This is a genomic window from Nocardia sp. CY15 (assembly GCF_009829295.1).
Lineage (GTDB): Bacteria > Actinomycetota > Actinomycetes > Mycobacteriales > Mycobacteriaceae > Nocardia > Nocardia sputi.
In genome coordinates, this window is the sequence record NZ_VUOT01000034.1 from 1 (window position 1) to 57,671 (window position 57,671).

At 70.2% G+C, this 57,671-nt stretch carries 48 protein-coding genes, 1 pseudogene and 1 riboswitch; of the genes and pseudogenes, 30 read left to right on the forward strand and 19 right to left on the reverse strand.

The features are described 5' to 3' along the window. Positions 1-711, forward strand: a pseudogene (locus GVY39_RS27875) (cytochrome b); the annotation flags it as partial. A gap of 66 nt (positions 712-777) precedes the next feature. Here the strand turns inward: GVY39_RS27875 and GVY39_RS27880 are convergent. Beyond that, the gene (locus tag GVY39_RS27880) at positions 778-1,278 is read right to left on the reverse strand and encodes a polyadenylate-specific 3'-exoribonuclease AS (RefSeq protein WP_159929827.1); all 501 of its coding nucleotides are present in this window, start codon (positions 1,276-1,278) and stop codon (positions 778-780) included. 186 nt (positions 1,279-1,464) lie between these two features. Here GVY39_RS27880 and GVY39_RS27885 point away from each other — a divergent pair, with 186 nt between their 5' ends. Further along, a complete protein-coding gene (locus GVY39_RS27885) occupies positions 1,465-2,850 on the forward strand; it encodes a class II 3-deoxy-7-phosphoheptulonate synthase (RefSeq protein WP_159929730.1) in 1,386 nt (461 codons plus the stop codon). A 21-nt stretch (positions 2,851-2,871) separates the two neighbouring features. Here the strand turns inward: GVY39_RS27885 and pknB are convergent, their stop codons facing one another. Next, the gene (gene pknB, locus GVY39_RS27890; RefSeq protein ID WP_159929829.1) at positions 2,872-4,830 is read right to left on the reverse strand and encodes a Stk1 family PASTA domain-containing Ser/Thr kinase; all 1,959 of its coding nucleotides are present in this window, start codon (positions 4,828-4,830) and stop codon (positions 2,872-2,874) included. Between the two features lie 133 nt (positions 4,831-4,963). On the opposite strand from pknB, the gene GVY39_RS27895 reads away from it, so the two are divergent. Continuing rightward, on the forward strand, positions 4,964-5,332 hold the full coding sequence (locus tag GVY39_RS27895) for an Rv2175c family DNA-binding protein (RefSeq protein WP_159929732.1): 369 nt from the start codon (positions 4,964-4,966) through the stop codon (positions 5,330-5,332). Positions 5,333-5,915: 583 nt separating this feature from the next. On the opposite strand, the gene GVY39_RS27900 is transcribed toward GVY39_RS27895, so the two are convergent. The 4 genes from GVY39_RS27900 to GVY39_RS27915 all read right to left on the reverse strand — a co-directional run bounded on the left by GVY39_RS27900 (position 5,916) and on the right by GVY39_RS27915 (position 11,465). Then, on the reverse strand, positions 5,916-6,935 hold the full coding sequence (locus tag GVY39_RS27900) for a phytoene/squalene synthase family protein (RefSeq protein WP_159929735.1): 1,020 nt from the start codon (positions 6,933-6,935) through the stop codon (positions 5,916-5,918). After that, positions 6,932-8,536 carry an alpha-(1->6)-mannopyranosyltransferase A gene (locus tag GVY39_RS27905; RefSeq protein ID WP_159929831.1) on the reverse strand — a complete coding sequence of 535 codons (1,605 nt, stop codon included), beginning with the start codon at positions 8,534-8,536 and terminating at the stop codon, positions 6,932-6,934. Before GVY39_RS27905 ends, GVY39_RS27900 begins: the two co-directional genes overlap by 4 nt. A 174-nt stretch (positions 8,537-8,710) precedes the next feature. After that, a complete protein-coding gene (gene crtI / locus GVY39_RS27910; protein WP_159929737.1) occupies positions 8,711-10,294 on the reverse strand; it encodes a phytoene desaturase family protein in 1,584 nt (527 codons plus the stop codon). A gap of 37 nt (positions 10,295-10,331) precedes the next feature. Further along, complete coding sequence (locus GVY39_RS27915; protein ID WP_159929739.1) at positions 10,332-11,465, reverse strand: polyprenyl synthetase family protein; 1,134 nt, start codon at positions 11,463-11,465, stop codon at positions 10,332-10,334. A 184-nt stretch (positions 11,466-11,649) separates the two neighbouring features. Here GVY39_RS27915 and GVY39_RS27920 point away from each other — a divergent pair, with 184 nt between their 5' ends. After that, positions 11,650-12,651: a methylenetetrahydrofolate reductase gene (locus tag GVY39_RS27920; RefSeq protein ID WP_159929741.1), complete on the forward strand. Its 1,002-nt coding sequence runs from the start codon at positions 11,650-11,652 to the stop codon at positions 12,649-12,651. A gap of 66 nt (positions 12,652-12,717) precedes the next feature. Here the strand turns inward: GVY39_RS27920 and GVY39_RS27925 are convergent, their stop codons facing one another. The 7 genes from GVY39_RS27925 to GVY39_RS27955 form a co-directional block, all read right to left on the reverse strand. Beyond that, positions 12,718-13,878, reverse strand: coding sequence for an LLM class flavin-dependent oxidoreductase (locus GVY39_RS27925; protein ID WP_159929743.1), 1,161 nt, complete (start codon positions 13,876-13,878; stop codon positions 12,718-12,720). Further along, positions 13,875-14,681, reverse strand: coding sequence for a DUF1684 domain-containing protein (locus tag GVY39_RS27930; RefSeq protein WP_159929745.1), 807 nt, complete (start codon positions 14,679-14,681; stop codon positions 13,875-13,877). The genes GVY39_RS27925 and GVY39_RS27930 overlap by 4 nt, the downstream gene beginning before the upstream one ends. Before the next feature lie 109 nt (positions 14,682-14,790). Then, entirely contained in the window at positions 14,791-15,123 is a 333-nt protein-coding gene (locus tag GVY39_RS27935; RefSeq protein WP_159929747.1) for a hypothetical protein, read from the reverse strand. A 179-nt stretch (positions 15,124-15,302) separates the two neighbouring features. Beyond that, positions 15,303-16,925 (reverse strand): ABC transporter ATP-binding protein, encoded by a 1,623-nt coding sequence (locus GVY39_RS27940; RefSeq protein ID WP_159929749.1) that lies wholly within the window; start codon positions 16,923-16,925, stop codon positions 15,303-15,305. Next, complete coding sequence (locus tag GVY39_RS27945; protein WP_159929833.1) at positions 16,922-17,719, reverse strand: ABC transporter permease; 798 nt, start codon at positions 17,717-17,719, stop codon at positions 16,922-16,924. Before GVY39_RS27945 ends, GVY39_RS27940 begins: the two co-directional genes overlap by 4 nt. 143 nt (positions 17,720-17,862) lie before the next feature. Beyond that, positions 17,863-18,867, reverse strand: a complete 1,005-nt coding sequence (locus tag GVY39_RS27950; RefSeq protein ID WP_159929751.1) for an ABC transporter permease — start codon at positions 18,865-18,867, stop codon at positions 17,863-17,865. A 2-nt stretch (positions 18,868-18,869) separates the two neighbouring features. After that, entirely contained in the window at positions 18,870-20,489 is a 1,620-nt protein-coding gene (locus GVY39_RS27955; RefSeq protein WP_159929753.1) for an ABC transporter substrate-binding protein, read from the reverse strand. Between the two features lie 120 nt (positions 20,490-20,609). Further along, positions 20,610-20,703, reverse strand: a riboswitch (SAM riboswitch). Positions 20,704-21,088: 385 nt separating this feature from the next. On the opposite strand from GVY39_RS27955, the gene GVY39_RS27960 reads away from it, so the two are divergent. Continuing rightward, entirely contained in the window at positions 21,089-21,796 is a 708-nt protein-coding gene (locus tag GVY39_RS27960; protein WP_159929755.1) for a hypothetical protein, read from the forward strand. Between the two features lie 27 nt (positions 21,797-21,823). Here the strand turns inward: GVY39_RS27960 and GVY39_RS27965 are convergent, their stop codons facing one another. From GVY39_RS27965 to GVY39_RS27985, 5 genes are read right to left on the reverse strand one after another with little or no spacing between them, the layout of a single operon-like run. After that, positions 21,824-22,990 carry a glycosyltransferase family 2 protein gene (locus GVY39_RS27965; protein WP_159929757.1) on the reverse strand — a complete coding sequence of 389 codons (1,167 nt, stop codon included), beginning with the start codon at positions 22,988-22,990 and terminating at the stop codon, positions 21,824-21,826. Positions 22,991-23,025: 35 nt separating this feature from the next. Beyond that, complete coding sequence (locus GVY39_RS27970; protein ID WP_370523831.1) at positions 23,026-23,808, reverse strand: DUF3153 domain-containing protein; 783 nt, start codon at positions 23,806-23,808, stop codon at positions 23,026-23,028. 53 nt (positions 23,809-23,861) lie between these two features. After that, positions 23,862-24,698 carry a carotenoid biosynthesis protein gene (locus GVY39_RS27975; protein ID WP_370523832.1) on the reverse strand — a complete coding sequence of 279 codons (837 nt, stop codon included), beginning with the start codon at positions 24,696-24,698 and terminating at the stop codon, positions 23,862-23,864. Between the two features lie 44 nt (positions 24,699-24,742). After that, entirely contained in the window at positions 24,743-26,308 is a 1,566-nt protein-coding gene (locus GVY39_RS27980) for an NAD(P)/FAD-dependent oxidoreductase (protein WP_159929761.1), read from the reverse strand. A gap of 7 nt (positions 26,309-26,315) precedes the next feature. After that, complete coding sequence (locus GVY39_RS27985; protein WP_159929763.1) at positions 26,316-26,927, reverse strand: N-acetyltransferase; 612 nt, start codon at positions 26,925-26,927, stop codon at positions 26,316-26,318. Positions 26,928-27,103: 176 nt separating this feature from the next. Between GVY39_RS27985 and GVY39_RS27990 the strand changes: the two genes are divergently transcribed. The 23 genes from GVY39_RS27990 (at position 27,104) to GVY39_RS28100 (ending at position 54,040) form a co-directional block, all read left to right on the forward strand. Further along, the gene (locus GVY39_RS27990) at positions 27,104-27,544 is read left to right on the forward strand and encodes an SAV_6107 family HEPN domain-containing protein (RefSeq protein ID WP_195141232.1); all 441 of its coding nucleotides are present in this window, start codon (positions 27,104-27,106) and stop codon (positions 27,542-27,544) included. A gap of 174 nt (positions 27,545-27,718) precedes the next feature. Next, complete coding sequence (locus GVY39_RS27995) at positions 27,719-28,132, forward strand: DUF3040 domain-containing protein (RefSeq protein WP_159929765.1); 414 nt, start codon at positions 27,719-27,721, stop codon at positions 28,130-28,132. Positions 28,133-28,535: 403 nt separating this feature from the next. Beyond that, the gene (gene mraZ, locus GVY39_RS28000) at positions 28,536-28,967 is read left to right on the forward strand and encodes a division/cell wall cluster transcriptional repressor MraZ (protein ID WP_040776870.1); all 432 of its coding nucleotides are present in this window, start codon (positions 28,536-28,538) and stop codon (positions 28,965-28,967) included. 184 nt (positions 28,968-29,151) lie between these two features. Continuing rightward, positions 29,152-30,126, forward strand: coding sequence for a 16S rRNA (cytosine(1402)-N(4))-methyltransferase RsmH (rsmH, locus tag GVY39_RS28005; RefSeq protein ID WP_159929767.1), 975 nt, complete (start codon positions 29,152-29,154; stop codon positions 30,124-30,126). Positions 30,127-30,253: 127 nt separating this feature from the next. Beyond that, entirely contained in the window at positions 30,254-31,036 is a 783-nt protein-coding gene (locus tag GVY39_RS28010; RefSeq protein ID WP_159929769.1) for a hypothetical protein, read from the forward strand. Next, positions 31,033-32,931 carry a penicillin-binding protein 2 gene (locus tag GVY39_RS28015; protein WP_321210314.1) on the forward strand — a complete coding sequence of 633 codons (1,899 nt, stop codon included), beginning with the start codon at positions 31,033-31,035 and terminating at the stop codon, positions 32,929-32,931. The genes GVY39_RS28010 and GVY39_RS28015 overlap by 4 nt, the downstream gene beginning before the upstream one ends. Before the next feature lie 302 nt (positions 32,932-33,233). Then, positions 33,234-34,817 (forward strand): UDP-N-acetylmuramoyl-L-alanyl-D-glutamate--2,6-diaminopimelate ligase, encoded by a 1,584-nt coding sequence (locus GVY39_RS28020; protein ID WP_201295377.1) that lies wholly within the window; start codon positions 33,234-33,236, stop codon positions 34,815-34,817. Continuing rightward, a complete protein-coding gene (gene murF / locus GVY39_RS28025; RefSeq protein WP_159929771.1) occupies positions 34,814-36,352 on the forward strand; it encodes a UDP-N-acetylmuramoyl-tripeptide--D-alanyl-D-alanine ligase in 1,539 nt (512 codons plus the stop codon). Before GVY39_RS28020 ends, murF begins: the two co-directional genes overlap by 4 nt. Then, positions 36,349-37,425: a phospho-N-acetylmuramoyl-pentapeptide-transferase gene (mraY, locus tag GVY39_RS28030; protein ID WP_159929773.1), complete on the forward strand. Its 1,077-nt coding sequence runs from the start codon at positions 36,349-36,351 to the stop codon at positions 37,423-37,425. Before murF ends, mraY begins: the two co-directional genes overlap by 4 nt. Positions 37,426-37,472: 47 nt before the next feature. Then, entirely contained in the window at positions 37,473-38,915 is a 1,443-nt protein-coding gene (gene murD / locus GVY39_RS28035) for a UDP-N-acetylmuramoyl-L-alanine--D-glutamate ligase (protein WP_159929843.1), read from the forward strand. Then, positions 38,912-40,354 (forward strand): putative lipid II flippase FtsW, encoded by a 1,443-nt coding sequence (gene ftsW, locus GVY39_RS28040; protein WP_159929775.1) that lies wholly within the window; start codon positions 38,912-38,914, stop codon positions 40,352-40,354. The genes murD and ftsW overlap by 4 nt, the downstream gene beginning before the upstream one ends. Beyond that, positions 40,351-41,463 carry an undecaprenyldiphospho-muramoylpentapeptide beta-N-acetylglucosaminyltransferase gene (murG, locus tag GVY39_RS28045; protein ID WP_159929777.1) on the forward strand — a complete coding sequence of 371 codons (1,113 nt, stop codon included), beginning with the start codon at positions 40,351-40,353 and terminating at the stop codon, positions 41,461-41,463. Before ftsW ends, murG begins: the two co-directional genes overlap by 4 nt. After that, positions 41,460-42,977 carry a UDP-N-acetylmuramate--L-alanine ligase gene (gene murC / locus GVY39_RS28050; RefSeq protein ID WP_159929779.1) on the forward strand — a complete coding sequence of 506 codons (1,518 nt, stop codon included), beginning with the start codon at positions 41,460-41,462 and terminating at the stop codon, positions 42,975-42,977. Before murG ends, murC begins: the two co-directional genes overlap by 4 nt. A 6-nt stretch (positions 42,978-42,983) precedes the next feature. Continuing rightward, complete coding sequence (locus GVY39_RS28055) at positions 42,984-43,706, forward strand: FtsQ-type POTRA domain-containing protein (protein ID WP_321210312.1); 723 nt, start codon at positions 42,984-42,986, stop codon at positions 43,704-43,706. Positions 43,707-44,056: 350 nt separating this feature from the next. Then, on the forward strand, positions 44,057-45,301 hold the full coding sequence (gene ftsZ / locus GVY39_RS28060) for a cell division protein FtsZ (RefSeq protein WP_159929781.1): 1,245 nt from the start codon (positions 44,057-44,059) through the stop codon (positions 45,299-45,301). Between the two features lie 233 nt (positions 45,302-45,534). Next, entirely contained in the window at positions 45,535-46,263 is a 729-nt protein-coding gene (pgeF, locus tag GVY39_RS28065) for a peptidoglycan editing factor PgeF (RefSeq protein ID WP_159929783.1), read from the forward strand. Positions 46,264-46,312: 49 nt separating this feature from the next. Continuing rightward, the gene (locus GVY39_RS28070) at positions 46,313-47,074 is read left to right on the forward strand and encodes a YggS family pyridoxal phosphate-dependent enzyme (RefSeq protein ID WP_159929785.1); all 762 of its coding nucleotides are present in this window, start codon (positions 46,313-46,315) and stop codon (positions 47,072-47,074) included. Between the two features lie 105 nt (positions 47,075-47,179). Next, positions 47,180-47,962, forward strand: a complete 783-nt coding sequence (locus GVY39_RS28075) for a cell division protein SepF (protein WP_159929787.1) — start codon at positions 47,180-47,182, stop codon at positions 47,960-47,962. An 89-nt stretch (positions 47,963-48,051) separates the two neighbouring features. Further along, entirely contained in the window at positions 48,052-48,354 is a 303-nt protein-coding gene (locus GVY39_RS28080; RefSeq protein ID WP_039797136.1) for a YggT family protein, read from the forward strand. Positions 48,355-48,423: 69 nt separating this feature from the next. After that, positions 48,424-49,281, forward strand: coding sequence for a DivIVA domain-containing protein (locus GVY39_RS28085; RefSeq protein ID WP_159929789.1), 858 nt, complete (start codon positions 48,424-48,426; stop codon positions 49,279-49,281). Between the two features lie 77 nt (positions 49,282-49,358). After that, positions 49,359-49,559 (forward strand): hypothetical protein, encoded by a 201-nt coding sequence (locus GVY39_RS28090; protein ID WP_159929791.1) that lies wholly within the window; start codon positions 49,359-49,361, stop codon positions 49,557-49,559. A gap of 298 nt (positions 49,560-49,857) precedes the next feature. Then, positions 49,858-52,992 carry an isoleucine--tRNA ligase gene (gene ileS, locus GVY39_RS28095; RefSeq protein WP_159929793.1) on the forward strand — a complete coding sequence of 1,045 codons (3,135 nt, stop codon included), beginning with the start codon at positions 49,858-49,860 and terminating at the stop codon, positions 52,990-52,992. Positions 52,993-53,497: 505 nt separating this feature from the next. After that, positions 53,498-54,040, forward strand: a complete 543-nt coding sequence (locus tag GVY39_RS28100; protein ID WP_223517202.1) for an NlpC/P60 family protein — start codon at positions 53,498-53,500, stop codon at positions 54,038-54,040. A gap of 207 nt (positions 54,041-54,247) precedes the next feature. On the opposite strand, the gene GVY39_RS28105 is transcribed toward GVY39_RS28100, so the two are convergent. Then, positions 54,248-55,135 (reverse strand): UTP--glucose-1-phosphate uridylyltransferase, encoded by an 888-nt coding sequence (locus GVY39_RS28105; RefSeq protein ID WP_201295378.1) that lies wholly within the window; start codon positions 55,133-55,135, stop codon positions 54,248-54,250. Positions 55,136-55,528: 393 nt separating this feature from the next. Here GVY39_RS28105 and GVY39_RS28110 point away from each other — a divergent pair, with 393 nt between their 5' ends. Further along, positions 55,529-56,857 carry a DNA polymerase IV gene (locus GVY39_RS28110; RefSeq protein ID WP_236565715.1) on the forward strand — a complete coding sequence of 443 codons (1,329 nt, stop codon included), beginning with the start codon at positions 55,529-55,531 and terminating at the stop codon, positions 56,855-56,857. A 193-nt stretch (positions 56,858-57,050) separates the two neighbouring features. After that, positions 57,051-57,548 carry a hypothetical protein gene (locus GVY39_RS28115; protein ID WP_159929799.1) on the forward strand — a complete coding sequence of 166 codons (498 nt, stop codon included), beginning with the start codon at positions 57,051-57,053 and terminating at the stop codon, positions 57,546-57,548. Positions 57,549-57,671: the final 123 nt, after the last annotated feature.

The following is a 57,671-nucleotide window of genomic DNA, read 5'->3' on the forward strand; positions in this document are numbered from 1 at the left end:
ACCGACGGCATGGCCCGGTTGATGCCGCCGTGGGAGCTGTACATCGGCAACTACACCGTGCCCGCGGTGTTCTGGGTCGCGTTGATCATGGGCTTGGTGTTCGCCGTCCTGATCGCCTACCCGTGGATCGAGAAGCGGCTCACCGGCGACAGCAGCGCGCATCACAACCTGTTGCAGCGTCCGCGTGACGTGCCCGTTCGCACGGCGATCGGCGCGATGGCGATCGCGTTCTATGTGGTCCTGACCTTGTCGTGCGTCAACGACATCATCGCGCTGAAGTTCGACATCTCGCTGAACGCGACCACCTGGATCGGTCGAATCGGTCTGCTCGTCGCCCCGCCTGCGGCGTACTACATCGCTTACCGGTTCTGCCTCGGCTTGCAGCGCAGCGACCGCGCGGTGCTCGAGCACGGCATCGAGACCGGCGTGATCAAGCGCTTGCCGCACGGCGAGTACATCGAGGTGCACCAGCCGCTCGGCCCGGTGGACGAGCACGGTCACCCGATCCCGCTGGAGTACCAGGGCGCGCCGGTACCGAAGAAGATGAACCAGCTCGGCTCGGCCGGCCGGCCGGGCACGGGCAGCTTCCTGCGGCCGGACCCGCAGGAGGAGAGCGACCGGCACTTCGAGATCGATCACGAAGAAGAGCACAAGCAGCTGAAGGTGCTGCAGCGGGCTCAAGAGGCGGCGAACGGCAAGCACGGCCACTGACGCCCGCCCCGCACCACGGCCCCGAGTCGAAGCGACTCGGGGCCGTGGTGCGTCATGCCGCGGGTGTCACAGGCGTGGCGTCGCGCGGCGTGCGGCCTCGATGGCTTCGAACTTGGCCAGATTGTGCCGGGCGTCGGCCAGCGCGTCATGCGCGTCCGACGGGATCGGCGGCAGCTCGGGGCGGCCGTACGCCTCCCAATGCTGGCGCAACTCGTTGGTGTAGCGCGGAAGCGTGTTGGGCAGATCGACCATGGAGCCCCACAGCTGGCACAAGGCGACATGGTCGTACGCGGAAACCCAAGCCCACAGCTCGGGCTGCACGGTCGGCCGTGGCACCAGGAACGCGTACAGCTCGTCGCGGATCCGGGCCCGGCTGCGCCAGAGCGGAGAAGACGGCGAAGGCAATCGGGGCAGCACGAATTTGCGCACCCACGGCCCCGCACGTCCGGCATCGAATTCGGTGGACACCGCGTAGAACTCCCGGCCGTCCTCGCAGACGACGCCGATGGAGACCAAATCGATGGTCACTCCGTCCTCGATGAATTCGCAGTCGTAGAAATATCGCAGCGAAATCGGTCTCTCCTCGGCTTTCGGTGCCGTTGCGGCAGGTGACGGGTTCCCGGCAACCCTATGGTGACGTGCGCCGCCACGCCCGCAAGGGCCCATGAGGTGGAGAACTTCGCCACCTTGGTGCGGCACTCCACCACCACCACCGGGTATCCCCACAGGGCCGATGGTCCGTATTCTGGACTGGTGAACTGGACCGTCGACGTACCCATCGATCGCCTGCCGGAACTGCCGCCGCTGCCCGTCGAGCTGCGCAGGCGGTTGGACGACGCGCTGGCGCGACCTGCGCTGCAGCAGCCGTCCTGGGATCCGGAGCAGGCGGCCAAAATGCGCACCGTACTGGAGAGCGTGCCGCCTATCTGCGTGCCCGCCGAAGTGGAGGAGCTGCGCGGGCAGCTGGCCGAGGTCGCCCGGGGCGAGGCGTTCCTCATGCAGGGCGGCGACTGCGCGGAGACCTTCGCGGACAACACCGAGCCGCACATTCGCGGCAACATCCGCACCCTCCTGCAGATGGCGGTCGTGCTCACCTATGGCGCGAGCCTGCCGGTGGTGAAGGTGGCGCGGATCGCGGGCCAGTACGCCAAACCGCGATCGTCGGATACCGACGCGCTCGGCCTCAAGTCCTACCGCGGCGACATGGTGAACTCGCTGATCGCCGACGAGGCGCTGCGCCAGCACGACCCCTCGCGCCTGGTCCGGGCCTACGCCAACGCCAGCGCCGCGATGAACCTCGTGCGCGCGCTCACCGGGGCGGGGATGGCCGACCTGCACAAGGTGCACGATTGGAACCGCGATTTCGTGGCCAAGTCGCCCGCAGGCGCGCGCTACGAGGCGCTGGCCGAGGAGATCGACCGCGGCCTGGCCTTCATGACCGCGTGCTGGGTCAACGACCCGAGCTTGAAGGCGGCCCGCATCTACGCCAGCCACGAGGCGCTCGTGCTGGACTACGAGCGCGCCATGCTGCGCCTGAGCGAGAACGCGATCGGCGAACCGGTGCTCTACGACCTGTCCGCGCACTTCCTGTGGATCGGCGAGCGCACCCGCCAGCTCGACGGCGCGCACATCGCGTTCGCGGAACTGGTCGCCAACCCGATCGGCCTGAAGATCGGCCCGTCGACCACCCCCGAGCAGGCAGTGGAATACGTGCAGCGGCTGGATCCGAACAACGAGCCGGGAAGGCTGACCATCGTGTCCCGCATGGGCCACAGCAAGGTCCGCGACGTGCTGCCGCCCATCATCGAGAAGGTGCAGGCCACGGGCCACCAGGTGATCTGGCAGTGCGACCCGATGCACGGCAACACCCACGAGGCGTCCACCGGCTTCAAGACCCGCCACTTCGACCGCATCGTCGACGAGGTGCAGGGCTTCTTCGAGGTGCACCACGCGCTCGGCACGCACCCCGGCGGCATGCACATCGAGCTCACCGGAGAGGACGTCACCGAATGCCTCGGCGGCGCCCAGGACATCTCCGACCTCGATCTGTCCGGTCGCTACGAGACCGCCTGCGACCCCCGGCTGAACACCCAGCAGTCGCTGGAGCTGGCGTTCCTCGTCGCCGAGATGCTGCGCTGAACCACCGCGGCAGCCTTCCGGCTAGGGCAGCGCCACGATCGTGACGGTGTCGCCCGCCTCGATGTTGACTCCGATGGCCGGGGTCTGCGAGACCACCAGCGAGCTGTCGGCCCGCGCCAATTGCTTCACCTCGACCTGTAACCCGAGGCTTTCCAGCTTGGCGCGGGCGTTGGCGACGGTCCACCCGCGCACATCGGGCATCTTCAACGCATTGGACACCAGCAGCACCACGCCGTCGCCGGATTGGATGGTGGCGCCCGCCCCCGGCTGGGTGCCGATGGCCTTGTCCGCATCGACGCCGCGGTCGAACTGGATCTGGGTCTCCCGGACGGTGATCCCGGCGTCGGTGAGGATCTTGGTGGCCTCGGCGGCCGGTTTGCCGCGCACGTCGGGGACCTTCACCGGCTGAGACCCCTTGCTGCGGTAGACCTTCACCTGCGCGCCGAGCGGCAGCACGGTTCCCGGTCTCGGCTCCACCCTGGAGACCGACCCTTTGGGTGCGGTGCTGGACTCCTCCCCGGCATCGACCGGTTGCAGCCCGTTGTCCCGGATCAACTGGTTGACCTTCGACGCCTGGTCGCCCGGCTTGACGTCCGGCACCTTGGGCTTGCCATTGGAGATCAGGACCGCGACCGTGGACCCTTTGGTGATCTTGGATCCGGCCGACGGGTCGCTGCCGACCACACCGCCGACCGGGATGGTGTCCGACGCCCGCTGCCGGATCTCGGTCTCGAACCCCGCGTTCTGGAGCGTCGCGACCGCCTTGTCGGTTTCCAGTCCGGCGATCGGCGGAACCGGTGAATAGCGGCCGAAACCCAGCCACCAGCCGCCGATACCGACCACCAGCGTGAGAATCGCGACGATGGCCACCCACAGCCACACCGTGCGCCGGGATCGGCTGAGGTCGCCGGCGTAGGGCGAATACGGCGGTGCGGGGTGGGCTTGCCGCACAGGCTGCGGCCGGTCGTAGTCGTCGGGCGGGCTGTAGTCGAGGCGCGGACGCTGAGCGGTCACCACTCTGGTGTGCTGCACCGGCTGCGGCGCATGGGGCTCCTGTGGCGACGCTCCGGCGAAACCCGGCTGGTCGTCGCGATCCGGTGACACGGCTCGATAGGTGGCGCTGAGATGTTCGGCGGACTCCTGCGGCGCGGGCACCCGATAGGCGGGCAATCGCAGCGCGGCGCCGATCCGCCGCAGCGCGGCCGCCATCTCGTTCGCGTCCGCGAACCGGTGCGCGGGCTCCCGCGCGGTGGCCTTGGCCACCAGCTCGTCGAATTCCGGCGGCACCCCGGAGATGAATCCGCTCGGGCTCGGCACGTCGTTCTCGATGCGCTGGTAGGCCACCGAGATCGACGTGTCACCGGTGAACGGGACCCGGCCGGTGAGCATCTCGAAGATCAGCACGCCGAAGGAGTAGACGTCGCTGCGGGAATCGGCGGAGCCGCTGGTGACCTGCTCGGGAGACAGATAGGCCGCGGTGCCGAGGATTACGCTCGCCGACGTGGTGTTCGCAGCGGCCACCGCGCGCACCAAGCCGAAATCGGCGATCTTCACCTCGCCCGCGTCGGAGATCAGCACGTTCTCCGGCTTGATGTCGCGGTGCACCAGCCCCGCCGAATGCGCGACGCCGATCGCCGCGAGCACCGGCTCGGCGACGGCGCGCACCGCGTGTGGCGGCATCGGGCCGCGTTCGCGCAGCAGTTCGCGCAGTGTGCCGCCCTCGACGAGCTCCATGATCAAGAAGGGATGGTCGCCGTCGACGCCCTGGTCGTACACCGCGACCAGCGACGGATGCTTGAGCTTGGCGACCGCGCGCGCCTCGAACTCGAACCGGGACAGGAACTGCGGGTCGCCGGCGAACTTCGGATCCATCACCTTGATGGCGACCGGCCGGTCCAGGCGGGTGTCGACCCCGCGGAAGACCATCGACATTCCGCCGCGGGCGATCGGCGCATCGATCCGATAGCGCCCTTCCAGCATCTGGCCGATCAAGAGAAGTCCTCCGGCTTTCACAAAGCGATCAGCCGCTCCGTGCGGCCCCCACGATGGTATCGACTCCCACCACCCCGGGTGTCTCACGACGTGCGGCGGGGGACCGTCTACCGTTGTCCGGGTGAGTGCATTTCCCTGCAGTGACGACGTCCTTCCGCAGTCGGTGACCTTGGTGTCGCTGCCGGAGGTGGCCGACCGACTCGGGCTGGTGGTGACCCGGGTGCACCAGATGCTGCGCGACCACCAACTGATCGCCGTCCGCAGAGACGGCGTGGCGGGCGTGCCGGAACGGTTCTTCGACGACACCGGCGCGGTCGTGAAGCCCCTCCCCGGACTGATCACCGTGATGCGCGACGCCAAGTACACCGACGAGGAGATCCTGGAGTGGATCTTCACCGAAGACGACACCCTCCCCGGTAAGCCGATCGATGCCCTGCACGGCCCACTGGCCCGCGAAGTCCTGCGCCGGGCGGCCGCCGAACCGATCTGAATTCTCGGCCGCGCGGGCGCGGCGTGTTCCCGGCCCCCATGGAGCCGGGCCGCGAACGGGCAATGCTCGGTCCTCTTCGCTCGAAAACCTGTGCTTGCGCTGGTGTGGTTGCGTGGGCAGTGATCATGGGATCCGGGTTGAACGTTTTCGGGCGGTGGCGAAGCCGGCCGAGCGGTGCCTCGGCGTCGGGTGAGACCGGACCGCACGCGACCGTGCGGCCGGGCCGAACGCGGCGGAATCAGTCGCAGCAGGTGGCGCCGGACGCGACCGCTTCCTTATTCGCGGTCGAACCAGCCCGGCCGCCGACCGCGCCCTGGCGGCGCAGCCGTGTCCCCCCGTCGCCCGCGCGCGGTTGCTCGGAAGCGAGCCGGGCGGCGCGCCAATGAGCGGTCTGGCGTGATTCGAACTGGACGTGGTCGTTGCGGCGTGTGACCGTGCGACCAGGTTCCTGGTCGGTGGTCAGCCGAGTTTTCGGGGCGGTTCGAGAGGCTCTGGTGGAATCCCGGGCAGTGAGTCCAGCACGGTGGTGGAGGCGATTCGCGCAGTCGTCGCCGGATAGGCGGGATGCGCTGGAACCGAGCGGTCAGCGCTCGAATCTGCCGCGCAAGGCGGCTGTGGTGAATTCGGCGGCGGCGACGCGGAGGCGGTGGTGGCGGGGGACTACGGCACGGTGGTCGAAGACGGCGTAGTCGCTGCGTTCGATGTGGTGCAAAATGTCGGCGTAGAGGGTGGCCGCGGTGCGGATGGCGGGGCGGACGCGTGGTTCGAGCAAGTCGATGCCGGGTTCGGCGCGGCGGTAGAGATCCCGGTTGACCGCGACGAGGTGGGCGAGAGCGCGGCGGACGCGCGGGTCGGTCAGCCCGGTGCGACGGCACTCGCGCAGCAGGTCGTCGTGAACGCCGAACGCGGCGAGGGCGTCGGCGGGCAGATAGACCCGGTCGCGGTCGAGATCCTCTGCGACATCGCGCAGGAAGTTCGTCAGCTGGAACGCTTCGCCCAGCGCGGCGGCGGCCGGCTCGGCCTCCGGCACCGGGACGACCGTGCCGAGCACGGGCAGTAGTTGCAAACCGATCGCGGCCGCCGAGCCGCGCATGTATTCGCGCAGCTCGCCCAGGCTGGCGTAGCGGTTGCGGAAGGTCGGGGACCCCGGCGCGTCCATCCGCATGGAATCCAGGAACGTCCAGAAGTGCTGGGCGGCGATGCCGTACCGGTGGATGGTGTGGATGACGGCGGCCAGGATGAGCGTGCGCGGCCGTTGGTCGGCTTCCCATGTCCACCAGTGCTCGGCAGAAGACAGCGGCGCACCGCCGGCGCTGCCCGTTTCGTCGGTGCCCGCCTCGAGCGCCGCTCGCAGATCCCGCTCGATGAGATCGATCTCCGCGGCGGGCGAGCGCTCGGGCGCCACGGCAGGCCTGCCCGCGCGGTCGACGACGTCGTCGACCATGCGCGCGAACGCGTACAGCGCGTGCACGGCGGGCCGCCGCTCGGCCGACAGCAGCCGGGTGGCCAGGAAGTAGGTGCGCCCGTGGGTGGCGGCGATCTGCCTGCACTCGCGGTAGGCGAGCGGGAGCAGGACGGAACCCGGTAGGCGGCCTTCGGTCATGGGGTGGCGGCCGAAGCGGTGGCTTCGCCGGGCGTGGCCGTGACGTTGCCCGGCGGCGCGGCGCGCAGCCGCAGCGGGTCCACCGTGCGCAGCGACATTGCCGCCACACCCGCGGCGAAGGTGGCGGCGACGACGTGCCAGAAGTTGTACAGGCCGATCGAACCGTCCGGCTGGAAGACCAGCATGAGCCAGGTGCACACGCCGACCAGCGTCATCAGCGTCGTCGTGGACAGCGCGAACCCGGCGGCCAGTGCAAGCGGCCACGAGTAGTACCAGGGCAGCGCGGCGGGGGAGAGGATGACGATCGCGACGAACGCGATCAGGATGCCCAGCACGGCCTCTCGCTCGCTGTGCCGGAACCGCCACCAGGTCCAGGCCAGCACGGCGACCAAGGCCAGCGCGCACATCGCGCGGGTGACTTCGAGTACCGACTCCAGCCGCAGCGGCGTGATCCAGGTGATCGCGTGCGCCATCACGGTCGGCAGCGACAGCCAGTTGATGATCTTCTTCGACCCGGACAGCGCGGTCAGCCAGCCGATACCGACGCCGGCGATGGCCGAGGCGGCGACGAACACCACCGCGAACACGCTCAGGCCCAGCCCAGCGATCTTGGCGAACATCAGCGCCGGATGCGGCATGTCCTCGGTGGGCTCCGCGGCGTCGCCGGGTTGCTCGCTCGCGGGCAGGTGCTCGGGATCGCGCCCGACCCGCTGCGCCGCGCGGCGTTCGCGTTCGTGCAGCATCCAGATCCAGACCAGGAACGGCAGCGCCACGCCCGCGGTCGCCTTGATGGCCACGCCGATGGCGACGACCACGATGCCCGCCACGTGGTGGCGTTCCAGCACCAGCGCGATGCCCGCGCACATCAGGCCGACCATCAGCATCTCGTTGTGCACGCCGCCGATCAGGTGGATCAGCACCAGGGGGTTGAGTACCGCCAGCCACAACGCCACGGTCGGCTTGCCGCCGAGGTGCTTGGTCAGATACGGCACCGCCCACATCATCAGCGCCAAGCCGGGCAGCATGACCAGCCGCATCGCGATGGTGCCTGCCACCACGTTGTCGCCGGTCACGGCGGTGATCGCGCGTCCGAGCAGCAGGAAGACCGGGCCGTAGGGCGCGGTGGTCGTGGTCCATACGGGACTGACGTTGTCCAGCAGCACGCCGGGATTCGCGACCGGTCCTACCTGATAGGGGTCGAAGCCGTCGCGCAGCAGCGCGCCCTGGGCGAGGTAGGAGTAGGCGTCGCGGCTGAACATCGGCACGGCGAACAGCAGCGGCGCGATCCAGATGCCGACGATGGCGCGCAGTTCGTTGAGCGTCACCCCGGCGCCGGTCCGGTCGCCCGTGCCGATCGTGGCGCGCCCGAGCCGTACCCAGGCGGTGACCATGAGCAGCACGCCGACCCAGATGCAGATGGTCGACAGCGCGTAGCCGTGCCCGAACCGCAGCCAGGACAGGTGCATGGCCTCCAGCAGCGGATCCCGCTTGCGGACGCTGCCCGCCCCGAACCCGCCGAAGGTGATCATGATCGCGCCGAAGAACCCGAGCAGGGCGGCATGGCCCTCCGGGCTTCTGGCGAAGTCGGCGGAGGCGCGCATCGACCACAGGAAACCACGGGGGGCGGCCGATTCGTGACGTGCCGAGGCGGGCGAGGGGCGGGTGCCACCGGTGGAGGCGGCCTCTGCGGTGCGCGTTTCGGGGGATGCCATCTGGTGTCGGTCCCCCCGAGTGGTCGGCGGTCGCAACCGCGAGCGAATAGGTCGGCGCTTAGTTTACGGCGTCGCCTCGAACACTATCCGGCTGGTGCGCGGCGTTCCACGCGAAGTGCGCCCGATCTCGCGGGCGATGCGGTTTGCCGCCAGTTTTCCCGAGAGCAGAGCGGTCGGTACGCCCACGCCCGGAGTGGTGCCACAACCGGCAAGGACCACGTTGTCGCGGTAACGGGGGAAATTACTCGGCCGAAACGGACCGGTTTGCCGAAAAAGATGGGCCGCGGAGAACGGTGTGCCCGCGAGCATTCCGTGATCGAACCACGTGCGAGGCGTGTCGAGCCGGTCGACGGCGAAGTGCTCGGCGATGCCCCGGTAGCCGCGTGCTTCCAGCACGGTGAGCAGCTCCCGGAGGTAGGCGGGCCCGAGCCGCGGCCAGTCCAGCGGCGCGGCCGACAGGTTCGGGCACGGCGCGAGCAACGAGAACGGCTCGTACCGTCCGTCGCCGCGTTCGATGAACAGGCTCGGATCGGTCAGGGCGGGCCGGGTCAGCAGCAGCGAGGGATCCTTCATCAGCCTGCCGCGTCCACCGCGGGCGGCGATCTCGGCGAACGTGCTGTCCCAGGCCTGCCCGAACTCGATGGTGTGGTGCGCCTGCACCGGCCAGCCTGCCGCGACCGCGGCGGGCACGGTGCCGTGCGCGACGACCGCCGACGGCGAGGCGCGCAGCCCGCGCCGGGGCCGCACACCGAAACGGTCGAGCGAGCCGAGGTCGGCGGTGAGCACGAGCGCGTCGCAGTCGAACGAGCGGCCGTCGGCGGTGCGGGCGCGGCGGGCCCGCCGGCCCGCGTAGTCGATGCCCACCACTTCGGCGCCGAGTTCCAGCGTGCCGCCGGCTTCGGTGAACGCTTGCGCCAGCGCCACGGCGATCGCCCGCATACCGCCTTCGGGGAAGTAGACGCCCAGGGAGGTGTCCATGTGCGGAATAGCGCCGTAGACGGCCAGCGCCCGGGCGGGCGGCAGACCCGCGTACAGGGCCTGGAAGGTGAACAGCCGTGCCAGGCGCGGATCACGCAGGAACCGGCGGACCTGCGGGCCGAGCCTGCCGAAGCCGCCGAGTCGCGCCAATTCGACCAGCGCGCGGCGCTTTTCGGGAATTCGCACCATATCCAGCGGCGAGTCGAAGTTCGTGTCCATGAACTCCGTGAACTCGGCCGCGTACACCCGGGCCAGCCAGGTGCGCAGCCGCCGGTATCCCCGAGCCTCGGCCGGGCCGCAAGTCCGCTCGACCTCCGCGGCCATGGCGTCGGCCTCGGCGAACACCCTGATCTCGGCGCCGTCGGCGAACCGTGCGTGATAGCCCGGCGCCAGCCGGTGGATGCGCAATGGCGGCACGCAGTTCTCCGGGGACCGGCCGACGGCGGCGAGCGCGTCGGTGATCAGCTCGGGCAGGGTGAGCACGGTGGCGCCGGAATCGATGTCGTAGTCACCGCCCCGGTAGCGTCCGACCCGTCCGCCGGGGTGGTCGGCTCGCTCGAGCAGCGTGACCGTGCGAGCCGCACCGGTGAGATGCAGGGCGGCCGAGAGGCCGGCCAGTCCCGCGCCGACCACCACGACTCGCTCGGTAGGTCCCGCAACGGTTCTCATTCGGTTCGTCTCCTTGCCGTCGCGCGATCGGACGTGCTCACGCGGCGCGTTTGGTAGCGGCCAGCGCCATCGCGCGCAGCTGTTCCTTCGCCGCGGACGTCGCCGAGCTGGACTCGATGGCCGCCAGACCGCTGTCGGTCAGTTCGGCGATCCGGCGTTCCACCTCCTCGACCGCGCCGAGCTCGACGAGCAGCGCGCGTAGTCGCTGCACCTGTTCGGCGCTCAGGTCGGTGCCGATGCTCGAGCGCAGCAACGCGGCCGCGCCGGTGTCGGACTCGTCGGCGCGGCGCAGCGCGTCGGCCAGCAGCACGGTGCGCTTGCCTTCGCGCAGGTCGTCACCGGAGGGCTTGCCGGTCACCGCCGGGTCGCCGAACACGCCCAGCAGGTCGTCGCGCAACTGGAAGGCGATGCCGATGGCGGTGCCGAACGTGCGGTAGGCGTCGATCAGTCCTTGGTCGGCGGCGGCGATCGCCGCGCCGAGGTGCAGCGGGCGTTCGACGGTGTAGGCGGCGGTCTTGTAGCGGTTGATCCGCAGCGCGGCCTCGACCGATTCGTCGCCGCCCGCCTCGCCGTTGACGTCGAGCAGCTGGCCGCCGAGCACCTCGGTGCGCATGTCGGCCCACACCGGCGCGAACCGGGCGACGGCCGCGGGCTCGAGGCCGGAGGCGTGCACCATGTCGTCGGCCCAGGACAGCGCCAGATCCCCGACCAGGATGGCGACGCTGGTTCCGAAGTGCGCCGAGTCGCCCGCCCACCCGCGGTCGCGGTGGCGCTGCTCGAAGTCGACGTGAACGGTGGGGAAGCGGCGGCGGGTGCGGGAGGAATCGATGATGTCGTCGTGGATCAGCGCGCAGGCCTGCACGAGCTCGAGCGCCGAGCAGGTGGTGAGCACCGCGGCGGCCTCGGGGGCGTGCGGGTCGCCACCCGCGCCGAGCCATCCGGTCCACGCGAAGGCGGGCCTGGTGCGTTTCCCGCCGCGTAACACGAACTGCTCGAGCGTATCGGTGGCCTCGACGAAGACCGGGCCGAGTCGTTCGGTCGTCGGGCGTCGGGTGGCGAAGAAACTGGCCAGCACGTCTTCCACGGCGGTGACGAAGGCGGGCGTGCCCGGCTGCGGCACCGCGGGCCGCGGCGTCTGAGTCCCTGTTGCGGCGGACAGAGGAGCCTCCAAGGTCGTGCGGATGGTGGACGCACGGGGTCGCGGAGGGTGCCCGGGCGCTGCGGGTGATTCGGGGCCGGGCGGTAACGGTCGCGCGTGTCGCTCGGCGTGGCGAATTTGCCGCCCGATGCGAAGAATACGCGGGGCGTCCGAGCGACCCGACGGGGCCGCCATCGGCCACCTCTACACTGAACCGGTGACTTTCGACAACGTGCGGGGCAGCTCGACCCCTGGCCGGCCGTCCCGGACGCACCCGAACGTCTCTGGAACACCCTCGGTCGTACAGAGTCTGCGGGCTCACGGGGAGCGCGCGGTGCCGTTCTCCGTGGAGTTCAATCCGCCCCGTGACGCCGCCGCCGAGGCGCGGCTGTGGCGCGCCGTGCGGCAGTTCGAGCGCATGCATCCCGCGTTCGTGTCGATGACCTACGGCGCGGGCGGCTCCACCCGCGACCGCACCGTCCGCGTGACCGGGCAGCTCGCGCAGGAGACCACACTGCTGCCTGTCGCGCACCTGACCGCGGTGGAGCACAGCGTCGCCGAGCTGCGCTCGCTGGTCGGCGCGTACGCCGACTGCGGGATCCGCAACATCCTGGTCTTGCGCGGAGACCCGCCCGGTGACCCGCTCGGCGAGTGGCACAAGCATCCCGACGGCGTCTCCTATGCCGAGGAGCTGGTGCGCATCGTGCGCGACCTCGGTGATTTCCACGTCGGCGTCGCCTCGTTCCCGCAGGGCCACCACCGTTCGCCCGACCTGGCGACCGACACCGCGTTCCTGGCCGCGAAACTGCGTGCGGGCGCGGAGTATTCGATCACGCAGATGTTCTTCGATGTCGAGCACTACCTGCGGCTGCGGGATCGTCTGGTGAAACTCGACCCGATCGAAGGCGCCAAGCCGATCATCCCGGAGCTGATGCCGATCACCTCGCTGCGTACGGTGCAGCGCGCCGAGGAACTGTGCGGCAGGCCGCTGCCCGCCTCGGTCATGGGCCGGCTGCGCGAGGCGGCGGGCGAAGGCGGCGAGGAGAACGCCGCGGCGGTGCGCGCGGTCGGCATCGAGATCGCCACCGAGATCGCGCAGCGGCTGATCGACGAGGGCGCGCCCTGCCTGCACTTCATCACGCTCAATTTCGCCAAGGCGACCAGCGAGGTGCTGACCAACCTCGGTTACGGCGTCACGGCCGCGCCGGTCAGCGTCTGACTCCGGCTTCGTACCTGCCGCGCGGCTCCGGCCGGTGCGCTCGCGGGCGTACCGGCCGGAACAGGATCAGGCCGCCCTCGCCGCCCGCAGTCCCCACGCCTCCGCGAGCAGCCGGTGCGATTCCAGGCGGTCGGCGTGCCGATGGGTGATCGTGGTGACCAGCAGTTCGTCCGCGCCCGCGACCCGTCGCAGCGCGGTGAGCCGCTCCACGACGGTGCCCGGCGCACCCACGAACTGGGTGGCCAATCGATCGTCCACCAGGCGCCGCTGCTGCGCGGTGAGCGGCGAGACGGTCGCCGGATCGGGATAGTCGGCCGCGCCCGCGCCGCTGCGAATGCTGTAGACCCAGTGTCCATAGCCCGCGGCCAACCGCCGGGCGGTCGCGTCGTCCTGGGCGACCACCACGTCCGCGGAGATCACCACATAGGGCTCGGCCAGCTCGGTGGACGGGCGGAATGCCGCGCGATACGCCTCGATGGCCTCCAGCGCGGTTCCCGGCGACACGTGGTAGGCCGCGGCGAACGGCAGCCCCAGGCGTCCCGCCAGCGCCGCGCTCTCGCCCGCCGAGCTGCCGAACAGCCACAACCGCACCTGTGCGCCCTCTCCGGGAACAGCGTGCAGCGCGACGCCTTCGGGGCTGACGAAGGTACCCGCCAGCAGGGCGCGCACCTCGTCGACCTGCTCGGCGAAGTCCAGCGGCTGCGCCCCGCGCTGCTGCAACGCGCCCACCGAGGCGATGAACTTCGACCGGTCCACGACGCGGCCCGGGTCGAACGGCGGCGGAACCACCACGCCGTCACGGATCTCGGTGCGCCCGGTCACCGAGTCGACCACCGGCTTCCCGCCCTTGGGCCGCGCGGCTTCGGCCCCGAACTGCCCGCGCCGATGCCCCGACCGTCCCAGTCCCAGGTCCAGGCGGCCCGGGTACAGCGCGTCGATCGTGCCGAACGCCTCCACGATCGAGGCCGAGGTGTGATGACCCACCTGCACCGCCGCCGAACCCACCCGGATGCGCTCGGTGGCCGCCGCCACCAGCCCGATCAGGGTGATCGAGGAGGAGCTGGCCACCGAGACGAAGTGGTGTTCGGCCAGCCAGTACCGGTGGTAGCCCCATCGTTCGGCGTGCCGGGCCAGATCGACGGTGTTGCGCAGCGCCTGCTGCGCGGTCGAGCCCGCGCTGATCGGCGACAGGTCCAGGATCGAGAGGGGTACGGCTCGACCGCTCATGCCGCGCGTCCCTGCCGCGGATCCTGTTCGCCCGCTTCGATGGCCACGCGCAGCCGGTTCTGCGCGGGTGCCACCGGGCAGGTCGCGAAGTCGGTGAACGCGCACGGCAGATTCGCGGCCCGGTTGAAGTCCAGCACCACCGTGCCGTCCGCGTCGGGACGGCCGACCGACAGCGAACGCGCCGCCGGGTAGGTCGTCACCCCGCTCGTCGCGTCGGTGAACAGCAACCGCAGATCGTCCCGGTCGCCGAACGCGACGACCCGTTCGGTCACCTCGCCGATGCGGAATTCGATGATGCCCGCGGCGCTGTGGTGGTGCTCGAGACCCTCGACCACAGCGCCGGTGGTCACGGTCCGCTGTTGCTCGAACTGTGTGAACCGCCCCGGCACCACCCAGCGCGGGTCGGGCCGGTAGGCCGGGATGCCGTCGAAGCTCAGCAGGCCCGGCGCGGCCGGGTCGTGCACCCGGACGGCGTAGCGGCCGGTGCGGCGGATCACCTCGAGGACCCGTTTCTCCTGCCGCACGGTCAGTCCGGGCGCGCCTTCCGCGGGGGTGACGATCTGCACGCCCGCGATGCCCAGCCCGTCGTATTCCAGGCGGTCGGCGGGCTGGGCGGTGATGAACACTTTGTCGTCGGTGACCCACCAGGTACCCGGCAGGCCCGGCAGCCGTTCAGGGCGGTCGGTGAGCCAGTGCAGGCCGGTCAGGCTGAGGAAGCCGAGCGGGTCGCGCAACTGGTCCTCGCGCGCGTGGTGCCAATGTGCCCACTCGGTCTCGAAAACGCTGGTGATGCTGGTGGTCATGACGCTTCGGCTCCTTCGTGGGCGGTGATGCGATGGGGAGGGCGCGGGCCGAGGTGGTCGCGCGAGGTGGCTTCGGTGTTCTGGGTGCGGAAGAAGTCGGGCCGCGCCATCAGGCCGGGCCTTCGGTGTCGATCTGCCGCCGCAGCGCCGGATGCGTCACCGCTGCGGCGGCATCGGGTGCCAGGAGCAGAGCCTGCTGCCACAGCGCGGCGTGCATGCCACGCGAGGACCGGATGAGGCGGCGGTCCCGCTCGGCGCGGACAGGTGCGACCGCGTGTACCCGCGCGTTACCGGAGGTGTCGGCCGCACGCGGGGCGCGCAGACGGGTGCGCCACCAGCGGGCCGGACCGGCTTCGGGGGCGGCGGGCTCGGCCGCGAGGTCCGGTGCGGGGGATTCGGCGTCGGTGTCGGCCGGTTTCCGGTTGAAGGCGGAGTACACCATCAGGGCGATCCTTTTCGGTCGGTGCCACCACGTGTTCGGCTTGTGGCCGGTGGTGGGCTCCGGTGAGTGGGGGCGGTTGGTCGCAGAGGACGGGACGGCGGGTTCGAGGCGGCTGCGGCACGGCGCCCAGTGCTCCTGCCGGTTCAGCACCCGGCTGTGGCAGTAGGTCGGCTTCGGCATCAGAGAACGCCATTCGTGACGGCGGCGCCGGGTATGGCCGACAACAGCTCTCGGGTGTACTCGTGCCGAGGGTTGCCGAAGATCTCGGCGGTGCGGCCGGACTCGACGATGCGGCCGTGCCGCAGCACCGCGACGTGGTCGCTGATGCGGCGCACCACCGCCAGATCGTGCGAGATGAACAGGTAGCTCAGCGACAACTCCGTCTGGAGGCGGTCCAGCAGCTCGAGGATCTGCGCCTGCACGGAGGCGTCCAACGCGGAGACCGGTTCGTCGAGTACCAACAGCTCGGGATGCAGCGCCAGCGCCCGCGCGATGGCGACGCGCTGGCGCTGTCCTCCGGACAGTTCGGCGGGCCTGCGCTGCGCGAACCCGGCCGGCAACGCCACCTGTGTGAGCAACTCCGCCACCCGGTCGCGCCGTCGCGCGCGATCGCCGACCCGGAACGCGCGCAACGGTTCTTCGATGATCGAGCCCACCCGCCAGCGCGGATCCAGTGAGGCGTACGGATTCTGGTACACCACCTGGAAGCGCTTGCGCAGCGCGCGCAGTCGCGAACCGCGAGCCGCCGACAGGGGTTGCCCGTCGAAGACGACCTCCCCGCGGTCGGGTTCGGTGAGCCGCAACGCGATCCGCGCGGTGGTCGACTTGCCCGATCCGGATTCGCCGACCAGCGAGAGGGTCTCGCCGCGGCCGAGTTCGAAGCTAACCCCGGCCACCGCCGTCACGGTGTCGCCGCCGTGCGCCCGGAAGGTCTTGTGCACCTCGCGCAGGATCAGCAGTGGCGCGCCGTCGCGGGTCCTGGGCTCGCGGTCGCCGTCGGCCGGAGCGAGACCGGGTGAAGCGGCCAGCAACCGCTTGGTGTACGGGTGGCGCGGTGCGGCCAGCAGCTGCGCGGTGGCGCCGCTTTCGACCACCTCGCCGCCGCTCAGCACGATCAGCCGGTCCGCACGCTCGGCCGCGACCGCCAGATCATGGGTGATCAGCAGCACCGCCGTACCGCGCGCCGCGATCTGCTCGGCGAGCCGGTCCAGCACCCGGCGCGCTACGGTCGCGTCCAGCGCGCTGGTCGGTTCGTCCGCGATGACGAGATCCGGTGCGCAAGCCAGCGCCGCGGCGATGAGCACCCGCTGGCGCTGCCCGCCGGACAACTGGTGCGGGAATTGCGTCGCCCGCAGTCGCGGCCGGTCCAGCCCGGCGTCGGCCAGCAGTTCCAGCGCCCGTGCCCGCGCCGCCGCGCGACCGGCCAGCCCGTGCACCAGCAGCGCCTCGGCCACTTGATCGCCGACGCGCCGGACGGGGTTCAGGGACAACCCGGGGTCCTGCGGGACGAAGCCGATGCGTGCTCCGCGCAGCCGACGCAGGGCGCGTTCGGATCCGGTGTCGACCACCTCGCCGTCGAAGGTCACGCTTCCGCCCACGATCTCGGCGTTCGCCCCGAGCAGCCCGATCACGGCGTGGGCGAGCGTGGACTTGCCGGAGCCGGACTCGCCGACCAGCGCCACCACCTCGCCGCGTGCCACGGTGAGCGACACACTGTCCAGCGCGGCCACAGGGCCGGAGTCGGACCGATAACGCACCCGTAGATCCTCGACGTGCAGCAGTGCAGATGTCGTGGCGCTCACGCGCGTTCTCCCTTCCCGATCGCGCGTCCGAGGCGCTGGGCGGCGAGTACGACGGCGATGATGACCGAACCAGGCAGGGTGGTCATCCACCACGCGGTCGCGAGGTAGTTGCGGCCCTCGGAGATCAGCGTCCCCCATTCCGGGGTGGGCGGCTTCGCGCCGTAGCCGAGGAAGCTCAGCGCCGACACGGCCAGCACCGCCATGCCGAATTCGACCGCGGCCAAGGCGAGCACGGGCTGATAGGAGTTGGGCAGCACGTGCCTGGCCAGCACCGTGTACCAGCGCACGCCCGCGGCGTGGGCTGCCTCCACGTACACCGCCTGGCGGACCCGCAGCACCTCCGAACGCATCACGCGCGCGAAGTTGGCCACCAGCGAAACGCCCACCGCGACGGCCACGTTGCGGGTGCCGAAACCGAGAGCGGTCACCAGCGCCAGCGACAGCAGCAACGCGGGGACCGACAGCAGCACATCGACCAGCCGCATGAGGACGGCGTCGATCACGCCGCCGATCGAACCCGCCAGCAGTCCCAGCAGCGACCCGGCGACGAGCGCGATGCCCACCGCGGACAAGGTGGCGGTCAGCGAAAGACCGGCGCCGTGCACCATCCGGGTGTAGAGATCGCGTCCGAGATTGTCGGTGCCGAACCAATGCTCGGCGCTGGGGGCCTGGAACTTCTGCGCGGGCACGCCGGTCAGCGGGTCGCCACCGGCGAATACCGACGGCGCCAGCGCCCATCCCACCGCCAGCAGCGCGACCGCCCCCGCGACCAGCAGTCCGGCATTGCGGCGCAGCGTCTTCCAGCTCACGGTCGGTCGCCGGATGCCGGACAGTACCGCTGCGCGCCGTTCCTCGGTCACGTCAACCACGAGATCTCACCCCCTCTGGCAGCGGCGCGCCGAGCGGGCGTGCGGGGGTCCTGGGAGCGGGAGCCATGTCAGGCACGAATGATCGCCTCCTCGGCGGCGTCGACGGCGGTCTGCGCGGACTCGCCGCTCGCACCGCGGGAGCGAGCCGCGATGCGCGGGTCGAGCAGCGGGTACAGCAGGTCCACCGCGAGATTCACGCTGACGAAAACCGCCGAGGTGAGCAGCACGATGCCCTGGACCACCGGGATGTCCTGCGCCAGCACCGCGGTCTGGGTCAGCCGGCCGACGCCCTGGCGGGCGAAGACCGTCTCCACCACCACCGATCCGGCGAGCATGTTGCCGACCAGGACGCCCGCGATGGTGAACGCGGGCACACTGGCCGGGCGCAGTACGTGCGTGCGCTGCACCCACCAGCGCGACCCGCCCTTGGCCAGCGCCACGTCGACGAACGGCTGGCGCCAGGTGGTTTCGAGCCCGGCGGTGAGCACTTGCGCGATGACCGCCCCGATCGGCAGGGCCAGGGTGAGCGCGGGCAGCACCGTGCCCGCGAAACCGTGCCCGCCGAACGCGGGCGCCAGGCGCAACTGGAACGAGAACACCTGCAGCAGAAGCAGTCCGGTCCAGAACGTCGGCACCGAGACGCCCAGCGACGGCAACGCCGCCAGGGCGCTGCGCAGCCACGGTCGACGGGTATGGGTCGCCGCGAACGCCAGCGAGACGCCACCGACGACCGCGAAGAGCAGGGCGGCGCCGGTCAATTCGAGCGTGGCGGGCAGCGCGTCGCCGATCGCGCCGGTGACCGGTTGCCCGGTCGCGATGGATTGCCCGAGATCACCGCGAACGGCGTGCCCGAGTGCGGTCCAGTACTGTTCCCACAGCGGCCGATCCAGCCCGTAACGGGCCTGCAATTCGGCGATGGCGGCCTTGTCCACCGGTGTGCCCGCTCCGCCGCCGTCGGCCGCGATCGAGACCGGATCGGCCGGGAGCAGGTACAGCACCACGAACGACAGCGTGAACGCCGCCCACAGCACCCAGATCGCCTGCAGCGCCCGCAGCGCCGAGTAGCGCGCCATGACTATCGTCCGCTCAGCCAGGTGTCGAAGAACTGCAAGCGCGCCGACGCTTCGAACTTCAGATCCCGCGTGTTCGGGCCCGCTCCGATGGCCTGGGACAGCTCGACGGTCGGGATGAACAACCCCGCCTCGAGGACCTGCTGTTGCGCGGTGCGGATGAACCCGTTTCGTGCCGTGGGGTCCACCGTGTCGAGCTGGCCGTTCAACGCGTCGTCCAGCGGCGAGATCGGGCCGCGTACATTGAGATTGCGCCCGTCGAGTCCGAAGGAGGTGCGCAGGATGTCGCCGTCGGCGCGGGTGGTGTTGAAGTAGGCGGTGTCGAAATCCTTGCTGTTCTGCCGCGCGGTGGTCTCCGCCACCGACACCAGGTCCAGTTTCAGCTCGACGCCGACCTGCCGCAGCTGCTGCTGGACCAGTTCGAGGATCGCCTGGTTGCCCGCGAACACCTGGCTGAAGAGCACCGAGAAGCTCAACCGCTCATCGTTCTTCGTCCGGATGCCGTCCGCGCCGGGCGCCCACCCGGCCTGGTCGAGGATAGTGCGCGCCTTCGCCGGGTCGTAGGCCAGGTGCGCCGAGAGGTCGGTGTAGCCAGGGGTGGTGCCGGCCAGCGCGCTGGTGGCGGGTTCGAACTGCGGGCCGAGCACGGTGTCCACCAGTTGCTTGCGATCGATCGCGGGCAAGAGCGCGTGCCGCACCGCCGGATCGCGCAGCGGACCGCGGGTGACGTTGGGTTGCAATCCGAACGGAATTCCCGGGTTGGCGGTGCTGAGCACGCGTCCGCCCGCCGCTTCGATCTGCGGGGCGTCCTGCGGCAGCGCGTCGCTGATCGCGTCCAGCTGCCCGGAGGCGAGACTGCCGGTGCGCACCCCGGATTCGGGCACGACGGTGAACTCGATCTTGTCCAGGTAGGCCTCGCCGCGATGGGCGAACACCGCCGAGCCCCAGTGGTAGCCGGTGCGCTTGGCCAGCGTCACCGCCGCGTCCTGGCGGTAGGCGGCGTAGGTGAACGGCCCGCTGCCGACGTTGTCGCCGAGGCAGCGCTGCTCGGCGGGCTTGCTCGTGGTCGCGTCGGCCAGGATGCCGAGCTGGGTGGTCGAGGACGCCTGGAGGAATTGCGCGTTGGGCTTGCTGAACTCCACCCGGACGGTGCGCCGGTCTACCGCGGTCGTGCCGACGTAGTTGGTGAGATAGCTGCTGCCCAGCGGCGCCTTGCCCGAGCCGAGCCGCACGATCGAGTCGAAGGTGTTGCGCACCGAGTCCGCGGTGAGCGGCGTGCCGTCGCTGAAGGTGACGCCGTCGGCCAGGTGGAAGGTGAACACCTTCGCGTCGGGGCTCACTTCCCAGCGTTGTGCCAGCCACGGTTTCAGCTCGCCGGTCGCCGGTTCCTGGTCGGTCAGCGAATCCACGATCTGCCGGGCGACGTACAGCGTCTGGTTGGTACCGGCCTGCGCCGGATCCGAGCAGGTCGGCGCCTGGGACAGGCCGTAGCGCAAGGTGCCGCCCGGCTGCGGTGGTCCCGCGTCGGCGCCTGGCGCGGCCGAATCACTGCCGCAGGCGGCCACGGTGGCGGCCGCGGCGAGCGCACAGGCCAGCGCGGCGATTCGGTGACGGGTTGGGATCACGAGGCAACTCCAGATACTTCGGTGCGGGCGAGTAGCTCGCCCTGGTACGACTCGGTGTCCGCGACGCCGGTCGGCAACGGTCGGCTGGGAATGCGGCGGCGCGGTTCGAGCACTTCGGTTCCTCCATCGGTCCCGGCGGAAGCACCCGCACCCGGTGACCGGGGGGTTGCTGCGACGTCGACGAGCCAGGTCTCTCAGTCGCTCTGGATGGTTGGCGTCAACCCTCCCGTCAGCGGGTGTCAGGGTCGAGCCGAATCATGATGCCCAGCAAGCGAAGGCTGGAACAAGGGAACTAATCACCGTGAGCGTAGATCTTGTCCCACGCGGTCTCATCGGGTCTTTGTAGTAACCAGGCATGCGCTGCTCTGTCGAGCGCGGGTGCGCGCCGGTCGCGTGATCACCGAGGGCGTCCAGCCGAAAGTCGGCGGCTCGATGCAGCATACGGTTCTCGCCGAGGGGCCGGGACACAGGTCGGCCCCGCAAGTCTCCCGTTCCGGGCAAACGAGACTCACCGCAAAATTGCTGTGCGCAATCTCGGCTGCTGGGCGCGTTTGCCGGAGTACTGTGCCCCTCGATCGTTCCGCCGATGAGGAGGTTTCGTGACCATATTGCGCCGTCTGACCCAGTTGTCCGCTGTCGCGACCAGTTCGATCGCCCTCGTGCTCGCCGGGCCCGGCGCCGCGCTCGCGGCCCCGGATGCGACCATTCCCGCGTTCTCCGACCAAGTCGTGCCGATCGCCGCCCCCGGTGACCTGCTCGGCGCCTATCACGCCGCGGTCGACGCGCTGCGTGCGCTCGGCATCCAGCCGTTCGCCTACCCGACTGCGTCCGCGTTCTGCCTCGACAACACCACGGCCGGTCTGGCGCCCGCTGTCGCGGGCGCCATTCCGGGGCCGTGGCCGAAGAACACCGTGCAGATCCCCGGCCTGGACCTCAGTGCGGTCAAATCCGGGCAGGCCATGTTCACCTTCGTGCCCTACGGCCTCGGACCGGACGGCCCGAACACCGCGGGCATGCAGGTCGCCTGGCTGAACCTGAGTACCGGCCGCAGCGGCACGGCCGCCATGGGGCCGCTGTCGGAGATCGCCCGCGCGATGATTCCCGCGGCCGTCCCAGCGGACCTGCGGCCGGGCGCCGAGCAGGCCATCCGGGACTTCCTCGTCGCGGCCCTCCCGATGGGCGGGGTGCGTGCGATTCCGGTGGACACCGGCAAGGGCACCGTGCTGGCCGCGGTGTTCGGCACGGTTCAGAACGGCGCCAAGTCCTGTTTCTTCCTGCCGACGGTCGGAATCACCGCGGTGCCGTGAGGTCGCGGCCGCCGCGGCACGGTCGGCTCAAGCGAGCGAGCGACCTTTCCAGCGCGCCGTGCCGCGGCGGCGGGCCCGATGCGAACGCGCCCACAACAGCAGATACGCCGCCACTGATGCCGGATGCGCCGCGGCGGCCAGCACATCGGAGCCTCGCAGCGGACCGCCGGTTTCGGTCGAGCGGGCCAGCAGCCGCCCGGTGACGGCGGCGAGCCAGCCGATCACACCTGTCCGCCGGGCCGAGCCCCGGCCCAGCACGGCCGCCGCGGGCGGCACCCAATAGGCAAGGGCGGCAAGCAGTCCCACCGCCGCTCCGCCCGTGATCGTGCCGTCGTAGGCCGACCAGAGCCACCGGGTGTAGCCGGCGTCCAGTTCCGCGGCGCCGTGATACATCCTGGTTCGAGCCAGCGGTCCCGCGGCCGCCAGAACGGTCGAGTGCCCGCCCCGTCGCAGCGTACGGGCGATGTCGAGGTCTTCGGTGACGCTCCCGGCCACTGCCGCGTGGCCACCCGCAGCGCGGTACACGGCGTTGTCGAACACCAGGAACTGGCCGCAGGCCACCGCCGTGGACGGCCGCAGGCTCCGGTCGGCCGCGGCGATCGGCAGCGTCGAGGCCCACGACCAGCACAGCAGGGGCTGCACGAGGGCCTCCGCCATCGAATCCGCTTCTTGCAGCGGCCAAGGCGAGACCAGCGCCGCTCCTCGTCTGCGCAGCGCGCCGACCGCCGCCGCGAGCGCCGCGGGGGCCAGCCGCACGTCGGCGTCCAGGAAGATCAGCACCGGCGTGGACACCTCCTCGGCCAGCCGCGCGCAGGCGGCGGCCTTCCCGGTCCAGCCGGGCGGCGGGTCGGACTCGGTGCGCAGCAGGGTGAAACGAGGGTCGTCGCCGATCGCCGCGCGGGCCGCGGCGCCGGTGTCGTCGGTGGACGCGTCGTCGAGGATGCGCACCGCCATGCGCGGTAGGCCGACCTGGGCGCGCAGGTCGCCGATCAGATCGGGTAGCCGCCCGGCCTCGTTGCGCGCCGGGACGCAGACGGTGACCGGTTCGATCACCGTCGCAGGGGTATTCGCCAGCCGCTGCACGGTGATCCGGTTGTATAGCGCGATGCCCGCGCCGAGCGCCGCTACGGCGGTAGCGCTGGCGGGCAGGATCGAGTTCGCGCGCAACGTCTTCGGCAGGTCGGCACTCACCATGCGCGCCACGCTATCCCGCCGCACCGACTTGCCGCTCAGCGATTCTGCGTCACCGTGCGCCACCAGCGGCTCAGGGAGAAGCCGACTTCCGGAGCGCCGGGCGGGGCGGGGTTGCGGTCCATGTACGCCATCGCGGCGATGATGGCGGCCACCGCGAGCGTGATGCCGCCGACGATGCCTGCCCAGCCCGCGAACGAGCGGGTGTTCGGGTCGGCGTAGCTGACCTCGGCGCGCAGTGTGGAGACATCGCCGGGCGGGAGCTTCCAGGAGACCACGTTGTCGCCCTCGCGGCTGCCGTTGGTCTTGGCGACGCGAGCCGGGAAAGCGATAGTGAACTGCACGTCGGAGCCGTGCGGCGGGACGGATTTCAGATCCACCCGCCCCGTCAGGCCGACCAGGTCGCCGGTGCGCTGGAACTGCAACTGGAACATGCCCTGGGTCTGCTCGGACAGCTGGCCGAGCTGTTGCACCTCACCGAAGGACAGATCCTCGAAGAAGACCTGGCTGCCGGAGTACCCGTCCTGGGCGTAGGGCTCCACCCGCACCTTCGCGGCCAGCGTCTCGGGCGCCTTCAGTTGCGGGCCCTTGTCACCGGGGTCGGCGGGCACCACGGCGGCGACGATCCGTCCGGACACCCGGTCGTTGGACGAGACACCCATCGATACCTGAACCCGCAGGCAGCCCGCGAGCATCGGCGCCAGCATCGCCGCGAGCAGAACGGCCGCCGCAACGCGCACGCCGCGGCGTGAACCCCGCCGCTGCGGCGGCTGCGGAGCATCGGGCTTCGTGGTGACGGGACTCGGTTGCACGGGTGACATCGTGCCAGTCCATCCGCCCGGAATGAAACGCGCCGGTCTCCGCGCGCGTCGGCCTACCGCACCGGGCGTGGCGCGCCGGGGCGGCGGCGCGCGCGGGCCGCGGCCACCAGCAGGGGAACGCCCAGCACAGCCAGGCCCGCGAAGCCGTAACCGGCGGACGGCAGCAGGTCGAGGAACACCGCGTGGGCCAGCGCCGACCCGAGCCAGGTCCACAGGAACAAGGCCACCGGGACGGTGAGCGCGACCGCCTGCCCGCCTGCCCGTGGGGGATCCGGCGCCGCGCGCTCCCAGATCGCGAGCAACGCGCCCATCACGAGCGCGACGGCGAACCATCCCAGGTAGTTGGTCACCGGAATCCAGTCCAGTCCGGGCAGTCCGGAGCTGGGGTCACACCAGGTCCACTGCCCGTCGGCCACCATCTGCGGATCGAGGAACAGATCCCAGCCCACCGCGCCGGCCGCTGTCCACATGATTCGCGCGCCCGTGTGCCGGGACAACATCCCGGCCACCGCCCATACCGGGTACATTCCGCCGGTCCACGCCAGCGGGATGATCAACGGAACGTCGAACAGGGCGGGACCGAGCCGGTCGGTCGCGTACGAGTAGCAGCCGAACGGCATTCCCGTCGCGGTGCCGATCACCTCGGCCGCGAGCCCGATGCCGGACACGATGACCAGGAAGCCGACGGCATAGCGGAATCCCCTGGTCACCGTCGCGTGTGCCACGGCGGCTCCGGCGCACAGCAGCACGATCGCGACAGTGATCCGGTCGCGTGCGCCGCCGGTGGTCAACGGATAACCGATCTGCGCGACGATGGTCAGCGCGACGAAGACGAGGGGCACGAGAGAGCCCGCCGAGCGGTACCCCGGATCCCGGGGGTGCTCCCGCACGGAGACATTCCGTTGCGTCGTCAGGGATAGGTCGCCAGCGTCGGTCATCGTCGCAGCCACCGCGAAATCCGGCGCCGGTTCATCTCGCGCAGGGCGAGGGTGGCGGCCGTGCGGCCACTTGCCCCGGAGACGCCGCCACCGGGATGGGTGGACGCGCCCGTCAGATACAGCCCCGGCGCGCCGGGCACCCGCTGCCCGGCCAGTTCCGGGAGCGGCCGCCACAGCATCATCTGGTCCAGCGACATCTCCACGTGCATGACGTTCCCGCCGACGAGCCCGAGTTCGCGCTCCAGGTCCACCGGCGTCTGCACGTGGGTGCGCGACACCGTCTCGGCGAAACCGGGGGCGTAGGAATCGACTTCGGCGATGATGCGGTCGGCTTCCCGCTGTGCGAGATCGGCCCAGTCGGCGCCGGAGGCCAGCCGGTACGGGTGCCACTGCGCCCACAGTGACAACTGATGCTCACCGGCCGGGGCGATGGTCGGGTCGAGGGCGCTGAAGCTCATCGCCAGCACGACCGGTCGCGGCGGCAGGTCCCCCGCCAGCGTCGCGCCGTGCGCGCGACGCAGCTGCGCGCGATCGGACACCAGCAATTGCAGGCCGCGGGCGGAGTGCTCGGCCGGGCTGCCGGGGTAGTGGGGCAGCGCCGAGGTGGCGGCCCGCACGACCATTCCGATCCCGGGGCCGACGCGGATGCGCCTGTGCCAGTCGTCGAGCACCGCGCCGTCGAAACCGCCGTCGTGCAGCAGCTCCAGCGTGGTCAGCACATGGCTGCCCGCGATCACGATGTCGGCGCGCCGCTCTCGGCCCGACGCGGTGCGCACCCGCCAGCGATCGCCGTCGCGGCGCAGGGCGGTCACCGCGTCACCCGCCGTCACTACCCCGCCGTCGGATCGCAGCCGAGCCACCAGTGCGGTGGTCAGCGCGCCGCTGCCGCCGACCGCGCGCCCCGGCGGGAGCGTGTGCATGAGCGCGGCGAAGCCCACCATCGGCGCCGTGCCCGGCTCCGACATCGGCGGTCCGGACTGCGCGCCGAACCAGGCCAGCGACGCCTTCAACCGTTCGTCCTCGAAGAAGGTGTCCAGCAGCGCGTCTCCGGACTGGAGGAACTCCCGCGAGAGGGCGCTGCCGCCGTCTCGGGCGTCCAGTCCCCAGAACGACCGGACCAGCCTCCCCGGCGTGGGTCCGCCGCCGAAGGCGCGCATCACGCGGGCGCTGCGCGGTCCCCACACCTGGACGAACCGGCGATAGGCCGCCGCGTCCCCGCGGCCGCAAGCCTCGGCGATCGACGCGCAGGTCGATTCCAGGTCACGGTGGAACACGAGGGCGGGGCGCCCGGCGTGGGCGGGCGTGAAACCCCATGGGTCGCAGTCGATGTACCGCAGCCCGAAGCGATCGAGTTCGAGTTCCTCGATGATGCCGGTGTGGCGGATCATGATATGCGCCGACGAGCCGCGATCGACCTGATGGCCGGGGAACCGTTCCACCGTCGACACCGCGCCGCCGAGGACGTCGTCGCGTTCGAGTACCTCGACCTCGTGTCCGGCGCGGGCGAGATAGCACGCGGCGACCAAGGCGTTGTGGCCCGAGCCGACGACGACTACCGTCACGTGACCCTCACAGCGGCAGCCGCCTGCCGAGGATCGCGAAGGGGCGGTTGTCGCCCGCGAACACGAAATTCCGGATCACGTCGGTGAATCCCTGCCTGCGGTACAGCCGCCAGGCGCGGTTGTCCTCACCGGTGACCTCGGGCGTCGACAGCAGCACCGCGCGCTCGGTGCGGTCGCGCAGCAGGCGTTCCAGCAGCGTGGCGCCGATGCCGCGGCCCTGCGCGGTGGGATGCACATGCAGTTCGGTGAGTTCGAAGTAGTCCGAGAGCAGTTCACGCGCGGAGTGTTCCGGCCAGCCCGAGCGCCGCATCCCGCTGTGCACCTGCTGGTGCCACCACTGGTGCGCGCCGCCGCGATAGCCGTAGGCGATCGCCACGATCGGAGCGCGGCGCAGATCGATCCGGCCGGAGTCGTCGGGCAGCACCGCGGCGACCGCTTGCCAGCCGGGCCGGGTGGTGTGTTCGGTCCACATCGGAGCGCGATGGTTCTCCGTGCCACGCGGATAGTCCATGGCGGCCACGTAGACCGCCAGCGCGTCGTGCAGCCGGGAGCGCAGGGCCGCCACCGACAGATCGATGACGGCGGGTGCGGGGATGTGATTGGGCTTGACGGCGGTCATGGCTCTCGTCGGTCGCGCGGACGCGGAAGTTTGTCGGTGGGCGTCTCTATATTGAAGCTCAATTCAAACGTTCGAATACCTGTTCGGTCCGGGTGGTGCCGGAAAGTGGTGGGGGACCCCGCCTCCAGCACGGGATACGGGCCAAGGTACGCGATGGTGGAGGGACGGCGATGTCGATGTCTGGTCGAGTGGAACATCCGGGCCGGCCCGGCCGGGCCGGCAAGTTGCTGGAGCGCGCAGACGGGTTGCTCATGCAGGCTGCGGGGGAGCGCGATCCACGGGAGCGGTTCCGCACCGCCTACCTGGCGGCCCTGCGCGGCGCGGGCGCGGTGATCGCGCTCACCGGCGCCGATGCCGCCCCCCGGGCGCGCTCGCGCAACGCGTGGGTACTGATGCAACGCGCCGCGCCCGAGTTCGTGATGTGGGCGGACTACTTCAGCGCCCGCTCGGAGATCCGCGCCGCGCTCGAGGCCGGGCTGGACCGCAATGTCGACGAACACGAGGCCGACGAGTTCTCCTCGCGGGTGGCGGCATTCCTCCATGACGTGGAAGATCTCCTCGCGGCGTCGGCCAGGTTGCGACCTGCTCCGGGATTGAGCGGGGGAATGACCGCTTAGTCGGCGTAATTCGCTTCGTCCCCGCGCGGCTGAAGACAGACTGAGTCGGACTGCGCCCATTAGGTGGTCTGGCCCTGATCGAACTCGTATCATTGGTGACAGATAGCCGCCAAGGTCGGCTATCTGTCGCCTACCCGGAGGCGACAGCCACGTCCTAGTGCCGGGGGAGGTACCGTGCCACTCTCCGAGCACGAGCAGCGCATGCTCGAACAGATCGAGAGCGCTCTCTATGCTGAGGATCCCAAGTTCGCCTCGTCCGTCCGCGGCGGACGGCTTCGTTCGACCTCGAGTCGTCGCAGACTCCAGGCCGCGGCGTTGTTCGTCCTCGGCCTTTTTCTCCTCGTCGCAGGCATCGCAGCGCCCGTGAAGCCCGGCGGCTTCCCGATCATCAGCCTGATCGGGTTCATCGTGATGTTCGGCGCCGGCGTGCTCTTGCTGCTGGGCACCTCCAAGAACATCGCCAAGACCGATCGGCCAGGCGGCGAGACCCCCTCCGGCGCCTCGGGCGGACGAGGGCGTCAGCGCAAGTCCGGCGGATTCTCCGAGCGTATGGAGGACCGCTTCCGCAGGCGATTCGAGCAAGAGTAACTCGCCCGTAGCCTGACAACTTCAAGCACAACCGGCGACGCCGCACCGTAACGGTGCGGCGTCGCCGGTTCGCGCGTGCGGGCGCCGACGCGACGATGATCTTCGAACCAGGCTCCCCACTTCCCCACACCTCCCCACGAACTTCCCCCACCAGGCCCCCGCGCACGGTCCGCCAGGGGGTTTGCTGGGTGTTTTCGGGCGTTTGTCCGAGGGGGTGGCGCGTGTCGGCAGAACTCGCGAAAGTTCACCACGCCGGTGATAGCTGGGATGACCTGCGGAATCGTCTGGGTCGGGAGCCAGATCACCGCTTGTTTCGATTGAAAGTGGGGGAAAGTGGGGTAATGTGGAGCGCGCAGTACTGAAGAGCCGACCATCGAGGTGATCGACCAGGGAGGTATCCGAGTTGTTTCTCGGTACCTACACACCTCGCTTGGACGACAAGGGGCGACTTACGTTGCCTGCGAAGTTTCGAGACGATCTGGCGGGAGGGTTGATGGTCACGAAGGGGCAGGACCACAGCCTTGCCGTGTACCCGAAAGAAGAGTTCACCGCGCTCGCCCGGCGTGCCGCGGCGGCGTCTCGAAGCAATCCGCAGGCCCGTGCGTTCGTCCGGGCCCTCGCGGCCGGAACGGACGAACAACGTCCGGACGCGCAGGGCCGGATCGTGTTGTCCGCCGACCATCGTCGCTACGCCAACCTGAAAAGGGATTGCGTCGTGATCGGTTCGGTCGACTTCCTGGAGATTTGGGATAAGCAGGCGTGGGAATCCTACCTCGCCGAGCACGAGGAGGACTTCTCGCAAGCCAGAGACGAGTCGCTGGGCGGAATCTTCTAGCCGCGGGCGCACGAGTGCCACGCGGTCTCTGCCCGGACGCGGACCCTGACGTACTTCCCCGACGCCAGGTGCCGAGGTTCGGTCAGAGACCACGGGGCATTCGTATCCGTATCGAAAGCATTGTGTATCAAGGCGACCCGTGTGCGGTGCGCGACGACGCGAGGTAGGACTCCGGGAGGTCGAGGTGAACCGTGAACAGCGCGGCCCCCGCCATGTTCCGGTTCTGCTCGAGCGAGCCGACGCGCTGCTCGGCCCCGCCTTGGCCGAGCCGGGCGCCGTCTACGTCGACGCCACCCTCGGTCTCGGCGGCCACGCCGAACATTTCCTGAGCACCTATCCGGGCATTCATCTGGTCGGGCTCGACCGGGACACCACCGCGTTGAAACTGGCCCGTGAGCGGCTCGAGCCGTTCGCGGATCGAATCACCCTGGTGCACACTCGCTATGACGGCATCGCCGACGCGCTGACCGAGGCGGGCCTGTCTTCCACCGGGTCGGTCTCGGCCATCCTGATGGATCTGGGCGTCTCCTCGATGCAGCTGGACGAGGCCGATCGTGGCTTCGCCTATTCCGTCGACGCGCCGCTGGACATGCGGATGGACCCGACCGGCGGCCTCACCGCCGCCGACGTGCTCAACACCTACAGCCACGGTGACCTGGCCCGGGTGCTGAAGACCTACGGCGAGGAACGCTTCGCGAGCCGGATCGCCGCCGAGGTGATCCGCCGTCGCCAGGTCAAACCGTTCCGCACCAGTGCCGAGCTGGTGGAGTTGCTCTATGCCGCGATTCCCGCGGCCACGCGCCGCACCGGCGGGCATCCGGCCAAGCGCACGTTCCAGGCGCTGCGGGTGGAGGTCAACGGGGAACTCGAGTCCTTGCGCGCCGCGCTGCCCGCCGCGCTCGCCGCGCTGCGTGTGGGCGGCCGCATCGTCGTCATGTCCTACCAGTCGCTGGAGGACAAGGTGGTCAAGCAGCAGCTCGCCGCGCGCACCGCGTCCAGGACGCCGGTGGACCTGCCGATGGAGCTGCCCGGCATGGGACCGGAGTTCCGGATGCTGACCCGCGGCGCGGAGAAGGCGACCGAGCAGGAGATCGAAGACAACCCGCGAGCGGCCCCGGTACGCATGCGCGCCGCCGAGCGGATCCAGGAGGCAGGGTGAGCCGGCAGTTCGCCACGCCTCATCGCGTCGGCTGGGTGCGGATTTCCCGCAGCGATATCGGAGGCCGGATGAGACAGTGTCGCGCTGTGCCGATCCGGCGTCCCGGGAGGAACGAGGAGGGGAATCGATGAGTGTGCGGACGCGGACCGTCGCAGCGCCGAGCCGGGTCGCCCGGCGGGTCCAAGAGGCCGAGCGGGTGAAATCGGGCGCGGCGCAGCGCGCCTACGCGCGGCGGCGCACGCGTGCGGAGGGCGGTTCGGACACCGTGTTTCTGCCCACCGTGCGGCGCTCGGCGATGGCCGCGCGCATCCCGTTCGTCACCGCCATCCTCGCCCTGCTCGGTTGCGGCCTCGCGCTGACCTTGCTGTTGACCACCCGCGCCGCCGAGGACAGCTACCAGCTCGGCGACGCGCGGGCGACGAACCGGCGGCTGGCCGACGAGCGCGCCGCGCTGCAACGTGAGGTGGAGGCCGCCGATTCGGCACCGGAGCTGGCCGCGCGAGCACGCGAACTCGGCATGATCCCGGCCAAGGACCCGGCCCGCCTGCTGGTCGGCCCCGACGGCTCGGTCACGGTGATCGGCAAGCCCACCCCGGCGCAAGGCACCCCCGTGCCGCCGCTGAACGCCGGACCTTCGGCGCGGTCGCCCTGGGGTGAGCGAGTGGTTCCGGTCACCACCACACCCGGCGCTGCGGCGCCGGGGCAGCCGAACACCGGCGCGCAGAACAACACCCAGGTCAACGTGACGCCCGCTCCGGGAAGCCCGGTTCCGACTCCGCCTGCGCCGGTCGACCCGCCGCAGCCGGGACCGTCCGCGCCGCCTGCCGACGTGCCACAGCCACCTGAGGCGGCCTCGCCGCAGGTGGAAGCGGCGCAACCGCAGGCGGGCCCCGACGGGACGCCGCAGTGACGCATCCCAGGCCCGCGCCGCGCAGGCGCCGCGGCCCTGGTGCGGCGCGGCCCACGGGCAGGCCGCGCCCAGCCGCGGCAGCTGTCCCGGACGGTCCGCTCCGGTTGCGCCTCGGCGTGGGCCGGGTGGTGATGCTCGTGGCGCTCGCCGTGGTCGCGCTGCAACTGCTGTGGGTGCAGAGCGTCGCGGCGCCCGGACTGTCCGCGCAGGCGGCCAGCCAGCGCACCACCCATCAACCCGACCCGGCCACCCGCGGGCCCATCACCGACCGTTACGGCAAGTCGCTGGCTTTCACCGTCTCCGCGAAAGCGCTGACCTTCCAACCGGTCCGGGTCCGCCAGGATCTAGCGGACGCCAAGGCCGAGAACGACAAGGCGCCCGACCCGGACGAGCGGCTGCGCGACATCGCGCGCACCATCCATCAAAAGGTGGGTAAGGACGCGCCGTCGGAAGCGGACCTGCTGGCGAAGCTGCGCAGTGACGAGACGTTCGTCTACTTGGCCCGCAACGTGGATCCGAGGATCGCCAGCGAGATCACCGAGAAGTTTCCGCAGGTCGGCTCCGATCACCAGAGCCCGCGGGTGTACCCCGGCGGCTCGCTGGCGGCGAACGTCGTCGGCGCCGTCGGGTGGGACGGCCACGGGCAGGTCGGGCTCGAGTCGTCGCTGGACTCCGTGCTGGCCGGTACCGACGGCTCGCACACCTACGATCGCGGCTCCGACGGCGCGGTGATACCCGGAAGCTGGCGGGACGAGCAGCCCGCGGTCAACGGCTCCGCCGTCGAGCTCACCCTGGACTCCGATCTGCAGTACTACGTGCAACAACAGGTACAGCAGGCCAAAGACCTGTCGGGTGCGGGCGCCGCATCGGCCGTCGTCCTCGACGCCAAGACCGGACAGGTCCTTGCGATGGCCAACGACAACACGTTCAACCCCGAACTGGGACCGCAGAAGTGGGCCGACGCCCAGCTGAGCAACCCGTCGGTCACCGACGTGTTCGAGCCCGGCTCGGTGAACAAGATCGTCACGGCCGCCGCGGCCGTCGAGTACGGCCTGACCGATCCGGACGAGGTGCATCAGGTGCCCGGCGCGATCCAGATGGCCGGCGTCACCGTGCACGACGCGTGGTCGCACGGTGTCGAGCCCTATACGACCACGGGCATTTTCGGCAGGTCCTCCAATGTCGGCACGCTCATGCTCGCGCAGCGCGTGGGCGAAGACCGTTTCGCCGATATGGCGCACCGGTTCGGGCTCGGGCAGCGCACGGGCATCGGTCTGCCGGGAGAGAGCGCGGGCCTGATGCCCGACCGCGAGCAGTGGTCCGGCGGCACCTTCGCCAATCTCCCGATCGGCCAGGGGCTTTCGATGACCACGCTGCAAATGGCCGGCATGTACCAGGCCATCGCCAACGACGGCGTGCGCATTCCGCCACGCATCGTCCGGGCGAAGATCGCGCCGGACGGCACCCGCACCGAGGAGACCCAGCCGGACGGCGTGCGGGTGGTGAGCCCGCAGACCGCCGCCACGCTGCGGACGATGTTCCAGGCGGTGGTGCAGCGTGACCCGATGAACGCCAACCAGAACGGCACCGGCTGGCCCGCGGCCATCACGGGATACCAGGTGGCGGGCAAGACCGGCACCGCGCAGAAGGTGGACCGCAATTGCCGGTGCTACTCCACGTCGTCGTTCTGGATCACGTTCGCCGGCATGGTTCCCGCGGAGAACCCGCGGTACGTGATCGGACTCATGCTCGACGCGCCCGTTCGCAGTTCCGACGGCTCCGGAGGCGGTTCGGTGGCTCCGCTGTTCCACAACATCGCGTCCTGGGCGCTGCAGCGCGACCGCGTACCGCCGTCTCCGCAGCCGTCCCGGCACTTCGTCCTGCAGGCCGGGTGATCCGGTCGGCTCGCTCGGTACGACCGGGGCGGATCGGCAGCGCAGACAGCGGATCTGTCCGGAGGAAACAGCAGGTAAATGCGGTATTCGAGGGCATGCGGCGAGCGGAGGAAGGCCGTGCGCGCACCGGCCTCGCACGGTCGTGCCCGGGTGCCGCGTGGCGCGCTCCGGACCGGGCGGACGAACCCGTAGGGTGCGGTGGGCGACCTCCCCGGCTTTGCGATGGGGCGCATGGTCCCGCCGTGACCGGTCGCCGGTAACCTGACACGTCGATCGCTGCCCCCGAAAGGAGCCTGGTTTCTGTGCAGTCCGGTCAACCGCGCGCATTACGGCCAGAGCATTCGCCCTCGACGCCGCTGGCGTCGCTGGCCGCCGTCATCGGGGCCGTGACGAGCCCTGAACCGGCTGCGCGCGGCGTGTCGGTCACCGGCATCGAGCAGCGCTCGCACGCCGTGCTCCCCGGCGATCTGTTCGCCGCGCTGCCGGGCGCACGCTCGCACGGCGCGCGTTTCGCGCGGGACGCGGTCGCCAGAGGCGCGGTCGCGGTATTGACCGACGCGGCGGGTGCGGAGCTGGCCGGTCCGCTCGAGGTGCCGGTGCTGGTGCGGGAGAACCCGAGGGCCGTGCTCGGGGAGCTGTCGGCGACGATCTACGGCAACCCCTCCGAGCGGCTGCGCATCGTCGGGATCACCGGAACCTCCGGCAAGACCACGACCTCCTATCTGGTGGAGGCGGGACTGGCCGCCGCGGGGCTGTCCACCGCGCTGATCGGCACCATCGAGACCAGGATCGGCGGCAGGCGCGTGCCGAGCGCCCTGACCACGCCCGAGGCGCCGCAGTTGCACGCGATGTTCGCGCTGATGGTCGAACAGGGCGTGGACGCGGTGGTGATGGAGGTCTCCAGCCACGCGCTGGCGCTGGGCCGGGTGGACGGGGTTCGTTTCGCGGTGGGCGCGTTCACCAACCTCTCCCAGGATCACCTCGACTTCCACGCCGACTTCGAGGACTACTTCGCCGCCAAACGCAGGCTGTTCGAACCGGATTCGCCGGTCGCGGCGCGCACCGCGGTGGTCTGTGTGGACGACGACTGGGGACGGCGGCTCGCCGCTGGTCTCCCGGACCCCGTCACCGTGTCGACCACCCGGGCCGCCGCATGGAGCGTCACCGGCGCGGTCTCGGCGCACGGCGGCGAACAAAACTTCACCGCGGCCGGGCCGCACGGGGAAATCCCTGTGCGCCTGCGGCTTCCCGGCCACTACAACATCGCCAACGGACTGCTCGCGGTCGCGGTATGCGCGGCGGCGGGCGTCGAACCCTCGGTCGCCGCGCCCGCGTTGGCGACCGTGGACGTGCCCGGCCGGATGCAGCGCGTGGAGCGCGGACAGGACTTCCTGGCGATCATCGACTACGCGCACAAGCCCGCGGCGCTGGAGTCGGTGATCGCCACGCTGCGTGGACATCTCGCGGCGGACACCGCGGGACGGCTCGCGGTGGTGGTCGGCGCGGGCGGTGACCGGGACGCGGCGAAGCGGCCGCTGATGGGCGCCGCGGGCGCGCGAGGCGCCGATCTGCTGATCGTCACCGACGACAACCCGCGCACCGAGGACCCGGCGGCCATCCGCGCCGCGGTGCTCTCCGGTGCGTCGCAGGTGCCGGAGCACGAACGCGGCGAGGTGCGTGAGATCGGTGACCGCGCGGAAGCGATCGCGGCCGCGGTGGAGTGGGCGCGCCCCGGTGACGTGGTGCTGATCGCGGGCAAAGGACATGAGGCAGGGCAGGAGATCCAGGGCGTGAAGCACCCCTTCGACGACCGCGACGTACTCGCGGCCGCATTGGAAAGACGCAGTCCGCAAGGTAACCACGCGGAGGACTTGACGGTTTCATGATCGAGATGACACTGCGGGAGATCGCGGAGGTCGTCGGCGGCACGCTGCACGACGTCGTAGACCCGGAGGTGCGAGTGACCGGTGCGGTCGAATTCGACTCGCGCCGAATCGGTTCCGGCGATCTGTTCCTGGCGCTGCCGGGCGAGCGCTCCGACGGCCACGACTACGCGGGCGCGGCGATCGCCGCGGGCGCGGCGGCGGTGCTCGCGGCGCGGCCGGTGGGCGTGCCCGCCGTCGTGGTCACGCCCAGCCGCGGCGCCGTGCCGTCGAGTTCGGTTGCCCTGAGCCATGACACGGACGGCTCCGGGGCCGCTGTGCTGACCGCGCTCGCCGCGCTGGCCCGCGCCAGCGTGTCGCGTCTCGCCGCGGACGGCGGACTCACCGTCGTCGGCGTCACCGGCTCGTCCGGCAAGACCTCCACCAAGGACCTGCTGGCCGCCGTCCTCGCGCCGCTGGGCGCGGTGGTGGCCCCGCCGGGTTCGTTCAACAACGAACTCGGTCATCCGTGGACCGCGCTGCGCGCCGACGCGGTGACCCGCTTCCTGGTGCTGGAGCTGTCGGCGCGCGGGCCGGGACACATCGCCGCGCTGGCCGAGGTGGCGCCCCCGAGCATCGGTGTGGTGCTCAACGTCGGCACCGCGCATCTCGGCGAGTTCGGCAGCCGCGAGGCCATCGCGAAAACCAAGGGCGAGCTGGTCGAGGCGCTGCCACCGACCGGGCTGGCCGTGCTCAACGCCGACGATCCCCAGGTCGCGGCGATGGCCGCGCGCACGTCGGCGCGGGTTGTGACGGTCGGGCAGGCCGCGAACGCCGACGTGCGGGCCACCGACGTCCGGCTCGACGACCAGGCCAGGGCCGCGTTCACCGTGCACACGCCCGCGGGCAGCGCCCCGGTGCGGCTGGCCGTGCACGGCGAGCACCAGGTCGGCAACGCGCTGTCGGCGATCGCGGTCGCGCTGGAATGCGGCGCCGACCTCGAGACCGTGACCGCGGCGCTGTCCGGTGCGCGCGCCGCGTCCGCGCGACGGATGGACGTGCGGACCACCGCGGACGGGATCACCGTCGTCAACGACTCCTACAACGCCAATCCGGACTCCGTCCGCGCCGCGCTCAAAGCGCTGGTCAGCATGGCCCGCGCGGCCGAGGCGCCGCGGCGCAGCTGGGCGGTGCTCGGCGAGATGGCCGAACTCGGCGAGGAATCGGTCATCGAACACGACGCCATCGGGCGGCTCGCGGTGCGGTTGGACGTCAGCCGGGTCGTGGTCGTCGGTACGGGAAGACCGGCCCGCGCGCTGCATCAAGGGGCGGTGATGGAAGGGTCGTGGGGCGAGGAATCGGTCCTCGTACCGGACATCGAGGCGGCGATCGCACTGCTGGAGAAGGAAGTCGTCCCTGGCGACGTGGTGCTGGTCAAGGCATCGAAGTCGGTCGGCCTATGGGAGGTCGCCGAGCATCTGACCGACCCGCGAGTCGTGGCCGCACGCGGCGGCGCGGCGAACAGCGGGCCGGGACAGGACACGGAGGCAGCAGGATGAGACAGATTCTCTTCGCCGCGGCGATCGCGCTGACGGTCTCGATCCTGCTCACCCCCTTGCTGATCCGGTTGTTCGCCAAGCAGGGTTTCGGGCAGGAGATTCGGGTCGACGGTCCCGCCAGCCACCAGGCCAAGCGCGGCACCCCGACGATGGGCGGCGTCGCGATCCTGGTCGGCATGTGGGCCGGTTACCTGGGCTCCCACCTGATCGGCATCGGCTACCACGCCGACGGGCCGTCGGCGTCGGCGTTGCTCGTGCTCGGCCTGGCCACGGCCCTGGGCGCGGTGGGTTTCGTCGACGACTTCATCAAGATCCGCAAGCAACGCAATCTGGGCCTGACCGCGGCGGGCAAGTATCTCGGCCAGCTGTCGGCGGCCGTGATCTTCGGCATTCTCGCCTTGCAGTTCCGTGGCGCGAGCGGGCTCACGCCCGCCAGCAGGCACCTGTCCTACGTGCGCGACATCAGCACGGTGACCATGGGTGTGGTCGTGTTCCTGGTGTTCGTCTGCTTCGTGGTCGTCGCCTGGTCCAACGCGGTGAACCTCACCGACGGACTCGACGGTCTGGCCGCCGGATCGATGAGTCTGGTGCTGGGCGGCTACGTGATCATCACGTTCTGGCAGTACTACCACGCCTGCGAGACCAAGCCGGAGGCCGGCTGCTACAACGTGCGCGATCCGCTGGATCTCGCCCTGGTCTGCGCCGCGGGCGCGGCGGCGTGCGTCGGGTTCCTGTGGTGGAACGCGGCCCCGGCCAAGATCTTCATGGGCGACACCGGCTCGCTGGCGCTGGGCGGCCTGCTGGCGGGCCTGTCCATCACCACCCGGACCGAGCTGCTGATGATCGTCATCGGCGCGCTGTTCGTCGCCGAGACGGCGTCGGTGGTGTTGCAGGTCGCGGTCTTCCGCACGACGCGCAACCGGTTGTTCAAGATGGCGCCGTTCCACCATCACTTCGAGCTCAGCAAATGGGCCGAGACGACGGTGATCATCAGGTTCTGGCTGCTGGCCGCGATGGCCTCCGCGGTCGGACTCGGGCTGTTCTACAGCGAATACCTCTCCGCGGTCGGGTGAACGAGATGGTCGAACATTCTCCGCGGGCACTGCGCTCACCCGGGCCCATGCTGGAATTCCTCCGCGGTCGCGACGTCCTGGTCGCGGGCTGGGGCGTGTCGGGACGCTCGCTGGTCGAACCGCTGCGCGACATCGGCGCGCGTCCGGTGGTCACCGACGGCGGCGCCGCGGCCCTGGCCGAGGCCGCAGGCCTCGGACTGGACGTGGCCACCGGCGCGGAGCTGGAGAACACCGACTGGAGCCGGTTCGCGCTGGTGATCACCAGCCCGGGCTGGCGGCCGGACTCGCCGGTGCTGGCGTCCGCGGTGGCCGAGGGCACGCCGGTGTGGGGCGATGTCGAGTTCGCCTGGTGGGTGGATCAGGCCAGGATCTACGGACCGGTCCGCAAATGGCTGGTCGTCACCGGCACCAACGGCAAGACCACCACGACCCAGATGACCCACGCGATCCTGCGCGCCGCCGGTATCGCCAGCGTCGCCTGCGGCAACATCGGCCTACCCATCCTGGACGCGCTGCGGCGTAACCCCGGCCCGCAGGTACTCGCGGTCGAGCTGTCGTCGTTCCAGCTGCACTGGGCGCCGTCGGTGCGCCCGGAGGCCGGTGTCGTCCTCAACGTCGCCGAGGATCACCTGGATTGGCACGGCGGCCTGGACGCCTACGCCGCGGCCAAGGCCAGGGCGCTGGTCGGCCGGGTCGGCGTGGTCGGCCTGGACGATCCGGTCGCAGCCTCGCTGGCGCGCAAGTCCAAGGCCCGGCGGACCGTGGGTTTCCGGGTCGGGGTGCCCGCCGACGGCGAACTCGGCGTGGTCGACGGCAAACTGCTCGACCGCGCGTTCACCAAGGCCGCGATTCTGGCCGAGGTCGGCGACATCAGCCCGCCCGGCCCCGCCGGCGTCGCGGACGCGCTGGCCGCGTCGGCCCTGACCAGGGCGATCGATGTCGCGCCGCAGTTCGTTCGGGAAGGCTTGGTCGAGCACAAGGTCGGCCCGCACCGCGCCGCGTTCGTGCGCGAACTGGCCGGAGTCGACTTCGTCGACGACTCCAAGGCCACCAATCCGCATGCCGCGCGGTCATCGATCCTGGCGCATCCACAGGTGGTCTGGGTGGCCGGTGGCCAGCTCAAGGGCGCTCACGTCGAGGACATGATCGAAGAGGTCGCCGACCGTCTGGTCGCGGCGGTGCTGATCGGCGCCGACGCGCCGGTGTTCGCGGCCGCGCTGGCGCGACACGCGCCCGATGTCCCGGTCGTCGAGCTGGTCGCGGGAGACGATGCAAGGATGGGTGACGCAGCGTCTCCGACCGCCGCGGCCGACGCCGTCATGGCGCGGGCCGTGCGCGCCGCCGCGGGCTTCGCCCGCCGCGGCGACACCGTGCTGCTGGCGCCGGCCGCCGCGTCATTGGACATGTTCACCGATTACACGCACCGGGGCCGCAGCTTCGCCGCGGCGGTGCACGCCCTGGAAGACGGTGACATCGGACGGCGGCTATGACGGAATCGGCGCGGCGCAAGCGCGAGGCGGTCCCTCGGTTCTGGGCCTGGCTGGCGCGGCCGCTCGCGTCGTTCCATCTGGTGGTCACCATCGCCACCCTGCTCACCGTGCTGGGGTTGGTGATGGTCCTGTCGGCCTCCAGCGTGGAGGCCTACGCCGACGGCGGATCGGCATACTCGCTGTTCATCCAGCAGGCCATGTTCGCCGCCGTCGGCACCGTGCTGTTCTATCTGGCGCTGCGCATTCCCCTGCGCAGGCTGCGGCAGTGGTCTTTCCCGCTGTTCGCGCTGTCGGTGCTGGCGCTGCTGCTGGTGCTGATACCCGGCATCGGTTCGCAGGTGCAGGGCGCGCGCCGCTGGCTGGTGCTCGGGCCGGTCTCGGTGCAGCCGTCGGAGGTCGTGAAGGTGACGCTGGTGGTGTGGGGCGCGCACCTGCTGGCCTCCCGCCGCGCCGAGCGCGCCAGCCTCAAGGACATCCTGGTTCCGCTGGTCCCCGCCGGTCTGCTGGTGTGCTTGCTCGTGGTGCTGCAACCGAACCTGTCCACCACCATCGCGCTGGGTGTCGTGCTCGGCGCGTTGCTGTGGTTCGGCGGCCTGCCGGTGCGCCTGTTCGTGACGATCGCACTGTCCGGCGTGATCGCCGCGGGCGTGCTAGCGCTGTCCGCCGGTTATCGCTCCGACCGGATGCGCGCGTTCTTCAACCCCGGCGATGACCCGCAGGGCATCAACTACCAGGCCCGGCAGGCGCTGTACTCGCTGGCCGACGGCGGTATCTGGGGACGCGGCCTGGGACAGAGCCGCGCCAAGTGGAGCTATCTGCCGAATTCGCACAACGACTTCATCTTCGCGATCATCGGCGAGGAACTCGGCTATCTCGGCTGCGCGCTGGTGCTCGGCCTGTTCGCGCTGTTCGTCTACACCGGCCTGCGGATCGCGGCCCGGTCGGTGGATCCGTTCCTGCGGTTGCTCACCGCGACCGCGACGACCTGGATCACCGCGCAGGCACTGATCAACATCGGCTATGTGGTCGGCCTGCTCCCGGTCACCGGGTTGCAGCTGCCGCTGGTCTCCGCGGGCGGATCGTCACTGGCCATCACGCTGTTCATGTTCGGCATCATCGCCAGCGCGGCCAGACACGAGCCGGAGGCGGTCGCGGCGCTGCACGCCGGACAGGACGGTCGTTTCAGTAGGCTGTTGCGGTTGCCCAAACCAGAGGTGTACGCACCGGCTCGGGCCGGCTCGGGCCGCCGCGGCCGGGCGCCGCGGGCGGGCGAGCGTGGACCGTCGGCACTGCCGCCGGGCAGGCGCGGGCGCTACGGCGCCGAACCGCCGCGGCGGCGTTCGCCGGAGAGCCGCGGCACCAGCTCGGCGCGCGCCACCAGGGCTTGGGAACCCAGCTATCCGGTCAACCATGCAAGAGAACGGGGAAGATCTAGGTGATCTCGGTAATCGTCGCGGGCGGCGGCACGGCGGGCCACATCGAACCGGCACTGGCGGTGGCGGACGCGTTGCGGCGGCTCGACGATTCGATCCGGGTGACGGCGCTGGGCACCGAGCGCGGGCTGGAGACCCGCTTGGTTCCCGAACGCGGCTATCCGCTCGAGCTCATCCCTCCGGTCCCCTTGCCGCGCAAACCCACCATGGATCTGCTGCGGCTGCCTGGACGGGTCCGGGCCTCGGTGGCCGCCACCCGCGCCGTCATCGATGCGGTCGAGGCCGACGTGATCATCGGTTTCGGCGGGTACGTGGCGCTTCCGGCGTATCTCGCCGCGGGGGCGGGCGTGCTGCGCCGCAGGCGCCCGGTCCCGGTGGTGGTACACGAGGCGAACGCCAAGGCGGGCATCGCGAACAAGGTCGGCGCCCGCCGCGCGGCGCGGGTGCTGGCGGCGGTCCCGGACTCGGGCCTGCCGAACGCGCAGGTGGTGGGCATTCCGGTGCGCGCATCGATCACCGGACTGGACCGCGCCGCACTGCGCACCGAGGCGCGGGCGCACTTCGGCCTCCCACCCGAAGGGCCGGTGTTGCTGGTCTTCGGCGGGTCGCAGGGAGCGCGCACCCTGAACGAGGCGGTGTCGGGAGCCGCACCCCAGCTCGCCGCCGCCGGGATCTCGGTGCTGCACGCGCACGGACCCAAGAACATCCTCGACCTGGGCGACTCCGCCGCGGGCGGCCGGGACGGCGCTCGTTACCTCGCGGTGCCGTACCTGTCCCGGATGGACCTCGCCTACGCGGCCGCCGACGCAGTGGTCTGCCGATCGGGCGCGATGACCGTCGCGGAGGTGTCCGCGGTCGGGCTGCCCGCCTTCTACGTGCCGCTGCCACACGGCAACGGGGAGCAGGAACTCAACGCCCGGCCCGTGGTGCGCCAGGGCGGTGGCAGAATTGTCCCCGATTCCGAGTTGACGCCGAAATACGTGATCGATGAGGTGATTGGGCTGCTCATGGACTCCGCACGGCTGACCGAGATGGGCCGGGCCGCCGCAGGCGCCGGGCACCGTGACGCCGCCGACGAGGTGGCGCGGATCGCGGCGGCGGTGGCGCGCCGATGAGCGACACCACGGCAGACCAGGCGGGACCGGACACCGAACGCAGCGGGCTGCCCCCGGAACTCGAACGCGTGCACATGGTCGGGATCGGCGGGGCCGGTATGTCCGGCATCGCCCGGATCCTGCTCGCCCGCGGCGGCGCGGTGTCGGGGTCGGACGCGAAGGAGAGCCGGGGCGTGCTCGCCCTGCGGGCTCGGGGCGCGCAGGTGCGGATCGGGCACGACGCCACCGCCTTGGACCTGCTCCCCGGCGGCCCGACCGCGGTGGTCACCACGTACGCGGCCATCCCGAAGACCAATCCGGAACTCGTCGAGGCCAACCGTCGCGACATCCCGGTGCTGCTGCGGCCCACGGTGCTGGCGTCGCTGATGCGGGGGCATCGGACGCTGCTGGTCTCCGGTACGCACGGCAAGACTTCCACCACCTCGATGCTCATCGTGTCGTTGCAGCACTGCGGGTTCGACCCGTCGTTCGCGGTCGGCGGCGAACTGAACGAGGCGGGCACCAACGCCCACCACGGCACCGGCGACATCTTCGTGGCGGAGGCCGACGAGAGCGACGGCTCACTGCTGCAGTACGACCCGGACGTCGCCGTTGTCACCAATATCGAGTCCGACCACCTGGATTTCTTCGGATCCGATGAGGCCTACGTGCAGGTATTCGACGACTTCGCCGACCGGGTCGCCGCGGGGGGCCTGCTGGTGGTGTGCCTGGATGATCCGGGCTCGCGCGCGCTGGCCGAGCGGGTCGGCGAGCGTTTGGCGCGGCGCGAGGTCCGCGTTCTCGGCTACGGCTCCGGAGACCTCGCGGACGCGCCGGTCCCGGTGGGCGCGCGGTTGCACAGCTGGGAGCCGCGCGACGTCGGCGGGATCGTGCAATTCCAGCTCGCCGACGAGGCCGCGCCGCGCACGCTGCGCCTGTCGGTACCGGGCAGGCACATGGCGCTGAACGCGCTCGGAGCGCTGCTGGCCGCCCACGCCACCGGCGCCGACATGGGTGAGATCATTCAGGGCCTGGAGGGGTTCGGGGGTGTGCACCGCCGGTTCCAGTTCGCCGGACGGGAGAACGGCGTGCGCGTCTTCGACGATTACGCCCACCACCCGACGGAGGTGCGCGCCGTGCTCGGCGCCGCCGCCGAACTGGTTCAGCAGGAGGCCCGCGACGGCGCCCGCTCCAGGCAGGGACGGGTCATCGTGGTCTTCCAGCCGCACCTCTACAGCCGGACCGCGACCTTCGCCGCGGACTTCGGCGCCGCGCTCAGCCTGGCCGACGAGGTCGTCGTGCTCGACGTCTACGGCGCGCGGGAGAAGCCGCTGCCCGGCGTGAACGGCGCGCTGGTCGCGCAGTCGGTGACGAAACCGGTGCACTATCAACCGGATATGTCCCGGGTCGGGCGCCAGGTCGCCGGGTTGGCGTTGCCGGGCGACGTGGTGATCACCATGGGCGCGGGCGACGTGACGATGCTGGGCAGCCAGATTCTCGACGGATTACGGGCGCGTCCCCAGCACGGACGGTGACCCGGCGTGCGCGGGGTCGGGTCGGCGCGCGCGGCCGGGCGCCGCGCCAGTGATCGGTTCGGCGCGCTCGAATGGCGCCGAATTCGCTTGTGGGGATTGCTGGGCGTGTGCGTTCTTACGGTGGTCTGTGCCCTCGCCTGGTTCACCCCGGTGCTCTCGGTGCGCATCGTGCGGATCGAGGGGGCGGTGGCAGTACCCGAACAACAGGTGCGAGATGTGCTCGAAATCCCGTCCGGGCGCTCGATGCTGCGAATCGACACCAGCGCGATCGCCCGGCGGGTGGCGGGCATTCCGAAGGTGCGCACCGCACGGGTGCAGCGCGTATTTCCGTCCACGGTTCGGGTGACGGTCGTCGAGCGCGTTCCGGTGTTGTTCTACGACAGCCCGCAAGGCGCGCATCTGCTGGATGCCGAGGGCGTGGAATTCGCGGTGGAGACCGCGCCTATCGGCGTGCCGAAGTTGATCACCGATCATCCCGGCGGCGCCGATCCGCTGACCGCGGCGGCGGTCTCCATACTCGCCATCGTGCCTGCTGCGCTGGCGGTTCTCGTGGAGGAGGTTGCCGCACGGTCCATTTCGGATATTTCGCTGAATCTCAAGGACGGTCGCACGGTACTCTGGGGCGGGACCAACGACGCCGAACGAAAGGCGGCGGTCGTGTTGCCGTTGTTGACACGCCCCGGAACGGTGTTCGATGTTTCGAGTCCCAATCTGGTCACGGTAAAGTGATCCACACCCATTGCGTCCAGGGAATTTTCGGCGGCCCGGAAGTGGTTCCGGCGCCGAGAAGAGGGCCGGGGGGCAACCGTTCACCATACGACGTGTGGAGCGGCGAGACGAGCGGGATCACGCAAGATTCTGGCTCTCGTTTCGGCGCGCCTGCGCGCGTATCGCGTCGGCTGCGAATAGCGTTCCGCACCAGTCGGATACTTGACATAACGCTAACCCTATGGTTGAGCTTTAGGGTTTGCCGAACCGCGGTTCGCTTCTTCGCAGCGACCCCACCCGCGGAACGGGCCCGAGCGGCGTGCCGAGAATCCGAAAACGACAGGCTTTAGATCGAAGGAAGGCGAGAGCCCATGACGCCCCCGCACAACTACCTTGCGGTGATCAAGGTCGTCGGTATCGGCGGCGGCGGTGTGAATGCCGTCAACCGGATGATCGAGCAGGGACTCAAAGGTGTCGAGTTCATCGCGGTCAACACCGACGCCCAGGCGCTGCTGATGAGCGACGCCGACGTCAAGCTCGACGTCGGCCGTGAACTGACCCGCGGTCTGGGAGCCGGCGCCGACCCCGAAGTCGGGCGCAAGGCCGCCGAGGACCACAAGGACGAGATCGAAGAGGTGCTCAAGGGCGCCGACATGGTCTTCGTCACCGCGGGTGAGGGCGGTGGCACCGGTACCGGTGGCGCCCCCGTCGTAGCGCAGATCGCGCGCAAGCTCGGCGCGCTCACCATCGGCGTGGTCACCCGTCCGTTCTCCTTCGAGGGCAAGCGGCGCGGGAACCAGGCCGAGGTCGGCATCAACCTGCTGCGCGAGTCCTGCGACACGCTGATCGTCATCCCGAACGACCGGCTGCTGCAGCTCGGCGACGCCGCGGTGAGCCTGATGGACGCGTTCCGTTCCGCCGACGAGGTGCTGCTCAACGGTGTGCAGGGCATCACCGACCTGATCACCACCCCCGGCCTGATCAACGTCGACTTCGCCGACGTCAAGAGCGTGATGTCCGGGGCGGGCAGCGCGCTGATGGGTATCGGTTCGGCGCGCGGCGAGGGCCGCTCGGTGAAAGCGGCCGAGTCCGCCATCAATTCGCCGCTGCTGGAAGCGTCCATGGACGGTGCGCACGGCGTGCTGCTGTCGATCGCGGGCGGGTCCGACCTGGGCTTGTTCGAGATCAACGAGGCGGCGTCGCTCGTGCAGGAAGCCGCGCACATCGAGGCCAACATCATCTTCGGCACCGTGATCGATGACTCGCTCGGGGACGAGGTGCGGGTCACCGTGATCGCGGCTGGCTTCGACGGCGGCGGGCCTGCCCGGCGCACTTTCGAGAACTCGGGCCGCAGCACCATCGGCACCGCGCGCTCGGGCGAGATCGGGCAGAGCCGCGCCAGTGAGATCGCCGCGCGTAGCAGCGACAGCACGCCGAGCACGTCCACCGCGGGTACGGCCGGCCGCGGCGCGATTCCGAGCTACCGCGACACCGAACGAGCACGCACGCTGGCCGAGCCGACGGTCACGACCAACTCACGGTCCCACATCACGCCGCCGGACGCCGGCGACGATGACGACGACGTGGACGTGCCCTCGTTCATGCGGAGGGGCTGAGCGCAGGAGTACGGTTCCGGCGCGGGCCGGGACCGAGCTGGAACAGCGATCCCGGCCCGCGCCGGGATGCGCGGGCGGGACACGGGGAGCGGTGTCCCGAAGTGTGACGACCGACAAGCTATTTCGGGGGAGCGCAGGCGCGCGAAGCGGCCGAGCGCGATCGGCCGGGTGAAAATCCGGCCTCTACCTGGGGATTTCGACGGCCTTCACCGAGCGCCACTAGGCTCGGGGCCATGACTATCGCGCCGACCATCACTGTCCGACGGGTCACCACGACCAGGTCCGGAGGCTTCTCGGCGCCGCCCTACGACTCGTTCAATCTCGGCGACCACGTCGGCGACGATCCGGCGGCGGTGCGGCGCAACCGCGATCGGCTGGCCGAGGGAATCGGCCTGACGCCCGAGCGCATGGTCTGGATGGAACAGATCCACGGCCGCAACGTGGAGATCGTCGACGGCCCGCGCGCCGAGCCGGTCCCCGTCACCGACGCCCTCGTCACCACCGTGCCCGGGCTCGCGCTGGTCGCGCTCAGCGCCGACTGCGTGCCCATCCTCCTATCCGACGACACGGCGGGCGTGATCGCCGCCGTGCACGCCGGGCGGGTCGGCGCACGCATCGGCATCGTGCCGCGTGTGCTGGAGGCGATGGTGTCGGTCGGCGCACGCCTGGAGCGGGTCGGGGCCTTGCTCGGGCCCGCCGCGTCCGGTCGCCGGTACGAGGTTCCGGCCGCGATGCGCGACGACGTGGAGGCGCATCTGCCCGGCAGCGCGACCACCACCGTCCGCGGCACCCCTGGCCTGGACCTGCGAGCGGGCATCTCCCGGCAGCTCACCGAGGCCGGCGTCGCCGCGATCGCGGTCGACCCGCGCTGCACCATCGAGGATCAGACCCTGTTCAGCCATCGTCGCGGCGCGCCGACCGGCCGGATCGGCAGCGTGATCTGGATGGAGGCTTCCGCATGAGCGCGCGAAGCGCCGTCCGCGCGATGCCGGGCGCCGGCGGGGTGCGGGCATGAGCGCCGAGGCGGAGACCGCGGTGGACGAGGCGCTCGCGGCGCGGACCGCCGAGCTGTCGGACAACCTGGCGGGTCTGCTCGCCCGCATCGATGCGGCATGTCACGCGGCGGGCCGGTCGCCGGAGTCGGTGCGGCTGCTGCCGGTGACGAAATTCTTCCCCGCCTCGGATGTGGCGATTCTGCATCGGCTCGGCTGGCGCGAGTTCGGCGAGTCGCGGGAGCAGGAGGCCGCCGCCAAGGTGGCGGCCCTGCGTGACGAAGACCTCTCCGGCATCCGCTGGCACATGATCGGGCGGTTGCAGCGGAACAAAGCACGCGCTGTCGCCCGCTGGGCGCACACCGTTCACTCGGTAGACAGCGAACGGCTGGCAACCGCTCTTGACGCGGGTGCGACAGCCGCGTTGGAGGCGGGGGATCGTACCGAACCGGTCCGCGTGTTGCTGCAGGTGAGCCTGGATGACGACCCCACCCGAGGGGGCGTCGCGGCGGGCGATCTCCCCGCCCTCGCCGGACGGATTGCGGAAGCTCCGGGATTACGTTTGTCGGGTCTGATGGCCATTCCGCCCTTGGGGGCGGAGTCTGATGCCGCATTTGCGCGACTTGCGATGTTGCACACGCTGTTGCTCGCCGATCATCCGGACGCTACGGAGCTTTCGGCGGGAATGTCGGGTGATCTCGAATCCGCGATCGAACACGGTTCGACGGTTGTGCGTGTCGGTACCGCCTTGATGGGTATACGACCGATAACCTCGGGCTAGCAAAGAAACCTCATCAGTCACATTCGACACATATGCTGGGAACTGAAGAGGGCTGAGCAAGACTTCAACACCCGGCCGCCACCGGGGCCGAAGGAAGGTCGACCAATGAGCACGCTGCACAAGTTCAAGGCGTACTTCGGCATGGTTCCGCTCGAGGATTACGAAGACGACTACGTCGACGATCGCGCCCCCCGAGGCGTGGACGAGCGAGGTGCTCGCCGGCCCCGGCCCCGTGACTACTCCGACCGCGACGGCTACGTCGATCGCTACGGCGAAGACCGGTACGGCGCAGGCCGTTTCGACGACGTCGACTACCCCGAGCCTGCCTACAAGTCGCCGTACAAGGCGGGTTACTCGGTGTCGCGGCGCGACGACTACGCCGACGAGCCCTACGGCGACGACCGCTACGACGCGCCCCGCCGTCCCACCCGGATCGACTCCGCCCCGTCGGGTCGGTTCCGGGCAGGTGGGAGCGCGCCGACGCTGCGTGGCGCCACCCGTGGCGCGCTCGCCGTCGACCCCGACGCGGAAGAGCGCAGGCTGGAGGAGCGCGTGCGTCCCGAGCCCGCCCCGGTGCGGCGGCCCGGGATCTTCGAGGACGGAGGCCCCTTGTCCAAGATCACGACGCTGCGCCCGCGCGACTACAGCGAGGCTCGCATCATCGGCGAACGTTTCCGCGAGGGCAATCCGGTGATCATGGACCTGGTGGATCTGAGCAACGCCGACGCCAAGCGGCTGGTCGACTTCGCCGCGGGCCTGGCCTTCGCGCTGCGCGGGTCGTTCGACAAGGTGGCGACGAAAGTGTTCCTGCTCTCACCGGCGGACGTCGACGTATCAGCGGAAGAACGCAGGCGCATCGCGGAAACCGGCTTCTACAACCAGAAATAAGGTCGTGATCTGGGGGGTGGAGCAGACCGGATGCAGGTTGTGGGGCGCGGGCATTTTGCGCGACGCGATTTTTACGGCAGAGTGAAGTCGTGGCCTTGTTCGCGGTGCTGTACTTCGTACTGTTCATCTTCTGGCTGTTGCTGATCAGCCGGGTGATCGTCGAGTTCATCCGTAGCTTTGCCCGAGACTGGCGTCCTACCGGTGTCGTGGTCGTCGTCCTGGAGGTGATCTTCACGATCACCGACCCTCCGGTGAAACTGCTGCGGCGGTTGATACCCCCCGTGTCACTGGGCGGAATTCGCCTGGATCTGTCGATAATGGTCCTGCTTTTCATCGTCTTCATCCTGATGTCGATCGTGGGCAGGCTCGGGCAACCGGTAGCTCCGGTGTGACAGAATGGGCCGTGTAGACAGCTTGCTAGATCTGCTAGATCTCCAAAAGACGCGTGAAGGGATCCTTCCATGCCGCTGACCCCAGCCGATGTGCACAACGTCGCGTTCAGCAAACCGCCGATCGGGAAGCGCGGCTACAACGAGGATGAAGTCGACGCGTTCCTGGATCTCGTGGAGCAGGAGCTCTCGCGTCTGATCGAGGAGAACGCCGATCTGCGCCAGCGGGTCGCCGAACTCGACGCGGAACTGGCCGATGCCAAGAAGAACCGCGGTCCGGCGATGGCGAACACCGTGAAAGCGCCGATTCAGCAGGTCCCGCCGCCCCAGCCGGAACCGATCAAGCCGCCGGTTCCCGCCGCGCCGCCCGCTCCGATGCCCGCCGCTCCGGTGGCCAAGGACGCTCCCGGCGCGGACGCGAACCTGCAGGCCGCCAAGGTGCTCAGCCTCGCCCAGGAGATGGCGGATTGGCTGACCAGCGACGCCAAGGCCGAGGCGGAGAGCTTGCTGTCGAATGCCCGGGCGAATTCCGAGCGACTGGTCGGAGACGCCAGGACGCGGTCGGAGGCCATGATCGCCGACGCCCGCCAGAAGTCGGACGCGATGCTGTCGGACGCGCAGACCCGCTCGGACAACCAGCTGCGCCAGGCCAAGGAGAAGGCCGACGCGCTGCAGGCCGACGCCGAGCGCAAGCACACCGAGATCATGGCGACCATCACTCAGCAGCGCAGCGTCCTGGAGAGCCGGATCGAGCAGCTCAAGACCTTCGAGCGCGAGTACCGCGTGCGGTTGAAGTCGTACCTGGAGTCGCAGCTCGAGGAGTTGGAGAACCGTGGCTCGGCGGTGCCGGTCGACGGTGGCGAAGCCTTCGCGGACGCCAACACGGCCAACAACCTCGCGCCGGCCTCTTTCGCCAAGGGCGGCAAGTAGCGCGCGGCGCCCCAGCGCAGCAGTTCGCATACCGTTAGAGGAACTGTCGAGCCGCCCGGCATGCCTTGGGGGTCACCATGCTCGTCTTGACACTCGTCCTTGCCGCGATCGGCTTCGCCCTGCTCGTGGCCGCGCTCACCACCGGCTCGGTGATCTGGGCGTGGGGCTGCATCGTGGTGTGTGTCGTCGGTGCGATGCTCTTGCTGGTGAGTGCCTTGTCCATACGGAGTCCGGATGGTGATTCCCCGCCGCCTCCTGGTCGTCATGCCAAACGGTGAAGGCGGCCGCACCGGCCCGGCGCCGACCTGCCTTACAAACTGAGTTGACCGCTGCGGCTAGAATCAAACATGAATACGGCGTCGATCCGGCTATCACCGGGGAGCCTTCGGAAGAACGGCGGCACGGCCTGCGGGGCGGCCGCTCAGTAGAACCGAACGGGTGAGCCCGTCACAGCTCGTGAATGAGAGGTCCGGTGTTCGTCACGCCGGACAAGCGGGGTGGTACCGCGGTTTCGGCGCACCGGGCGCCGTCATCGTCCCCGTGCCAACGAACACGGCACGAGGAGACGCATCCGCCATGGCGGACCACACTTCCAGCAACAGCGCATACCCGCGCGTCGACCTGAGCGTCGGCAACGGGGCGTCGTTCCCCGAGATGGAGCGCCGCGTGCTCGACGCGTGGGCGGCCGCCGACACCTTCCGCGCCAGCATCGAAAACCGTTCCGGCGCAGCGGAATTCGTCTTCTATGACGGGCCGCCCTTCGCCAACGGTCTGCCGCATTACGGACATTTGCTCACCGGATACGTCAAGGATCTCGTTCCGCGTTTCCAGACCATGCGCGGCAAGCGGGTCGATCGGCGATTCGGATGGGACTGCCACGGGTTGCCCGCGGAAATCGAAGCCGAAAAGCAGCTGGGTATAACGGACAAATCACAGATCGATGCGATGGGCCTCGCGGAATTCAACGCGGCCTGCAAAACATCGGTGCTGCGATACACCGGGGAATGGCGCGACTACGTGACCCGCCAGGCCCGCTGGGTCGACTTCGACAACGACTACAAGACGCTGGATACCGACTTCATGGAGTCGGTGATGTGGGCGTTCAAGTCGCTGTACGACAAAGGGCTGATCTATCAGGGTTTCCGGGTGCTGCCCTACAGCTGGTACGAGCAGACGCCGCTGTCGAATCAGGAAACCCGCCTCGACGACGCGTACAAGATGCGTCAGGATCCGGCGGTCACCGTCGATATGGCGCTGCGCGTGCCCGCGGAACACCCGCTGCACGAACTCGACGGCGCCAACGCGCTGATCTGGACCACGACACCGTGGACACTGCCGTCCAACCTGGCGATCGCCGTTCACCCCGACGTCCGCTATGTGCACCTGCGCGCGGCCGACGGCAAGCGCTATGTGCTCGCGGCCGAACGGGTCACGCACTATGCGCGGGAGTTCGGCGAGGACGCGCAGGTGCTCGGCGAGTTCGACGGCGCCGCGCTGGCCGAGGTCTCCTACGCCCCGCCGTTCGACTTCTTCCTGGGCCACCCCAACGCCCACCGCGTGCTCACCGCCGATTATGTGACCACCGACTCCGGCACCGGCATCGTGCATCTCGCGCCCGCCTTCGGTGAGGAGGACATGGAGGTCGCCACGGCCCACGGCATCGAGCTGGTGCAGCCGCTGGATGCGGGCGGCAAGTTCACCTCGATGGTCCCGCCGTACGAGGGTCTGATGGTGTTCGACGCCAACCCGGTGATCATCAAGGACCTCAAGGCCGCGGGAAAGTTGTTGCGGCACGAGACCATCGAGCACTCGTACCCGCACAGCTGGCGCTCCGGGCAGCCGCTGATCTACATGGCCGTGCCGTCCTGGTTCGTCGCGGTCACGAAGTTCCGCGAGCGGATGGTCGAGCTGAACAAGCAGATCACCTGGGTGCCCGAGCACATCCGCGACGGCCAGTTCGGCAAGTGGCTCGAGGGCGCGCGCGACTGGAACATCAGCCGCAACCGCTATTGGGGCAGCCCGATCCCGGTGTGGGTGTCCGACGATCCGGCCTATCCGCGCGTGGACGTGTACGGCTCGCTGGACGAGCTCGAGCGCGACTTCGGCGTGCGCCCTGCCGATCTGCACCGCCCGATGATCGATGAGCTGACCCGGCCGAATCCCGACGACCCGACCGGCGGGTCGACCATGCGCCGGGTGCCCGAAGTGCTGGACTGCTGGTTCGAGTCCGGCTCGATGCCGTATGCCCAGGTGCACTACCCGTTCGAGAACAAGGAGTGGTTCGACAGCCATTTCCCGGGCGATTTCATCGTCGAGTACAACGGGCAGACCCGCGGCTGGTTCTACACGCTGCACGTGCTGGCGACGGCGCTGTTCGATGCCCCGGCGTTCAAGACCGTGGCCGCGCACGGCATCGTGCTCGGCGACGACGGCCTGAAGATGAGCAAGTCGAAGGGCAACTACCCGGACGTCAACGAAGTGTTCGACCGGGACGGCTCGGACGCGATGCGCTGGTTCCTGATGAGTTCGCCGATCCTGCGCGGCGGCAATCTCATCGTCACCGAGCGCGGCATCCGCGAGGGTGTGAGTCACGCGCTGCGGCCGCTGTGGAACGCGTGGACCTTCCTGCAGCTGTACGCCTCGAAGCCGGGTGTGTGGCGGACCGACTCGCCGCACGTGCTCGACCGCTACATCCTGGCGAAGCTCGCGCGGACCAGGGACGTCATCACCGAGGCGCTGGAGGTCTACGACATCGCGGGCGCCTGCGAGGAACTGCGCTCGTTCGCCGACGCGCTGACCAACTGGTATGTGCGGCGGTCGCGGTCGCGGTTCTGGAGTGAGGACCGCGACGCGGTGGACACCCTGCACACGGTGCTCGAGGTGGTCACCCGGCTGGCGGCGCCGTTGCTGCCGCTGATCACCGAGGTGATCTGGCGCGGGCTGACCGGCGGCGAGTCGGTGCACCTGGCCGACTGGCCGAAGGAGGGGGAGCTGCCGGACGACCCGGAGTTGGTCGCCGCCATGGACGAGGTGCGCGTGGTGTGCTCGACGGTGCTGAGCCTGCGGAAGGCGCAGAACCTGCGGGTGCGGCTGCCGCTGGCGGAGGTCACCATCGCCGCGGCCGACGCCGAGCGGCTGGCGCCGTTCGCCGACATCGTCGCCGACGAGGTCAACGTCAAGAAGGTGGACCTGACCACCGACGTGGACGCGCACGGCCGGTTCGAGCTGGTGGTCAACGCCCGCGCCGCGGGTCCGCGCCTCGGCAAGGACGTGCAGACGGTGATCAAGGCGGTGAAGGCCGGGGAGTGGTCCGAGGACGCGGACGGCACCGTCCGAGCGGCCGGAATCGCCCTGCTGCCCGAGGAATACACCCAGCGCCTGGTCGCCGCCGAGCCCGAGTCGACCGCCGCGCTGCCCGCGAACGCGGGCCTGGTGGTGCTGAACTCGGTGGTCACCGAGGAACTGGAAGCCGAGGGCTGGGCGCGCGACCTCATCCGTGACCTCCAGGAGACCAGGAAGTCCTCCGGGCTGGACGTTTCCGACCGCATCACCGTGGTCCTGGACGTCCCCGCGGACCGGGCCGCCTGGGCCCAGGCCCACCGTGACCTGATCGCGGGCGAGATCCTCGCCACCACGCTGAGTTTCGGCGACGCGGGTCCGGCGGCCGCCGAGCTGGTGGGTGGCGTGCGCGCGCGGATCACCAAGGCCTGAGCGGCGGATACCGGAGAGCCGGGGCGGGACCGAAAGGTCTCGCCCCGGCTCTCGTTTCGCGCGGTCCTCGTGGCGACTGTCGCAGCTGGACACCGGCTTCGGTGATCCGCGCAGGCTGCGCCGGGAATGGCGCAACGTTCGTCGTCCAGTCGCACCGCGCAGGAGCCGGGTCGACGGTGCGGCATCAGACCGCACAGTGCGAGCACGTGGCGGGCACTTCGGCGGCGTGCGCTTAAGTGATGTAGATCACATGCTGAGAATTAGCTGATTCCCGACAATTCGCCGAAAACCCAGGCACAATCTGCGATGTCGCTGCTGTTGCCCAGATGATCGCTGGGGGCGGCAGTCTCTCTTTCTGGGTTGTCTTACTTGGAATTCGGCCGTGCCGGAAACACGTCCGGCGCGGGTGGCCGCGGTCCCGCATCGGTGACCGCTGCTGATGCCATGTATTAGCCAGGCTGCCGATCGGTGGCCAGTCGACCGCGCCCATGGAAGGGGCGAGTACGTGCCGAGAAAATCGTTGCACCGCATCGCACTCGGATTCTCGCTATCGATCATCGCAATCCTCTCGCCCGTCGGACCTGCCTGGGCCGATACGGGCAGCGCTTCCGGCAGCGGGCCGGGCAGCGCGTCGTCCGGTTCGGCCTCGGGCAGTGGCGACTCCGGCAGCGCCAGCGGCTCGGCCGCCCTGCCGGTGCCCAGTGTGTTCGGCCTCGGCGCACTGGCCGCGGCGACTACCCAGATCGGCAAGCCCTACGAATGGGGCGGGACCGGCCCCTCCAGCTGGGACTGCTCGGGCTTGGTGCAGTGGGCGTACCGACAGGTCGGCGTGAGCATTCCGCGGACCACCTGGCAGCAGGCGAAGGCGGGCACGCCGGTCCCGCGGGCCTCCCTTTCCCCCGGGGACATCGTCGTGCTGAACAGTGACGGCTCCCATGTCGGCATCTACGCCGGTTTGGGCCAGGTGCTCAACGCCTACGACTGGGGTGTGCCGGTCGGCTACACCCCGCTGGAACAATTCGACATCTACGCCATCCGGCGCTTCTGAGCACCGATCGAGGACCTGCGTCACGAATCGCGGCTTCTGCTTCTGCTGGGAGAAAACGGCCCCGACCAACAGGTGTGGTCGGGGCCGCGATATCGCCCGTCGGCGCCGACCCTGGGCCGGGTGCAGGTTGTTCGGCGGCGTCATGTGCCGCGTGCTGTGGCCGGCTGGGCACAGCGGCTCAGCGCTGTCGGCTGCGGTGCGGGCTGATCAGTTGTCGAGGCCGTCGGCGAGGGTGCGCAGCAACGGTCCGTACTGCGCATGCGCCAGCGCCGAGGCGAATTGCGCCACCAAGTAGTCGGCCGGGTTGCCGGTGTCGTACCACCGGCCGCGGATCACCTGCCCGAAGACCGGGTTGTTCGCCGCGTGCACGTTGATCGCATCGGTGAGATACACCTCGCCGGTGCGGTGCTCGTACCACGCCTCGGTCTGCGTGCGCAGTTCCTCGATGATGCCGGGGGTGACGACGTAGCCGCCGATTGCGGCGAAGGACGACGGCGCGTCCTTCGGCTTAGGCTTCTCCCGCAGCCCGGTGATGCGCAGCAGGCCGTTGCCGTGGTCGTCGGCGACCACCGGCACGCCGTAGCGCTGCGACTCGGACGGGTCCATCGGCATCAGTGCGAGGACGGGGGCTCCGGTGGCCTCATAGGCGTCGATGAGTTGCTGGGCGCGCGGCACCTCGGCGACGAATACGTCGTCCGGCCACAGCACCAGCATCGGCTCGTCGCCGAGATTGCGCGCGGCGTTGAGCACCGGGGTGCCGTTGCCGTAGGGCCCGTGCTGGTCGAGGTAGGTGATGTGGCCGAGCCGGGACAGCTCGCCGACCTCCTCGACCGCGTCGGCGAAGGCGGTCTTGCCGTCCGCGCGCAATTGGGCCACCAGCGCCGGGTTGGGGCGGAAGTGATCCTGGATCAGTGATTTTCCGCCGCTGACCACGATGGTGATGTCGGTGATGCCCGAAGCGACCAGCTCGCGGACGGTGTGCTCGATCACCGGCTTGTCGCCGACCGGCAGCATCTCCTTGGGGATGGCCTTGGTCAGCGGAAGCAGGCGAGAGCCGATACCAGCGGCCGGGATGACGGCCTTGCGGATATTCATGGGTCCGATCATCACATATCGGACCGCGAGTCAGGTTGCGTCCCGGCGGTAGGTCGGCGGGTTATTCGAGACTCTCCAGTACATCGTTCGACGGCGGAAAAGGGCAGATCAAGGCCACCACGGCGGAACGGCGGCCATCCGGAGCCGGTGCCGAGACCGGCAGGCAACCGGCAGCTAGCGCACAGCCATCGCACAGCGTCACCGCTGCCTCCAGGTGTCGGTGGGCGGGCGTACATTGCAGCCGTGCGTACCGAGAAGCCGAGTGTGGAGCGCGCGGCCGCGCCGGCGACCCGGTCCGGGACAACACCCGGCGAAAGCCCGGTGAGTCCGGAGCATCCTCCGGAGCTCGCCGACGCGGACAGCGCCGCCCGGCGTTGGGTGCTGCACATCGACATGGACGCGTTCTTCGCCTCGGTCGAGCAGCTGACCCGGCCGACCTTGCGCGGCAGGCCGGTGCTGGTCGGTGGGACCGGAGGGCGCGGCGTCGTTGCCGGAGCCAGCTACGAGGCGCGGGTGTTCGGCGCGCGGTCGGCGATGCCGATGCACCAGGCGCGCCGGTTGGTCGGCGTCACCGCGGTGGTGGTGCCGCCGCGCGGGGCGGTCTACGGCGTGGTGAGCGGACAGGTCTTCGACGCGCTGCGCAGCCGGATACCGGTGCTGGAGACGTTGTCGTTCGACGAGGCGTTCGGCGAGCCCGCCGAGTTGGCGGGCGCGACGGTGGCCCAGGTGCACGCGTTCTGTGCGGAATTGCGCGCGGTGGTGCGCGAACGGACCGGGTTGACCGCCTCGGTCGGGGCGGGCACCGGGAAACAGCTCGCGAAGATTGCTTCCGGTCTGGCCAAACCCGATGGGATCCGGGTGATCTCGCCGGTCGAGCAACAGCATCTGCTCGCTGGTCTGCCGGTGCGCAAGTTGTGGGGCATCGGTCCGGTCGCGGAGAGCAGATTGCGTTCGCTGGGCATCGAGACCGTGGGCGCCTTCGCCGCCTTGCCGGAATCGGAGGCGATGTCGATTCTCGGCGGCAGCGTGGGCGCGGCGCTGCACCGGCTGGCGCGTGGCATCGATGACCGTCCGGTGGCCGAACGCACCGAGGCGAAGCAGATCAGCGCCGAGACCACCTACGAGACCGACATCGTCAGCCTCGAGCAGCTTCGTCCGGCCATCGAGGACATGGCCGCCGCGGCGCACCGGCGCCTGACCCGGGACGGCCGCGCGGCGCGCACGGTGGTGCTCAAACTGAAGAAGTCCGATATGAGCATCGTCACCCGCTCCTTCACCCTGCCCTACGCCACCGAGGACCTGGCCACCCTCGCCGCCGCCGCCCAGCGTTCGGCGCTCGACCCGCGGGAACTGGGTCCGATCCGCCTCGTCGGGGTCGGCTACGGGGGGCTGTCCACGGTACGTCAGGAGTCGCTGTTCCCCGAGCTCGATCGCGGCCCCGCCGCCGAGATCGCCGTGGCGGAACCGTTGCCCGAGCCGGCACCCCCACCCGCGATCGGCGAGGCAGCGCATACCGCCGCGCCCACCTTGCCCGTCGCCGTCTGGCATCCCGGCATGGACGTGACGCACCCCGAGCACGGCCACGGCTGGGTGCAGGGCGCGGGGCTCGGCGTCGTGACCGTCCGCTTCGAAACCCGTTCCACCGGTCCGGGTCCCGCGCGCACCTTCGCCGCCGACGATGCCGCGCTCACCCGGGCCGATCCGCTGGACAGTCTGCGCTGACGGACCCGGCCGACGCTCGACATCCCCCGGTCGGGCGCGTACGTTCGCTGCCGACCACCTTCGTCGGTCCCGTGTGGACCCGGGCGGCGCCGCCCGGTGCCGGTAGCCTGGGACCTCGTGCAGCGCCGCCGGTTCGGGTGGCGGCTGCCATGGTGGAACAGACACGGACCTCTCGAACGCAAAGGACGAGCAGTTGAAGCTTCGTAAGACTGGACGCACAGCGATCGCCGGGCTGGCCATCGTCGCCGCGCTTGGCCTGACCGCCTGCGGCGACGACAAGGACAGCAAGCCTGCCGCGAAGACGTCGACCAGCGCCAAGGCGTCGGCGACCGCGAGCGCGAACCTGCCTCCGGTCCCGACCCCCGCGGAGCTGAACACCGCCCTCGCCCGCGCGCTCGACCCGACGGTCCCCGCCTCCGAGAAGCTGGACAACGTCCAGGGCGCCGAAGCCGATCCGACGCTGCCGGACCGCCTGTCCCAGGCCGCGGCGGGCGCCGACGTGAAGATCGAGGTCACCGACGTCACCTCGTTCGGCGACAGCGTGAACGCGAAGGCCAAGTTCATCCTGAACGGCCAGGAGAACATCGTCGACGTGCCGTTCGTCGCCGACAACGGCAAGTGGAAGATCCAGAAGGCGTGGGCCTGCACCATGCTGACCAACCTCGGCCAGCAGTCGGCGGCCTGCGCTTAGTCCGCACGATCGAACGGACCGGTCGCCGGGGTTCGCCCCGGCGACCGGCCCGCCTTTTTTTCCCCGGATCCCCCGGCGCGGCAACGTTCGCTCGGCGTCGATACGGTCTGCGTGGCCGGTGCG

Excerpts from the sequence above, each read along its gene's own strand:
- pgeF (WP_159929783.1), top strand. The coding sequence starts at position 45,535 with ATGACTATCGCGCCGACCATCACTGTCCGACGGGTCACCACGACCAGG.
- murF (WP_159929771.1), top strand. The coding sequence starts at position 34,814 with ATGATCGAGATGACACTGCGGGAGATCGCGGAGGTCGTCGGCGGCACG.
- GVY39_RS27905 (WP_159929831.1), bottom strand. The coding sequence starts at position 8,536 with ATGCGCGCCTCCGCCGACTTCGCCAGAAGCCCGGAGGGCCATGCCGCC.
- GVY39_RS28085 (WP_159929789.1), top strand. The coding sequence starts at position 48,424 with ATGCCGCTGACCCCAGCCGATGTGCACAACGTCGCGTTCAGCAAACCG.
- GVY39_RS27930 (WP_159929745.1), bottom strand. The coding sequence starts at position 14,681 with ATGACCACCAGCATCACCAGCGTTTTCGAGACCGAGTGGGCACATTGG.
- pknB (WP_159929829.1), bottom strand. The coding sequence starts at position 4,830 with ATGCTGGAAGGGCGCTATCGGATCGATGCGCCGATCGCCCGCGGCGGA.
- murC (WP_159929779.1), top strand. The coding sequence starts at position 41,460 with ATGAGCGACACCACGGCAGACCAGGCGGGACCGGACACCGAACGCAGC.
- GVY39_RS27985 (WP_159929763.1), bottom strand. The coding sequence starts at position 26,927 with ATGACCGCCGTCAAGCCCAATCACATCCCCGCACCCGCCGTCATCGAT.
- GVY39_RS27970 (WP_370523831.1), bottom strand. The coding sequence starts at position 23,808 with ATGTCACCCGTGCAACCGAGTCCCGTCACCACGAAGCCCGATGCTCCG.
- GVY39_RS28090 (WP_159929791.1), top strand. The coding sequence starts at position 49,359 with ATGCTCGTCTTGACACTCGTCCTTGCCGCGATCGGCTTCGCCCTGCTC.
- GVY39_RS28105 (WP_201295378.1), bottom strand. The coding sequence starts at position 55,135 with ATGAATATCCGCAAGGCCGTCATCCCGGCCGCTGGTATCGGCTCTCGC.
- GVY39_RS28075 (WP_159929787.1), top strand. The coding sequence starts at position 47,180 with ATGAGCACGCTGCACAAGTTCAAGGCGTACTTCGGCATGGTTCCGCTC.
- GVY39_RS28010 (WP_159929769.1), top strand. The coding sequence starts at position 30,254 with ATGAGTGTGCGGACGCGGACCGTCGCAGCGCCGAGCCGGGTCGCCCGG.
- GVY39_RS27950 (WP_159929751.1), bottom strand. The coding sequence starts at position 18,867 with ATGGCGCGCTACTCGGCGCTGCGGGCGCTGCAGGCGATCTGGGTGCTG.
- murD (WP_159929843.1), top strand. The coding sequence starts at position 37,473 with ATGCTGGAATTCCTCCGCGGTCGCGACGTCCTGGTCGCGGGCTGGGGC.
- GVY39_RS28070 (WP_159929785.1), top strand. The coding sequence starts at position 46,313 with ATGAGCGCCGAGGCGGAGACCGCGGTGGACGAGGCGCTCGCGGCGCGG.
- GVY39_RS28110 (WP_236565715.1), top strand. The coding sequence starts at position 55,529 with ATGGACGCGTTCTTCGCCTCGGTCGAGCAGCTGACCCGGCCGACCTTG.
- GVY39_RS27925 (WP_159929743.1), bottom strand. The coding sequence starts at position 13,878 with ATGAGCGGTCGAGCCGTACCCCTCTCGATCCTGGACCTGTCGCCGATC.
- GVY39_RS27935 (WP_159929747.1), bottom strand. The coding sequence starts at position 15,123 with ATGGTGTACTCCGCCTTCAACCGGAAACCGGCCGACACCGACGCCGAA.
- GVY39_RS27990 (WP_195141232.1), top strand. The coding sequence starts at position 27,104 with ATGTCTGGTCGAGTGGAACATCCGGGCCGGCCCGGCCGGGCCGGCAAG.
- ileS (WP_159929793.1), top strand. The coding sequence starts at position 49,858 with ATGGCGGACCACACTTCCAGCAACAGCGCATACCCGCGCGTCGACCTG.
- mraY (WP_159929773.1), top strand. The coding sequence starts at position 36,349 with ATGAGACAGATTCTCTTCGCCGCGGCGATCGCGCTGACGGTCTCGATC.
- ftsZ (WP_159929781.1), top strand. The coding sequence starts at position 44,057 with ATGACGCCCCCGCACAACTACCTTGCGGTGATCAAGGTCGTCGGTATC.
- ftsW (WP_159929775.1), top strand. The coding sequence starts at position 38,912 with ATGACGGAATCGGCGCGGCGCAAGCGCGAGGCGGTCCCTCGGTTCTGG.
- GVY39_RS27965 (WP_159929757.1), bottom strand. The coding sequence starts at position 22,990 with ATGGTGAGTGCCGACCTGCCGAAGACGTTGCGCGCGAACTCGATCCTG.
- GVY39_RS27900 (WP_159929735.1), bottom strand. The coding sequence starts at position 6,935 with ATGACCGAAGGCCGCCTACCGGGTTCCGTCCTGCTCCCGCTCGCCTAC.
- crtI (WP_159929737.1), bottom strand. The coding sequence starts at position 10,294 with ATGAGAACCGTTGCGGGACCTACCGAGCGAGTCGTGGTGGTCGGCGCG.